A 57,671-nucleotide genomic window follows, 5' to 3' on the forward strand; every position below is an offset into this window, starting at 1 on the left:
CGGGTCAAGGATAGAAGGTACCATCATACAGGAAGAGTATACATCTTTTCTGGGCACTTCAGGAATGATTCACCGGCATGGAATGAGTACCGGCCAATTATGCCAAAGGTACATCAAAAGCAACAAGCTTTCTATCGACATACATAAGGTGGCATTTGATACAAAATATTTTCGGTTTATCATGCCTTCACCCAATCTACCTGCATCAGAATCACTGATGGTATATCCGGGGCAATGTTTCTGGGAAGCCACTACACTAAGCGAAGGAAGAGGCACTACCAGGCCATTTGAGATTTTCGGTCATCCGGATCTCACTATGGAAAAGGCTGATCAAATCAGTCAAATCTTCAATCAAAAATTTCTGAACCTGGCCTTTTTGCGACCAATAAAGTTTATACCTGTATATCACAAACACAAAGACAAGACCTGTACCGGCTGGCAATTGTCGATACAAGATCACCTGCAATATCATTGTATATTTGGCACATTGACATTGATGCGTTGGGTAAATGAAACGCTCGGCGAAGAAGCATTCTGGCGGCAAGGGCCTTATGAATTTGATTCTGATGCCACTGCTGCCCAACTATTGATTGGCGACGATGACCTTATTGATTATGTCAATGGGATACAGGATGAGGATGGAGTGATGCATAAACTTCAAAAAAGTGAGGAAGGGTGGAGGAATGGTTAGTGTTATACAAAAAGTGCATCCTACCCCAATCGGAGCACAGCCATGGTGACAAAGAGATCACCCCATCTGTGACGGACAGCGGTCCAACCTACGCCTAAAGAAGTTTCTATTTAAAACAATCCGTTTCTTTGTTGCTGAGCTTATTATCACCTTTTTTGTCTTTGGTAACTTGTGCAGGAAAGAAACATCCTTTTTTATCTCTGAAAATAGCAGACTCCTCATCGCATACTATACTACACACAGATCCTCTAAAATCAAACTGTCCTTTTCCATCTATGTTGATGCTAAATTGATACCAAAACTGACCATCCCATTTTTTCCTCACATTTTTATCAGAATCAAAGTATTGACCGTCAAATCCATAATTTTTAATGTCTAGGTAATTGATCCAATCCCTACTAAAAACAATTCTTTTGATTTTATCATCATTGGAATTATATATTGTAAAGTTATATACACTGCCATTAGGCACCAAGGAAGTATCTACCACTGGATAAAAAAGATCATTGATACCATCTCCATTGGGAGTAAAGACGTTGGGTATGAAAATATTTATACCGGGTATGATTTCTCTGGACACTTCGGAAGGCGTGCCACAGCAAGGCTTGTATTTTTCTGACTCAATGATGGTAATGGTACCATTATCATCTTGTGCAGTACAGCTCATCCCATACGAAATGATGATGGCTAAAGTAAAAATAGTAATAAGTGATTTGTTCATCTCTATAAAATTTAGGATATGATTGGATAAGGTTTTCATGCGTTTTTTTTATATTTTTTAAATAAATTTTAATGGTCATAAATCGTGCCGTTTCACCTTCGGCATGGAATTGGTCTTACCGAACTCACGCTTCTGATGTTTAAAACCTTGTTTGTGCCCGCCTGACAAGCTTCCTGCCTGCTGGCGAGGCGGGCACCACAATTTTGCTTTCATTTTCATTTCATTGTTTGATAATTTTCGTTTTGTAAATGATTTGACCTGCACTGTCATTGATGACAAATAAATAGGGTGATGCTGGCATACTACCGATGTCTAAGATTACTTGTGGCCCGGTAACTAAAGACTGTTGCAATAACTGACCCGATAGAGATGTCAGTTTATACACCCAAGTTGGCTCATATTTGTCAAGACGAATGGTAAATAACCCTTCTGTAGGATTTGGAAATAGAGTGATCTGCCCGTCCATATCCTGCCGTATGCGCTCTGTACGGGTTTCTGTCTCAGTCATCTGGATGGTATCAGGCTTCATTTCTGCCTGTGTACCCTTGACTACAGGTCTATCACAGCCACCTACATACTTCCGTTCGATCCTATTGCCTGATGCGTCGTAGGTGTATTGGATGAAGCATTGAGCGGAGATGAGTCCATGAATTAAGGTGAAAGCAAGGATAAAGAACATGTTTTTCATTTATATTGAGGCTGTAAAATATTTTGTGTAAACAAAACTTCAAAGAATTATGGCTGAATCAAATTATCCTCAAAGATAATTGTATATTCTCCCAGTATTGACCCCCTAATTGGCGCGAAGCTGACCCCCTAGTTGAAGTGGGATACAAAGCTAAATTTTTATTCTCAGACTTTTACCTTTCAGGTCAAAATTGAAGCATTTTGCAAGTATTCTGTCCAGTATGGCATCTGCAATAGTTGGTTCGTTTATAAAAGAGTGCCAATGTTCTATAGGGAGTTGCGAGACGATGATGGTAGATTTATAATCATACCTGTCTTCGAGCATTTGTAGTAAAGCAAGTTTTGCATTTTGGTCGAGCTGCTGTAGTCCGAAGTCATCCAAAATGATGAGATCAGCTTTTTTAATTGGTTAAGCCATTTAATGTAAGTGCCCTGGAGTTTGGCTAGCGATAGTTGTTCGGTAAATCGATTCATATTGAAGTATAGGGTGCGATAAGCATGTAAACAAGCTTGATTGCCGAGTGCACAAGCCAGGAAAGATTTGCCGCTGCCGGTAGCTCCCGTGATGATGACATTCTGGGCTCTTTCGATAAAAGAACAGTCGGACATCAAAGCGATACTTTCCTTTTTAATATTCCTTTCTGAGTTGTATATTATGTCTTGTAAGCTGGCTTTGTACCTGAGTTTACTTAGTCTTAGCAGCATTTGCGACTTGGTAAAGTTTCTGTGTTGCCACTCTGCATCGATGACTGTACCGATGCATTCATGCGTGTCTGGATGTGCATCTGCGGGAAGCTTCAATATGCTTTCGTAGGCTGACGCCATGCCTGTAAGATGAAGTTTCTGCATCTGCTGCAATGTTGCTTGTGTATTCATTTTTGATAAATATTTGGTGATAAAAAATATGATTTAATTTTCGTTAAGTGATAAATTGCAGGGTTGATTGGGAATAATAGACTGGCCCGCGAAGGTTGTCGTGTGCCGGTAATTTCTGATCTTCTTTTTCTTGTTCATTGATTGGGATTTCTATTTTATCCATATTGTTTTGGAGGATGGTTTGTAAGATCCCGTATGTCGCCCGATGACCTGCAGCCGCTCTTTTAGAAGCATTTTCGAGCCTTTCGTTGCCATATTTATCGCCTAACCTAAGGATACCCAAACATGCATTGTACGTCTGCTCTACGATATGTTTTGAGTCAAGGATCGTTTGTACCGCCCACAAAGTGTGAGGCCCGATCTCTGATGCCTTTTTCTTAAAATAGGCGGCATCCCATCCTTTTTGTTCTTGATATCTGATGTGTTTTTCCGGCATGTGAGCTGCCAGGGTAGAATAGGCATATTCTCTGTAGTCTCTTTTGTGTATAGCGATACGTTCTGTACCACAATAGATCTCTACGCTGTGACTGGTATATATGATCTGAGTTGATTTGCCTATGTATTGGTATGGCACACTGTAATAATGGTTATTCTCTCCCACGATGACATGATAGTTTCTTTGCACTTTTGCTATGGTACTTTTATTGACTTCAAACATTGAAGATGGTAAGGGACGTAAATTTTCTTTCTCATTTTGTTCAAACCGCTCACGTCTGCTGTATGCCTTGCCCTGCATTTTTTATTATTGAGTTCATCTAACTGTTTGCGGAAAGCGGCATTAAGTTCGTCTAATGAATGAAATACCTGATCTCTGAGCGGCGCATAAATATGATTGTAAACGATGGTTACATGGCGCTCTACGTTGGCTTTATCCTTGGGTTTGCCTACTCTGGTGGCATCTAGTTCCATCGTATAGTATGCCCCCATCTGGCTACAAAACTCTGTAAACTTTGGCTCATATCTGTCTGCCTTGGCTACATAGCTTTTTAGATTGTCGCTCGTTAAAACCGAAGGCGTCCCTCCTATATACTTCAAGGCTTCGTTGATGGCTATGACAAAATCTGATTGTTTCTGACTAGGTACAGCATACACATGTGTGAAGGATGAAAATGGAAGTGTGGTCACCAGTACTTCACAGTGATGTACTTCGCCAGTCCTTACGTCTACCCACTGTGCTTTACTACCGGCAAAGTCTACCATCATACGATATCCGGCTTTGTGCTCTATGCGGATAGTGGCTTCATTGATGGTACGATATTCCTTTAATTTACGGCAAAACCTGCTGTAACTATATCCGGTTGGATAATCAACTATATATTGTTTGTATATTGTTTCTCTGGTGACACCATGACGGCCTAATTCGTTTATAATCCAGGGAAGTAACTCTTTAAATTTTTCATTCCTATAATACTCCGGGCTATCAGACGATGGCTGTTCATAAAAGAGCCGATGAAATGCTTCATCCGACATTTGGTCCATCTGCGAAATATCTACGCCTGATAATTTGAAAATAGCAAGATACTTTTTAACAGTATTTTTAGATACTCCATATATCCGGGAGGTTTTCCTTATGGTCTCTCCGCTCAATACATCTTTTAAAATAGATTTTACCTGATTCATTCTTGTGGGTTTAAATGCCATATCCAATTTTATTAGTTTATAAATTGGACACAACGTAATTTAAATTATCCACTTCAAATTCGGCACTGACCTTTTTTACCTTTTATAAATCAGGGGGTCAGCTTGCCGCCATTTAGGGGGTCAGCTTGAGCGCCATTTGATGGGTCAGCTTGGTAGGAATAAACAATAATTAAAATTTCATTATGAGTAATATGCCAGTTATGAATTGGCATTGTCCATTTAACTTGAATTTGCTGAATAGCAAGATATACAGATTTCAAGGCTGCCTGATCATTTGGAAAAAGTGTTTTGGTTTTGGTAAATTTTCTGATGGCTCTGTTGAGGCCTTCAATGGTATTAGTGGTATACATAATTTTACGAATGTTAGTAGGATACTGAAACATGGGAGATAGATTTGACCAGTTTGCTTCCCAACTTTTAATGGCATAGGCATATTTAGACCCCCATTTTGCTTTAAAAGCTTCAAAAGCAATGAGAGCAGTTTCCATATTTAAAGCGGCATAAACAGTTTTTAAATCAGCCAGGAAGGCCCTTCTATCTTTCCATGGGACAAACTTCATAGAGTTTCTGATTTGATGAACGATACAAAGCTGGGATACGGTATCGGGGAAAGCAGTTTGAATGGCCTGAGTGAATCCTGTAAGATTGTCAGTGCATGCAATGAGCATCTTTTTAACGCCCCTGTCTTTGAGCTCATTTAAGACAGAAAGCCAAAACGCGGCAGACTCGTTGGCGCTCATCCAGATGCCCAAAACTTCTTTGATCCCATTGGTTTTCAGTCCTATAACGATATAAATACTCTTGTTGATGATTTTATTATCCTGCCGGATTTTAAAACAAATACAATCCATCCAAACGATGTAATAAGTATTATCCAAAGGTCTGTTTTGCCATTCCTGGATAGCCGGAATCATTTTGTTTGTAATATCTGAAACAAAGGTTTTAGAAACGTCTAAGCCATAAATTTCCTGAATTTGAGCTGTTATGTCATCAGTGCTCATACACTCTACTGTAAAGAGATGTAATGACAGATTCTACTTTCTCAGTGGTAGTTTGGCCCTTGGGAACAATGATAGGCTCAAATTCACCGTTACGATCCCGTGGAATATCCAACTCTACCTGTCCTTGTGTAGTGCGTATCTTTTTCTTATAAGACCCATTCCGGGAATTACCTGAATTAATCCCATCGGGCGAGTGTTTTGAATAGCCTAAATGATGACTTAGTTCAGCTTTTTAAAAGTTCTTGAATGCCATCTTTGTAAAGACCATTCATAACATTGTCAAAATCATTAAGAGACTTGACATCCTGAAGAAATTCAGAGAGATTAAGATTAAATTTGTTACTTTGCATAACTATTAAATTTGTTAGGTTAAAAAATGTGTCTGTACTTGGTCGCACAAACATATTAAAAATTTTCCATCTGTGGGGGGTACCCCCCACAGATGGAAGCCTAACTCCTTGATACTAGTTTACACAATCTTTCTTACACTCCCAATGAATGGGATATTTTAAACTTACTCTTAATTACCTATCCGATTCAACAATTCTTGTACCACTTTACGATAATATTTGACCAGTTCTGTATTCTTAAATAATGTCATGATATCAGCCATAAAGTTTTCACTATTTTCTAAAAGTAAATCATCATCATCATCAATGGAAGAAGCAAATATTTCATGAAAGGGTTTATCATCTAACTTTGCGATGGCGCAAGCCAGATAATAATTTGCTTGCACACTGAATATGATTTTTTTCTCCGTTTTGGACGATTTGCCATATTTCATGAATGTCCCATATACTGCTGCGAATGAAAAATATTCATCAACTTCATTGGGAAATGTATTTGAAAGAGATACGATAGCTTTTTTATCACCTAATTTATACAATATTCTCATCATTTCGAACCTACCACCCAAATTGTCATCAGGATTCATATCTATGATTTCTTTGTAACCATCCAAGGCATCATCCAAATAACCACCAATTTCATAAGTCTTTGCAAGTAAGTATTTTGCTCTCATGAAAGGTCTGGTATGCGATACCTTCCACCACACTTTATCCTTTTGTATCCGCTTATAATCATAGTCAAGATTGTTAACATCGGTTATATCCAGGAGCATATCTATTCTTTTTTCCAAATCTCCTTCCCACCCTGCTTTCAATATGTGGGCTTCGATGTTGTGCGGATTTGTTTTGAGCATTTGTTCTGCTTTTGCAATACCTTCTTCTTGTGGCAAATCAAAAAGTGCAATGGCGGCATATTCATCATCATCTCGTGCATTGGGATTTTGCAATCTGCGTTCTTCTGCTGAAAGTCCCGAGTATTTTTCCATATAATTTGAAAAATATTCATCATCTTCTTCTTCAAAACCATCTGTCACCATGTCTCTATAAAATTGCATAAAGCTCGCATAATGCATTTCAGGTTCATATGCATTTTCATCTATATTCCGGACTAACACAAATTCTGGGGTAAGCTGATACTGATTTTTCATAATTTCAATAAAAAGGAAAATAAACCCAAGTTGGCAATCTATGCTAAAAGTGATGAAGTTTTCATTGTCAGATATGGTGTATAATTTAGTGGTAACATTTGATTTATTATCTTCCAGCATGTCTGTGATTACTTGAGCACATTGGTCTTTGGTAATAGGTGTGTCACTTCCAAACTCAATGGTCACCTGAAGATTACATTGAGTTTGCATGATCTCCATTCCGGACTTAAGCATCTCAGGTGTAATCTCTTCATTGTCCAGATCGTCATCTTCGTATAATTCATCATCCTCTGCTTCGTCCCACTCCAATTCTGTTTGGTCAAATCCTACTTTCATCATACTGACTCTGAGTTTTACAGCCATCGCGGTGATCTCGCTAGGATTGATTTCGTAGTAGGTAGATAGTAATAGGAGATGATCATGGAATAGTACATGACCTTCTTCCAGAATACGATTTTTGTTGTACTCAATGATCAAAAGATTGACAGCTGCTGCAATTGTCTTTAACTCACTTTTCTGTATCTTATTGCCTGCATCTACATACACATACCAAAGCGCAAACCCGCCATTGGATAGTTGCCAATATAAGTCATGTTCGTCCCATAATGCCGTCATGTATTCTAAATAAATATTTTCAGCATTTTTAGAGAAATCAGATAGATTGATGACTTTACTCATTTTTATATTTTAAGATGCAAAAGTAAGATTCATCTATTATATATGTGAAAAATTGGGAGGATAATAGTTAAGATTGTTTAAATTTTTATTGCCTTAAAATCAATGTATTATGAACCTGGCATCAAATTAATCGCCTTATTTAGTTCACTTTACCTTTCTTTTTGAAAATTAAATAACCGAACATTAAACTTGATCTGTCCAATAAAAATTAGAAAGGCTATTGAATTTCCCAAAGCAAGTTCATTTGGTTTATGGTGGTAATTTAATTGGGTCCATATAAAATATTCTATAACAAATAAGAATAGGAAAATAATCAGGGTCTTGATTACTAAATTCACTTTTGTGCTGAATAGGCTATAAAGTCGATTAGAATTTTTTGATTTTGTCATAACCTGCGAGTCATTTATGGATTTTAAACAATTCTAATGCTTCAAAGTAACAAAAATATACAATATAAAACCGTTAAGTTAAGACGGTTGGGATATACGATTTTTTCATAGCCCACGGTTTAAACGGTGGGCTATGAAAAAATTTTATGGTTTTGCAATGGTTTTCCATTTTATTCCAATATCCTAATCTCCGCCCTTTGTAAAACCATTCAGCGCAATGTGCAATAAACTTTAAACTCTAAATGGTTTAATTTTAGTCTAAAGATGTATTACAAGCCTTATATAGATCATTATTGTATTTTTGTTTTATATGCTTGGTCAGGATGATTAGGCATATCTGGGAAGACATACTCTAATATACCCTTTTTTTCCATTGGTGAAGTAAATGTTCTCAAGATGTATTTGTCGGTTCTACCTAAAATTCCAGCAATTTCACTACTCTTATATGGTCTAAGATAACAAATTTTAATAATAACATCTTCAATAATCTGAGGATTCAGAACCCTTTGCGGTAATTTTTTTTAACTCGTTTTGAATATCGTTGGGTAGCTGGTGCACTAAGGATTCATTAACTGGTGCACTAAGCTCAATATCATTGTCAATGTCGAAATCAAGTGGTGCACTAAGGATGCCTTCATCAACAAAATCAGACTGAACTGTTGCACTAAGATCAAAATTGTTGGTAACAGATGCACTAAGGACACTTTCATCAATAATTTTAACAGAACTGTGTATTAGAGACTATACTTCAGCTATCTCTGCTTGGTTCTCCTTTCGTTACATCATATAACAAGAAGTTGGCTTCTTAAACTTATTGTAATACAAAAGGATTATTAATACTTCTTAATCCAAAAGTCTTTAGTAAAGAAATTAAATCGTTTTCTTTGATTCCTTTTCGACGAATAATCTCTTGAACTTTCGGCTGCTTCAAACTAGGAATACGAGCTTGGAAGAAAGGCCATAATACTTCTGATTTATATTCCTTACTTTTATTGGGAAAGGTGGGAATAGTATCAATACTGGATTGATTTTGAAACATCTTTGTATACGAAAAGTACCAAACGTTACCATCAAATCGCAATTCACCGATAGGTAAATTGTTATACATAAGAACGAAAATGTGTGATTCTGTACCATCTTCCTTCTTTTCATCTTCAGATTTTACATCATGAAGAGATAGTAATTGGAATATCTTTTTTATTCGATCAAGCATGGGTAATGTCTCTAAGTTTTTGGAATCGCAAAGCTAAGCATTCTTCGATCAGTTCCAACCTAAAATCTGTTAAAAGTGAACTAATATCTGACTTTTTAATCATATTTATTGCATTTTCTAACGATGAATTGTCAAAAAAAGTTCTTATTTCTAACTTGTTCAACATTATTTCACTTTGATAAAGCAGCTTCACAAGATCAAAATGATTAATATTAGCATGATTATCCCACCCTATCTTTGGCTGAGAATCCTCTATATATTTGTTAAGCTTTGAATTCTTAGTATTAGTGTTTTTAAGCCAATCGCTCAAAGCTATATCAGAAGTATTCCAAAATAATCCTCGGGCAGTATCATATATAGGCGAAAACCTTACTCAATTTGTTGAAATGGATTTTATACATCCCCAATTATAGAAGTGCCTGTCATTATTACCAATTAACGCATCAAATAATAATAACTTGCAATAAGCGTCTAATATTTCAGGATTATTCGGAAAAGAGTATAAAATGGCTTTTATCGCCTCCTGTACTGTTATTAAATCCTTTTCCATTTTCTGTGCTTCTATCTGACTTATTATGGTATCATCATTATAGTAAGCTGCATAAATATCTGCACCATGAACTAGTAATTCTCCCTGCTTAAGGAAATATTTGCTGAAAAATCTAATTTGCGTGTTATGCGGATAAGCAATCGCTGCTATTTCTGATTCTGCCATCTCCATTCCGAAATAATTACCAAGGTTATTGAGCAAATATTCAGTAATTGATTCAATGGGATAATGCTTGTGACCCACTTTAGCAATATATGTATGTGACTTTGATGCTCTTAATTCACCTTTTTTATAAAAGTAGGCTTTGATGATATCTTTTGGAGCATCACCCGTAACAGGTATATCAACCACTTGGAAATGAATTCTCTTAAGTAGCTTTAATTTCGGAATAAATCCACTTATATTTTTAACATCTACATATTTCATAATTAAAAATGAATTTAATATTAATTCTCCTTCCTCCACAATCCTAATCTCATCCTCCGTCAAGCCATTTAACTCATATACCAATTGGTTCAATGGAATAAAACTTTGTTCATTTTTTTCTAGAAAATTTGATTAACTCCTTGGCGTAATCAATTGGAATTATGATAGAATAACCTGAATTCGTAAGATTTATTGAGGTAATTGTCCTAAAATATTGATCATAGTTTTTAATCTCATGTATTACCGTTCCCGAAACAATACCAATTAACCCAACTCTTTCTCCAGCGACCGATGGCACTTGAATTACTGGACCCCCACTATTGCCTTGATAAACAGGGGCATCTATAACAATGGTACCTTTGTCAGGATCTATTCCCGCTATTATGCCCTTTCTTAGTAAAGGTCTATTAAAATCGAACTTCTCATTGGAACTTTGATTTCTTAATGAAGACGGAAATCCAATTACCATACATTCATCACCTAATTTTGTTTGATTAATATCAAATATATTGGCAAAAGTTATTGGTGATGGAGGATTTACATTATGCTTTACAACACCATCGTAATACATAAGATAAACTTTATCTTTATTTTTAGATATTATCGATGCAAGTTTGATAATGGCAATATCATGAGAATGATGAACTATTACTTTTCCTGATTTATTCAAACTTGATAAATTTATACTAAGAGAATCAGGCTTTGAAGTCAAACTAGTACCAGGGTAATATATTAAAGTCATACTGGTATCGATGACAATATTATTTTCATTTATAAGACAATGTTTGGCAGTGACTAATATCAATTCCATTGTGTCAATAATTATAACACCAGAAGCATTGCCTCCACTCTTATACTTCAATAATACTGTGTTTTGTAAAAATACGTCAGCAATTTGCCTTTGAGAATATAATAAATTTGCTAAACACAAAAGAAAAATAATTATTAAATGTTTCATTTTAATTTGAATTAATTTTGATTATATTTCGCTACTCACTTCCCCTCCACAATCCTTATCTCATCTTCCGTCAAGCCATATAACTCATATACCAATTGGTCGATTTGGGCTTCTATTGGTGTTGTATCTTCATCTGGATTTTCTTTTTTCAGGTCAAGTATTATACCTACTATTTTAATGAAAGATTGTTGTTCTTCAATAGGTATAGCCTTTATTGGTAATAAGTTTAAATTCACTCCCTTTACTTGAGCAAATGCCCTACCTCCTTCGCCTACCAATTTTTGATAGTAAAAATCAATTACTTTTGAATTTAGTAAAGCAAGTAAAAAATTTAAATGATAGATTCTCTCATCCGTAAGTAGTACAAATACACTTTTCCAGGCATACAATTTATTTTCATCAATAGTGGCAACTACAGAATCCCCCGTTTGACGAATAATAATTTTTCTTGGTGAAAGGAACAATCTCTCTTCCCTAGCACGATGTAATAATTCTCTTCGGTACTCAACATACTTAGAATCTTTCTCAAATTGTAAAGAATATCGATGGAAGTTTCTTCCGCGTACTAGCGGTCTACTATTTTCCGAAATTGGTTTGTCATTAATGTAATTTGGAGTGCATTCAATTCCTATTTTAATTTCACATATCTTGCCTAGTTCAATACTTGATTTCTTTAGCTTATTAATAAGACTTCTTTCTACTGGATTAACTTGTATATTAAAAGCCAAATTAGCATTATTTTTAAATATATTCTGGCTAATTTTTTGATAATCTTGTGATAAATCCGTTTGTCTAAATAAAAAATTTACAATTGAGTCTTCTGTTATTTCCTTTTTTAAAATTATTATAGCTGTTGGAACTACAGCTTCTTCAAAGATACCTAATCCTAAATCTATTATAAATTCAATTGAGTAGTCCTTTAAGATTAGTTCTCTTATTTTTTTTCCAAATTTCTGAATTAGTAAATTATTAGGGACGATAAAAGATAACCTTGAATTTGATTTTATAAGAGAAAATGTTTTTTCAATGAAGTAAATATAAGAGTCAAAATCACCTTCCATAGAATAATAATTTGACTTAATAAATATCTTTTCAGATGGTTTAAATTCGACCCCATACGGCGGATTCCCGATCACCACATCAAAACCTACAAAATCACCCTCATCATTGAGCACTTCCGGGAATTCAAATCGCCACTCGAAGGCATTGGCATCATCATAGAACTTACCACTTTGCTGCTCAGCGACCTCGGCTTCGAGTTTGTCGAGTTGTTTCTGTAGCTTATCGCGGTCTTTGATGATATTGACGTCATCGAGCTTACCGAACAGATCACCGATCTCTGCTGCATTGTCGATCAGCGATATCCTACCGCGTAGCTTGCTCATCTCGACTTTCTTAGGGTCACGTGCATAGAGCGTCGTCGTAAATTCTGCCTTTAGCTTATCGATGAAGGCCTTGGTCTCGGCCTTGGCATCTTTGTCATTGGTATCCTTGTAAGCTTGGACAGCGAGCAGGTATTTTTGTACTGTCGTCTCCTTCTTCTTGAATACTTCTGACATATCTACATCAAGCGCAAAACGGCTGATGAGCGAGTTGCCACATTTGATATTGATGTCAATATTAGGTAAAGTCTCCAGGACATCCGGCGCTTTGTAATAGGCATTTTTGAGCAACTCGATCCAGAGACGCAAGCGGCATATCTTGACCGAGTTGGGATTGATATCCACACCAAAGAGACATGACTCGATGATGGTCTCCTTCTCATGAAATAGCGTCTCTTGTATGCGCTGACTCTCGGCATTGCGCGGATTATAAGCATATAGATCGCCCTCTTCGTCACGAATGGACAACTCATCATTGATGACTTCGACACGATATCCACGAAGCAGCCGGCCATCTTTGTCTTGCAGGATGTGCAGATCGCTTTTGATAGCAATCATTTCATTGAGCGCGGAGACGAGAAAGTGGCCCGAGCCTACGGCAGGATCGCAGATTTTGATGCTATTGATGATGTTATTGGCTTCGGTGCGGTCTTCGATCTTGTTGTACAGATCGGTGATATCGTTACACGCCCAGCCTTTGGCTTCATTGAATTTTTGTACTACCGCCCGACGTATGGTCTCACGACACATATACATGGTGATGAAGCCCGGCGTAAAGAACGAACCATCTTTGTAACCATTGATCTTTTCAAATATCAAGCCCAGTACCGATGCATTGATGAGCGTCTTATTGTCTTCTTGTATTGAGCCTGTGCCTTCGCTGGCAAAATCATAGGCATCCAGAAACTCGAATAAATATTGGAGTGATCGGATCGTGCCTGTTCGCTTCTGACCATTGGTATCTTTGAGTACTGTCTGGCTGTGGATGGGCATGGTCTTTTCATCCCGTAGGTTGCTGATCAAGATGGTCTCCTGCTCCAGTTCTGTGGGCTCGAATAGCGAAGAATTGAGATAAGGGACCTTCGCAAAGATGGATTTTACATCTTTATTGCGTTCGTCATGGTTTTTGGCGAGCACCTGAAAGAAGATCGTATTGAGATCGTCGTATTCTTTGATCGTTTTGGTATTGAGAAAAAGATATGCCTTGTCTCCTTTATGATAGGAGACTAATTGGCCTTCAAGCAATTTGAGAAATAAGATACGATTGATCCACGTGATGGATAGTTCGAGTCCTACGTTGAACAATCGCTCATCTTTCGTACTTCCATACTGTGATACATTCTTAATGCGGCTGAGCTTATCTACTGCTTCGATCTGTATAATGGCATCTTCGAGAATCGTACCAGAATGACGTTCCCCATCTTTGTGTCGGCCTATGAGTTTCTTGCTCCTTCCTTGGTTTCCGTGAGTCCGATGATGTGCAATAGTTCAGTATAAAAGCGTTTGTCAAGACTATTGCTGTCATTGGCAAAAGGCACTCTTAATAGATGGTACTCAGACAATAGTTTGTTGAGTTCTATGAGCTTGCTGTCATCTTCTTTGTCTGCATTGCGCAGTTCGTGTTCGTAGTGACGAATGTCGAAGTAGGTACAAGGTATTTGTTCATCAATCTCATCGATAAAAGGCTTTGCGATTTCGGTGTAAAAGAGATTGGTATTAGAGTTGACGTTCTGACCATCGCGCCACTTTTCATATTTTTTTACAAAATTACTATTGCCATAAAAAACCTTCTCAAAATACGCTGCATCGATGATGTACCACTCGTAGATATTGGTGATAATGATGTGTTTGATATCGATGTTACGCTCTTCTATTCGCTCACGCATGTAATACAAGACGAGTTCTTGCAGTGCCTTGCTATTGGGTTTGTCAGCGGATATCCACTCTGTCTTATTAGAAGGTCTTTTAGTTTCTATGATGACACCTACATTGGATTTATTACTACTATCGATATGAATGACCTGATCAATAGTGTTTTTAGAGTTGACTTCGTTTTTGCCTTTATAATAGGTATTGACCAAAAGTCCCTGACATGTGTTTTTTGATTATTTTCCCTTTCGGCCTCGTCTATTTTATCTAGCAAGTTGATGAGATTGGCCCTAAAGTTATCTATATCTCTACGTAGTGGTCTCACCTTTAGAAAGGCCGCATTGAGCGATATTTTAGGAGTGGTTGGTATCAGTTTTAATGGCATGGGATGAAAGAGTTATATTGCTGGTATTTAGTGTTTGCTGAATATTTTATATGTTGCTGAATTTCAATATTTTATTCAATTATAATTTTACACAAGTGCAAGGTTTTTAATTTATTGTGAATAAAACCTTTGCACTTTGATTTAACATTGTCCTATGCGGACGGCAGTCACTTTTTTGCATCTTTTGCTCTCACATATTCCTTTGGAATGCTTACCCAGAAAAAAAGTAACCAAAAAACGCTAGTTCAAAAAAAGGCGATTGCGAAGCAACGTTCTCTCTCATGTCAAAATGCTTTTTCTATTGCCTTGATTATCTGTCCTTTACATCAAATATTTATCATTGGCAATAGACGCACTTTTTCTGCCCATCCGCTAGCGGTTCACTTCGTCAAAGGCTTACACGCCTTTGGTGCTTTGCACTACACTACGTTCATGTTCACTATCGCTTGTTTTTTGAACAATTAACCACACCACTAGCTTTATAAAAATTGAGTGATGCTACTTTTTCAGCAGACCCTATTTAGTTTTGTGTTATTGGTTTTCTGTTTTACTATTCCAAATTTTTTGTGGTGGTAAAGGTAGGGAAAAATTTTCAGGAAAAAATCAATTACATTTCATTCTAACTTCACCAAGATTGTTTAGCTCTTTAGACCTTCTTTTCCAAAATAATACTTAGAAATCAAACAATGCAGATGGAGGTTTTTAGAATTTTAATTTTGGATTGCTTGTGAAATTTCTTCATTTGCAATGATCAATCTTAATAATTTTCTACTACGATGCATTATATTTGTAGTTTATTTATTGATGATATTGTGAATATTAGGTTGATCTTCAGGATGCGGCTATTGAGTATATTACCTCTGTTTTTGATAACATCCGGTTGCAAAAAAGGACCACCCGATGGTAACTATTGTGCCAAGGTGCAGTTTGTCCAGCCAGTCACTAAAAAAAATGCATCTTTGACCATCATTGCCGAAGTAAAAGACAATCAGGTGACGCAATTCAGCTTTCCTGACGGACACTTTGATGTCAGTCCACTGAAACCGGTGAAAATCCCACAGGATGGAAAATTTACGGCTGTGAGTACCCAGGGCACACTGTATAAAGTAACGATGCAAGGCGGCGCTGAAAAGTGCCTGAAAGCTCAGAATATGGTGCAGTGCAAGGGACTCTCAAAAGATGGTAAACGATGCGGAAGGTTTACAGATAATAAAAATGGACTTTGCTGGCAGCATAAGGGGCAAAATAAGTAAACAAATACCAAATCAAATGAATGAAAAAAAATGAACCTTATGAAAACTTGTAACTATTACTTTTCAACAGTTTCATTGTGTATCTTACTTCTATCAACAATTGAAGGTCAATCTGTTTTTAAATCGGGCTATATTGTCACTTTGTCAAATGATACTATACGCGGACAAATAGAAGAGCTGCAGCTTTACGATTTTTCAAAAAAAATCACCTTCAGAAAATCAGCAGGAACTGTTAGTATCTACCATGTAGATGATATTGAAGGATTTGGGATTTCAGGTGGAAGACGATTTACACGTTTCCGGATTGGGGACAATACACTTTTCCTGAATATTCTTTTTGAAAGCAAAGTCAGTCTATACTCTTATAAAAATCAGGAAGGTGTTTTTAAGTTTTTTATCAATAAACAAGGCTTAGGTCTGAGAGAAATTAAATACTCAGAGCGTATCGAAAGATCCACGTCTACTGTTTATGTAAACTATAAACTGAGAAAGTCCACAGAGCATTTTGGAATTTTATCATCGTATATGGCGGATGGTCCAAACACGCTGAAAAAAATAAAAACTATTGAGAAGCCCGGCGAAAATAACCTGATTAAATTATTTGAATTTTATCATAATGAAGTCTGCCCTGATGAAAAATGCTATGTCTTTATAGATCCGACACCCAAATCCAGAACAATAATTGAGCCTGCAGTCATACTCATGAAACACGGTATAGATGCTCCCAGAAATCATGACAATCCGGTGATTCACTTTGGTGGAAATATATACTTACAATTTCCCAGAGTAAATGACCATATAGGAATGAGAATCGGAATGGCGGTTGGAGTACGGGATTTTGTAAATTCAAGAAATCAACCTGAATCCGTAATTTTTACACGAGTTAATGTTCATGCTATGTATATATATCCCAAAGGCTGGTTCAGACCAAAAGGATCACTAGGCCTTGATCTGCAAAGGCCGACACAATTAGGATTGGGCGGAATGCTGGGTGCAAACATTCAAATCAGTAAAAAATCTACTATATCACTCAACTATGATCATTTCCTGTTTGGTTTATTCAGCAAATCAGAAGTAACTGCTTCAGGCACTATAATTGAGACCCTTTTATTTAACCCAAAATCATTGTCAATAGGTTTTGCTTATGACGTATCCAAGGAATGATGCATGGATATTCAGGGGCATTATTTAATATGGTGCAAGGTGGCAACCCTGCTACTGGCTTCGTTTCTGGGTTTGCCAGCTCAGTGACGGCATCAAGTGTCCAGAGTCTGGGAGGTGGTAAGATTGCTACACTCATTGGCGGTACATTATCGGGTGGTGTGGGAACAGCGGTGGTAGGAGGTGATTTCTATCAAGGGGCTACTTTTGGGTTGATATCTACTAGCTTGAATCATTTGGCAGAACATGTTTCTAAAGGGGTTATTGCAATAAGAAAGAAAATTGTAGAAATAGCAAAATCCTATGTAGGTTCTGAAGATTGGGCTGTTAAGGCTGAAAAAGATCAATTTGGAAGCAACACTAACAAGTGTAATAAATTTGTTTATGATGTCCATATGGAAGCAGGAGTTGATGACGGTCAACCAAACTTGATGAATCCAACGGGTACTCTCATTCCATTTGTAGATGATGTATTTGGTCCAGTTTTAGCTGGACAATGGGCAGACCCTAGTTATGAAATTCCAGGTTGGAAGGTTGTTAGTTATCCTAAGCCAGGTGATGTAATCGCTATTCCAATGCCAGGTGGGGATGGTTATTCAGGTCATGTGGGGATTGTTACAGGGGCAAGGGCTTATCGTAATACAATTAGTGCAAATGCGAAAGTAGTTGTCCAAAATAATTGGGGATTTCGTACTGGTGATAAAGCTGTTTATAGACGATATGTTGGACCTTAACTAAATTTTATTTAAATGAGAAATGTATTTTATTTTGTTATTTTCATTTGTAGTTGTTCAAATTCGAAAGATGATTGTTATAGTATTAAAAATAACATTAACTACGATGAAATATTATATGCCACACGTAAAAGAGTAGTTGATTTAACTTGGTCAGAACAGCCATTTACTTATCCTGAATTTGCTAATATGACAAGTTACTCTGAATGCTTTAAAGAAGATGCAATTAAAATAATAAAATTAAATAAGCATGATGAAACTATTATAGGATTAGCACTTTGGAGTATGAAAGAGTTGGGTTCCGAAGAAACAATACTTTTTGCGAACGATATTATTGAACATATTGACGAGGATAATTTAATAATATGGTTATATGGTGGTTATGGGAATAAAAATTTTATAAAAAACTTTAAGAAAAGTAATTATAAAGATTTTTTTAATCTCTGTATAAATAAATTTCCAAATAAAAAAGTAGAATTAATTAAGTTAAGAGATGTTAGTACATGGGAGTGGATAAATATTCAAATACAATTACTAGATAACTATGATTAACGCTACTAATCTAATAACATAATAAAATATAATATAAAGGGAGTGTAAGAAAGATTGTGTAAACTAGTATCAAGGAGTTAGGCTTCCATCTGTGGGGGGTACCCCCCACAGATGGAAAATTTTTTAATATGTTTGTGCGACCAAGTACAGACACATTTTTTAACCTAACAAATTTAATAGTTATGCAAAGTAACAAATTTAATCTTAATCTCTCTGAATTTCTTCAGGATGTCAAGTCTCTTAATGATTTTGACAATGTTATGAATGGTCTTTACAAAGATGGCATTCAAGAACTTTTAAAAGCTGAACTAAGTCATCATTTAGGCTATTCAAAACACTCGCCCGATGGGATTAATTCAGGTAATTCCCGGAATGGGTCTTATAAGAAAAAGATACGCACTACACAAGGACAGGTAGAGTTGGATATTCCACGGGATCGTAACGGTGAATTTGAGCCTATCATTGTTCCCAAGGGCCAAACTACCACTGAGAAAGTAGAATCTGTCATTACATCTCTTTACAGCAGAGGTATGAGCACCGATGACATAACAGCTCAAATTCAGGAAATTTATGGCTTAGACGTTTCTAAAACCTTTGTTTCAGATATTACAAACAAAATGATTCCGGCTATCCAGGAATGGCAAAACAGACCTTTGGATAATACTTATTACATCGTTTGGATGGATTGTATTTGTTTTAAAATCCGGCAGGATAATAAAATCATCAACAAGAGTATTTATATCGTTATAGGACTGAAAACCAATGGGATCAAAGAAGTTTTGGGCATCTGGATGAGCGCCAACGAGTCTGCCGCGTTTTGGCTTTCTGTCTTAAATGAGCTCAAAGACAGGGGCGTTAAAAAGATGCTCATTGCATGCACTGACAATCTTACAGGATTCACTCAGGCCATTCAAACTGCTTTCCCCGATACCGTATCCCAGCTTTGTATCGTTCATCAAATCAGAAACTCTATGAAGTTTGTCCCATGGAAAGATAGAAGGGCCTTCCTGGCTGATTTAAAAACTGTTTATGCCGCTTTAAATATGGAAACTGCTCTCATTGCTTTTGAAGCTTTTAAAGCAAAATGGGGGTCTAAATATGCCTATGCCATTAAAAGTTGGGAAGCAAACTGGTCAAATCTATCTCCCATGTTTCAGTATCCTACTAACATTCGTAAAATTATGTATACCACTAATACCATTGAAGGCCTCCAACAGAGCCATCAGAAAATTTACCAAAACCAAAACACTTTTTCCAAATGATCAGGCAGCCTTGAAATCTGTATATCTTGCTATTCAGCAAATTCAAGTTAAATGGACAATGCCAATTCATAACTGGCATATTACTCATAATGAAATTTTAATTATCTTTGAGGATAATTTGATTCAGCCATAATTCTTTGAAGTTTTGTTTACACAAAATATTTTACAGCCTCCATTCATTCAATAAAACATCCTACAATGTCCCTCTCAACTCCTGCTCCCTTTCTATTGCTTCAAACAATGCCTTAAAATTGCCCTTTCCAAAAGATTTAGCCCCGTGTCTTTCTATGATTTCAAAAAATACAGTAGGTCTGTCCTGAATCGGTTTTGTGAATATCTGAAGCAAATATCCTTCTTCATCCCTGTCCACGAGTATATTCATACGCTTGAGATCTTCAATGTCTTCTTTGATATCTCCTACACGCTCGAGAACTGTATCATAATAATTATCAGGAACATACAAAAACTCAATACCGTTGTTTCTCAATGATTCTACAGTGTGGACAATGTCTTCGGTAGCTATGGCAATATGTTGAACGCCTGCTCCGCCATAAAAATCAAGATATTCTTCGATCTGAGACTTTTTTTGCCATCTGCAGGCTCATTGATGGGGAATTTTATGTATCCATTGCCATTGCTGACCACTTTTGACATCAATGCTGTATATTCTGTTGAAATATCCTTATCGTCAAATGTCACCAATAACTTAAATCCCAGGACATCTTCATAAAATTTAACCCACTTGTTCATATCGCCGAGTTCAACATTGCCTACGCAGTGATCCACATATTTAAAGCCAAGCGGATTGATTTTGACAGGACTCTTTTTGGGTGCATAACCAGGCAAAAATGCGCCGTGATATGCGGATCTTTCGACTAATGTGTGAATCGTTTCACCATAAGTTTTAATTCCTGCCAGTATCACATATCCGTTTTCATCTTCGGCTTTATAAGGTTCAAAGGCACTCTCTGCGCCTCTTTCTATGGCTTTATGGTATGCATCACTCACATTGTCCACCCATAAAGCAAGCACTTTGACACCATCACCATGCTGAGCTACATGACGAAGTATTTCATGGTCAGGATTCAGAGCAGAAGTGATGACAAATCTTATCTTACCTTGCTGCAGGACATAAGAAATTACGTCTCTTGAACCTGTCTCAGGACCTTTATAGGCTATCAGTTCAAAACCAAAACAATGCTGGTAAAATAAGCTTGTTTGTTTGGCATTCCCCACATAAAACTCAATAAAGTCTGTTCCATTGATCGGAAATGTATCTTTATCTGTATTGGATTGAAAAATTGCTGAAGTATTCATTTTTATTTTTTGATTAGGTTATTCAATAATTATTGGGTCGGTCTTTACATCCAGCTCAATGCATAATCTTCATCTTCGATGTTTACAGCATGATTGGTCATGAGGAGTGGCCTGAAAGTATCTACCATGACGGCAAGCTCTTTGGTTTCCTTTTGGCCAATGCTTTTTTCCACTGTACCGGGATGAGGTCCGTGTGGTATGCCTCCGGGATGCAGGGTGATTTGCCCTCTTTCCACATGTTTGCGACTCATGAAGTCACCATCCACGTAATACAACACCTCGTCACTATCAATATTGCTGTGATTGTAAGGTGCGGGAATCGCCAATGGGTGATAATCATACATCCTGGGGACAAATGAACAGATCACAAAACTCCTGGTCTCAAATGTCTGATGCACCGGAGGCGGTTGATGTACCCTACCGGTTATAGGCTCAAAATTGTGAATCGAAAATGCATAAGGATATAAATACCCATCCCAACCGACGACGTCAAAGGGATGGGCTTTATAATGGTAAGGGTAGAGGTTGTCTTGTTTTTTGATATAAAGAAGGTAATCTCCTTTCTCATCGTAAGTGACGAGTACACCGGGCTTTCGGATATCTCTTTCACAATAGGGAGCATGCTCGGCAAGTTGACCAAACGCATTCCTGTATCTTTTTGGTGTGATGATAGGTGATGTTGACTCTACGATAAATAACCTGTTGGCCGATGTATCAAATTCCAGCTGGTAAATGGTTCCCCTCGGAATCACCAGATAATCACCATATTCAAACCTGATATCTCCATACATGGTTTTGAGTACACCGGTACCTTCATGTACAAATATACATTCATCGGCATCTGCATTTTTATAAAAATAATCCATCGTTCCGGACATAGGAGCAGATAAAATTATCCGGCAATCACTATTGACTAATACAGGTTTTCTGCTGTCTAAATAATCTTCTTCGGGTGAGATATCAAATCCTTTCAAACTGCGGTGCTTGAGCTGTTTGTCATGGATGGTCACGGGCTTCACGTCGATGGGTTCACCCACCTGAGTGATCATCGTTGGCGGATGATTATGATACAAAATCGAGTACATATCACTAAACCCTTCCGTAGAAAACAATTGCTCATGGTAAAGTGAGCCATCAGGCTTTCTGTATTGAATATGCCTCTTGTGAGGTATCTGTCCCATGGAGTGGTAATGCATATCAATTTTGTTTTGAGAGATTATCAAATATTTTTTTTAAGATGCTGTCCAATATCTCCAGTTCTTCATCAGAAATATCATCATAGGCCGAAGCCCTGAATTCTCTGGCAACGGTTTCCGTAAGTTTAAATAATTTTTCTCCGGATTCAGTTAAAGATATGACAAACTTCCTTCGGTCTTTTATATCAGACAATCTTGTCACCATACCTTTCAGCACCATAAGGTCTATCATTCGGGTGACAGTAGGTGCATCTTTGAAAGTAAGTTCTCCGAGTTCCTGCTGACTCAGATTGCCGTATTTATTCAGAATATTGATCAGAATCCATTGATCTACAGTCACATCTGCTTCAGGATGTAGGAGCAATAATCGGTTGAAGGTAAGACGCATCATTTTGACTGTCTTTTCCACAGCAAAGCCAAGGGCTTCCTGTCGTTTGGATACTTTTTTTGATTTTATTTTCATCGTACTGTCTTTGATAACTTACTACAATATTTAGTTGTCGTACTAATAATTGCAAAACAACTAAAATGTTCCGAAATATACAAATTTTAACGGATGATTTTCATCATTCTCAGTAAATAAGGTGTAGCTACGTAAACGTCTAGATCATTGTAGTATCAACTGAATAAGCAAAGCATATATGGAACAGAGAATATCTCAGTTACTCACGTTCAAAAAACAGCGAAAGAGAACGAAAAATCGCAAATGCGTCTATCGCATAAAAAACACAAATATTAGGAAAAATGTACAAATTGCGATAGAAAAAGCATAAGACTGAACGATCCTGTAAGCTGAACGAAGTAAAGTACAAAGTACCAAAGGCATGTGCCTTTGACGTAGAGAACCGTGAAACGGATGGGTGGGCCATGACAATGCGAGAAGTGAAGGAACCCGAAAGGGACGGGCCGCTTTGAGAGCAAACGGTCATCAATACTAGCTGATCTAAGTTTAGATCAGTGCCTTTATTTTTGAGTGATTTCGTATCACTCAAATGCAGCAAAGCTGCACCATTCAGTTACCTTTTTTTGAACTAGCGTTTTTGGGTTACTTTTTTTCTGGGTAAGCATTCCAAAGGAATATGTGAGAGCAAAAGATGCAAAAAAGTGACTGCCGTCCGCATAGGACAATGTTAAATCAAAGTGCAAAGGTTTTACTCATTATACATCAAAAAACCTTGCACTTGTATAAAAATATAATTGAATAAAATATTGAAATTCAGCAACATATAATATATTCAGCAAACACTAATTAAAAACCCCTACACCCATTTATCTAAATAAATATTCTTATAAAAAATTTATTCCCATATATATAAATTCGTATCAGCAAGCCCTAATGACATCAAATACTGTTAGTATGGCACAGCTAAATAACGCATGTTACTTTCTTACAAAAAGAAAAGTGTCAGTATCCAATAATCACTATCTGCCTACTATTTCTCCAACTCCGCTTCAAAATACTTAATAAATGTATCAATATCCATAGCGCCTACATCACCATGACCCTGACGCCTTACTGATACTTGTTGGTTTTCTGCTTCTTTGTCGCCTATGATCAACATGATCGGCACTCTTTTCAGTTCAGTATCTCTGATCTTACGACCGATGGACTCTGCCCTGTCATCTATAAAACCTCTGATATCATGTTTGGCAAGGGTGGCTTTGATCTCTTCGCAATATGGCAACAATCTGTCAGAAATAGGCAGAATAGCAAACTGATCGGGAGTCAACCATAGAGGAAACTTACCGGCAGTATGCTCTATGAGTATCGAAATAAATCGCTCCATTGATCCGAATGGAGCCCTGTGTATCATGACAGGTCTGTGGGTTTGATTATCAGATCCGATGTATTCCAACTCAAATCTTTCTGGTAGGTTATAATCCACCTGTATCGTGCCCAACTGCCATGATCTGCCCAATGCATCTTTGATCATAAAATCGAGTTTTGGTCCGTAAAAAGCCGCTTCACCGAGCACGGTGGTAGTCTCCATGTCCACCTCGGCGGTAGCTTCTATGATGGCTTTTTCAGCCGCATTCCAGTTTTCGTCTGACCCGATATATTTTTCTGGTTTTTCAGGATCGCGAAGAGATATCTGTGCTGTAAAATTGTCAAAACCCATCTTGCGGATGACCATCTGTGTCAATTCAAGTACTTTGAGAAATTCCCCTTTGACCTGATCTACCGTACAGAAGATATGTGCATCATCCTGAGTAAATCCACGTACTCTCGACAATCCATGCAACTCACCACTCTGTTCGTACCGATATACAGTACCAAACTCACCGATACGCATGGGCAACTCGCGGTATGATCTCGGCCTGTTTCCGAAGATCTCGCAGTGATGAGGGCAATTCATCGGCTTAAGGAGGAATTCTTCACCATCCTTGGGCGTGTGGATGGGTTGGAAACTGTCAGCCCCATATTTGGCATAGTGTCCTGAAGTAACATACAAACTCTTGCTACCGATATGTGGTGTCACTACCATCTGATATCCTTGTTTCTCCTGTTCTACTCTCAGAAAATTTTGCAATTTTTCGCGCAGTTGGGTTCCTTTAGGCAACCAGATGGGAAGCCCCTGCCCTACTTTCTCGGAAAACATAAACAACTCCAGTTCAGCTCCAAGCTTTCTGTGATCTCTCTTTTTGGCTTCTTCAAGCAGTTCGAGATAATCAGTAAGTTCTTTTGCTTTTGGGAAAGTGATGCCATAAATCCGGGTCATCTGTTTGCGCTTCTCATCTCCACGCCAGTATGCGCCGGCAAGGTTCATGATTTTCACAGCCTTAATAGAAGAAGTATCGGGGATGTGAGGTCCTTTGCACAGATCTGTAAAATTGCCCTGAGTGTAGAAAGTAATGTTACCATCTTCAAGACCCTCTAAGAGTTCAAGTTTGTATTCATCCGCTTTTTCTGTAAAATAAGCTATAGCGTCGTTTTTACTTACATCTTTGCGGATATACTGACTTTTGATTCTTGCAAGCTCGAGCATTTTTTCTTCTATCTTAGGCAGGTCAGCCGGAGTCAGCACCGTATCTCCTGTATCTACATCATAATAATACCCATTGTCTATAGCGGGTCCGATCCCAAATTTTATACCAGGATACAGCAGCTCCAGTGCTTCCGCCATCAGGTGCGCTGAGGAGTGCCAATAAGTAGCCTTTCCTTCTTTATCGTTCCAGGTGAATAATTTTACATTTGAATCTGCTTCAATAGCTCTGGATGCATCCCAGGTCTCTCCGTTTACTGATGCTGCCAGTACATTTCGGGCCAAACCTTCGCTTATAGAAAGGGCGATGCCCATTGAAGTAACTCCCTTTTGATATTGTCTCACACTTCCATCAGGCAGCGTAATATTGATCATTTGCATACAAATTCTTATTAAGACCGCAAATTTACGGAATCATTCTTGTTTAAAGCTACCATTTTACAGTCATTTTGAATTTTATCATTTAAAAACATACTCACCATCTGTTTTTCCTGAATAATCCAAATATGGATACCGATATATAATAACCAAAGAGAAGAAAATCCAAAAATGGCGTCCAAACAAGCAAATCACCGACGGCAAGACGTTTCATGGCTATGCGACTCAGCAAAATTTGTCCTGCCAGTTTAATTAAGAAAATCGCAAATGCAATGATGACCCATTGATGGTAAATCATCAAAACCAAAATCAATGCTGGATAAAATAATATATGAGTAGCAGAAAATACACCCAACAGCAGCTTTATTATTGGCTTGTAGTATATTGATGTAGAGATATGGCGACCTTTTTGCATCAAAAAATCTTTTATACTATTCTTACCTTCAGAATACATAAAAGTATCAGGATCTGTACATACTGCAACATTGCTTCCGGTGACGACAGACTGAACAAAAAGATCATCATCACCTGAGGCTACATGATGATGTGCTGAAAATCCTCCTGCGCTTTCAAACACTGACTTCTTATACATCAGGTTTCTTCCCACACCCATATATGGCAATCTAACACCTGCAAAACCCATATATTGAAATGCTGTCAAAAATGTTTCATATCTTGCAAATCTGGATAAAATATTGTCGTAAGGAAATATAGGACCATAACCCAAAACCACTGCTTTGTCCTCAGTCCTAAGAAGGGTGTCAACCATCTTTTTGATCCACTTATCAGATTGAGGCACACAGTCGGCATCAGTAAAGAGCAGAATCGGATATTTTGATGAAGCAATGGCTTGACTCAAAGCAGCTTTTTTCCCCGGCGCATCATGCTTTGCTTTCAAAAGTACAAGATTTTCATCCTGTATAGCAATGAGTTTTTCTATACTATTGTCCGTACTGAAATCGTCTATGACAATGACTTCAAAGGAGGGATAATCCTGCTTTAAAATTTTTTGGACAAGATGGTAGATTTGATCTCCGGAATTTTTACTGGCGATAATGACAGAGACCGATGGATATTGTTCAGGGTTGAAAGATGAAATTGAATTTTTCCTTTCTTTCAAAAAGCCTCTCAACAGTAATCCATAATAACTTAAAGTCAGGCATGCCGTACATACCATCACGATGATCAGAGTTAATCCCATCCAATGTCAAAATTAATCACTAATCTACATTGATTCCTGACCAAAGTTTACGAAGCAAAAGGGCTGAAGCAACTGCAACCAATGTTGCCATCAATGCATTAGCAGTTTGACCATAAATCAAATAACCCATACCAAACAGTAAAGCATAGACCCCAAGACACCCTAATACCATCATCAGGATTTCAGAACTTAACCTACCTGTTTTTGTATGTTCATTGGTGATAATACCCGTTGCCATACCGTTATCGATCACGGGTTTCCATCCCATAGCATGTGGACGTATTGTTTTATAGAAATTAATAAGAGTACTTGATTTGGTAGGTTTTGTGAAAAGCGCTGTCAGAATCCATGCTACTGTTGTTATGGCAATACCCAGTATTAGTTTTTCGTGAGATAGCAGCTGATCTTTCACCACTAGTTCCATGATGAGTGCAACAATAAATGAAACCACCATGGCCACGATTTCACTCATAGCATTGACCCGCCACCAGAACCATCTGAGTATAAATAATAATCCCGTGCCTGCTCCTATCTGAAGAAGTATGTTGAATGCCTGCAATGCATTGGTTAAAAACAAAGCAAAAATGGCAGCAAGTATCATTAAAATCACTGTAGAAACACGACCTACTAAAACCAATTCTTTTTGGTCTGCTTTAGGTTTGATAAATCTCTGATAAAAATCATTGACGACATATGAGCTACCCCAATTGAGATGCGTACTGATCGTGGACATCAATGCAGCAATCAAGGCTGCTATGACTATGCCTAACAAACCGGTAGGAAGATAAGACAACATCGCGGAAAATGCAAGGTCGTCTTTCACAAAATTGGCATCCATATTGGGAAATGCTGTCTGGATGGATTCTAATGTCGGAAAAACAACGATAGAAGCAAGCGCTATCAAAATCCAAGGCCATGGCCGGAGTGCATAGTGTGCTACATTAAAAAACAGGGTTGCAGTGATCGCATTTTTTTCATCTTTAGCTGATAACATACGTTGAGCAATGTATCCGCCTCCACCAGGCTCGGCACCGGGATACCACACACTCCATCATTGCACAGCGATAGGGACAATAAAAAGAGGAACCAAGACTTCCATATTATTGAAGTCGGGTAAAAAACCAAGCTTTGGTTGTACAGCAGGATTAGCTAATAAATTGTTTAATCCTCCTATTTCTGGCATATTGACAATGTAAATAGCAGCCCATATCATACCTATCATGGCCAGTACAAACTGAAAAAAATCAGTGTAGATGACACCTTTAAAACCTCCTACTGAGGAATAAATGACAGTAATGATTGACACAGTGAGTACGGTGGTCATTGGTGATAATCCCAATAATATGCCACCAATTTTTATGCCTGCCAACATCACAGTTGCCATGATCATCACATTAAAAAATACACCTAGATATATGGCTCTGAATCCTCTCAGAAACCGGGCTTCTGCCCCACTATACCTCAACTCATAAAACTCAAGATCAGTTGTGATCCCTGACCGTCTCCACAACTTGGCATATACAAATACCGTCAGCATTCCGGTCAGCAAAAAAGCCCACCAGGCCCAGTTTCCGGCTACACCGTTATTACGTACTATATCTGTCACCAGATTGGGCGTATCAGCAGAAAAAGTAGTAGCGACCATGGATACACCAAGCAGCCACCATGGCATACTCCTGCCTCCGAGAAAAAACTCCGCACTGTTTTTGCCTGCAGTCTTTGATACGGCAAGACCAATGACCATAGTCAGTATAAAAAATAACGCTATAACGACCCAATCTAAAGTGGCTAAATGCATGATGTTGGTTTTAATGTTTCAAAATGAGACAATGCTTTTTAAGTACCCGCGGTAAAGTTAAATAACTTATTGAATAATTATGGTGTAACTACTGCAAATTAAAATTTTATGGGGAAGTCGATGACCAAAGTTGTTAAACACAAATTAATGTCTGAAATGAATTATGTCCCGTGCCGCCAACTGAAATAAACCTACTCTCTATCTTTTTTTATTCTTTTAAAAATTTTAAACTTGATGACCTTCCTCGCTCGTCATTGATGTAGGCGATATAGGCTCCGTTTTTTAAGATATGGATGTCAAGGGGCTGATGAGGCAGGATGCGCTTTTGCAATAAAGAGCTTCCCTTGATGTCATAAACGGAGACATCTATGGCATCATCATTGCCAAAATACAAAAACTGGCCCGCAGGATTGGGAAACAAGGTGATATCAGATGAGGGTATCTCTTGATGGCTGCTGAGCACTGAGGTATTGAGCCAGGCCTTCTGCTCCTTATCAAAGCCGGATGTCAGGATGATATCTTTTTTACCATCGGCATTGATGTCTCTGGTGTACAGGATCCTGGAGACTGCCAGGCCGCGTGGAGCAAAGCCACCTGTGGAACCTCCCAGCGCTTTTGCTACCTCCTTTAAGGCTTCAAACTGAAAAGGTCCGGTACCCTTACCCACATGGATCGTAAGTGATGCTGCTGTCAGGGTAGCTACGATCATATCCGGCCAGCCATCACCATTGATGTCATCACAGTGGACCAGGAGACCATTGGTGACATTGTCCAGGCTGACAGCGGATCTTATTGCTGTAGTGGCAAACTGATCACGGTTTTCTATCATACGCAGCCCCTTCTGAAAATCCATGACTACCAGATCGAGATCTCCGTCTTTGTCCATATCCCGTGCGCTCAGCGTATGCGAACGATAGTAATTGTCACCGCCCAAGATCTCACGGGTAGTAAAAGTACCATCAGCTTTGGATATAAATACAACAAAAGGGATGCCGTCACTGCCTGTACTTGCGATGATATCATCTCTTTTATCTCCGTTTAAGTCGGCAGTAAAGACAGTAGCATATCGGCGCTTTTTTTGCTCTACTGTGATCTTCTCGAAGGTAAAATTTCCTTTGTTGCGATAGATAAACATATTTTCTGCGTTTGAAAATCCATCATCCATAGTGACAAGGACATCGCGCCGGCCGTCACCATCGTAGTCCAGTACTCCTTCTATATCCTCACTGAAAGATGCAAATGTCACGCGCTCATATACATTGCTGGCTTTGCTTCTGAAGATATCGCTCTCTGTGACGATGTCCACCATGCCATCCCCATCATAGTCATGGGCATCGATGATGATATCAAAGTCAGTAAAAAGGGAGAAGTTTGTACCGGGATAGTTGCCTGATCCGTACAGATATTTTCTATACTTCTTGCCTGAGAGTCCGTAGAAATCCAAATGCTTGCCATCAGCGTTGAGTACCGGTATCATCGGTTGTGAAATACCTGTATGTGATGTTTCCAGATCGAAAAGTGTCGTTGCCGAGCCATAGGTGAGGGATTGCGCCCGGAGGGAGAGGGTGATGATCAAGAGTGATAGGGTTTGGTGGATTTTCATATTTTCAAAATTTTATTTAGTTATAAAGTAATCAATGTTTTCGGGACAATCGTGACTCTATATACCAGTGCGGCTGAACAAAATACCGGACGGGCATTTTTTGTTTCATGATGCCTGTGAGGATGTCTTCCGGTGTCATGCCCAGCTTTTTAGCTGTTTTGATGATGGTTTTTTGGTTGACATCCATGGTTTTCTTTTGTGTGCCAAAGACATCATATCCTTCACCTTCTGAAGTAAAGCGACCATAGACAAATTTGCCTTTTGATGACCAGGCGAGTGAAGCTATCAGCTCATCATCATTGTTGTACTCAAAGTATGCGGCCGTGCCAAATGCTTTGCTGAGTTTGTTGAGTATGTCCTGCAGATGTGGCGTCTGTTGTGTTTCTTCAGCCAGATAAGTCTGGAGATCAGAGTAGGAGATATAAGGCGCATTAAATCCAAAGATGATCGTATGGCCAGTAAAGGTAGCGATGGCGACTTTATTTTCTCTTTGTACATCGTCGATGATGGTGGTGATGTCTCCTTCTTTTATGTTTGGTTGAATGCCGAGGATGTTCAGTATTTTGGGTATGTCATTTGTGGGAAGATACCACCATCGGCATTGATCTTCGATAGATTCCAACACATGACTCTGCTCCTTGGTGAGTTTGATACCTCGATTTTCTTCTTTGATTCGTAGGGCTTCGAGGTAGGATGCAGTAATGATTACTTTATCGGAATTGTTTAAATAAAAATATAATTCTGCATTTAACTTAACAGCTAAAGAATGACATATTGCAATAGGATTGAATGAAAAAGAATTATCTAAAATAATAAATATACTTTTTTCAGAATCAATGTATGATATAAAAAAACTAAAATCTATAATATGATCAGTAAAATAATACCTGTTACTAAGTTTATTTTTCTCATTTTGAATATATTTAGAACCTTCACTTTCCAATTTCCCTTCAGTTACTAGTTGTTCATATTTTGAAAAATTTACAACTCTATCAAAACCATTTACATTTTCGATTCTTCTTACTTTCTGTCCTAGTACTATATTTTTAAATTCATTAAATAAATTTTCTGAACTGTGTATTTCACAATCAATAGCGTTAATAAAACTTTTATTAGACTCTATTATTTTCACAAAATTATCTTTGGAAATTCCTTCTTTTGTTTTGATGTATAATTCCATTTTCCGATAATTAATTAATATTGAGTGCCTTTTCCATTGTTGTAAACCTTACTGATGATATCCCTTTAAATTGAGTTGTTATTTCAAGAGCCCAAATGTCTCTTAGCGACTCATTCCAATCTGTTGCTTTCACATATACATCTAATTGCTTAATATTTGCAACAGGGCTACCTGGCAAATCCCTAATGGTGCCTTGTGCCAATTCTTCAAGGTGCTTCCTATTACTATTAATCCAAGTTGTTACGTTAGTTGTGTTTGTAGTTTTCATACTAATTACACTCAACTTTCCTCCAGAACGTTTTATAAAATCTACTAATTTAAAACTATGATGAGTTAATTCCCAACCATCATAAAAAGGTGCTTTTGCCATCAATCTTTCGAAAAATGTACCTCTTTTAAAAAAACCAGGAAAACCCTTTGCCCACCAAGTTGCAATTTGATCTTTTTTGAGTGTTTTACTAAAATTGCTTAAAAACTTATTGGCAAGCTTATCCAGATCCCCACAGCTATTATGAACCAAATACCCTGCATTACCTACTAGATAATTGTGGGTAGCATCGACTGTAAAGTTATAGACGGTATGTGTGCCTTCCAGCTTTTCTTTGGATGTAAGTGCAGCAATTCCGGACTTGGTTTTGACTACATCTCCGGCATTGAGCCAGGCCACCGGCCTCCACATATCTGTGTCAGCATCCATAAATGGATGCATCGATGTTACTTCTACATCTTCTCCATTGTCAAATGTAAGCTTCCAGACATCATCGGAAGTGTGAGTAAAGATAGCGGTGACGGGAGAAAAAACAAAATCATCATCGGAATCTTCATCAGTTGGTATCTTGGGCGGGTTGATCTTTCGGATATCTGTTACGGTGTATATCCCTTGGGTACCTTGCTCCGGGATGGATAAACTGACATTGTCCCCTATTTTTCTGATATCATAAGCCTCTAAAGAAGTATCGTTCAGTGACAGTTGACAAGAGTGGGACATGAATCCACTGACTCCCGCGTCGGCTATCAGCGTCCTGAGACTACACGCCGCCGTAGTGCTGCGCGCACGCTCTGCCGCATCCCACTCGAGTCCCGAGTAGTCAGAGTGGAAGGTGATGCAGGCTTGGCCTTGTCCACATAGCCTGCCTAATGATACTATCATAAGCATCACGGAGAAAAGCGTTATTTGGACTATTGATTTCATGTGTTTATTTTTATTTGTTTTTTAATGGTCAGATGGAATTGATAACTTATCTCCATCTTTGGTGTTATCGAACTTACGTTTCGCATGAAAATAATCATCAAGGTTTGTGTACCACAAAGATGGTTCATGCTCATTTCATGTGTATGGGTTTATTTATTTTATACCAGCGATCATTGTATCAATTGTAATTTACTCCCAGTCAGACCATAAAAATCCACATGTTTACCATCACTGCTAGCTGTAGGTATCATCGGTTGTGATAACTCCCAAGATGCTGCATCCTGATGGAATAAAGAGGAGGTAGACCCAAAGGTGAGGGATTGGGTTCGGAGGGAGAGAGAGGTAAAATAAAAAAAGACAAATTTATACATGAATTAAAATTAAAAATTTTTATCTTCAATTATTTTTATATTGCAAATAAAATCCCAAATTGAATTGGCAAAAAGATACTCATTATTTGTATAGAATTCGTATTCATAGTCATAGTAAAGTCTACCAAATGACTCAGCCGATTTAAAAGAATAAAATATATCGTGTGCTGGAATTCCCGGGCATATAGGCAAAATCAAATTTGATCTATAAATTTCTGATATTTCAGAATCAAAATTTTTTAGTCTATTAAGAATTTCAGGAACATTATAACATGTATTAAATTCATGTAATAAAGGATTAATTGAGTTTTCAAAAATAATATTACAATCTTCTAAAGATACACCTTCATCATAATTGCTAATATCCATAATATTTATTGCATTAAAATGTAATAAATATTGCTTAATTGAACCTGGTAAAGACGCATTAAAAAAGGATTCTATTTCTTGAATTAATATTAAATTCTGGTTTAAATTATAATCAAATAATTCCAATCCAGACAACCATTGAGTGTTTCTTAAAATTTTCATAAATTTTTATAATGATTTATTGTTTTAAAATATAGGGCCAGAAAACGCCCCCTTTAATCCGTACTTAATCATAGCTCCTCCCCCTGTATGTTTTACAGAATTGTGTATTGATGAAGGTACAAGAAACATTGTAATACCATCTTGATGATGATGCCAAGTATGCGGTACTCCACCAATATTTATTTGATTGCCAGAAAAAGTAATATTATTACCGTATTGACTTTTTACCTGTTTAAACCAATTTGTTGCTAAAGTCAGGTCTGCACCTGAAGGTGTGTCCGTGGTGTACCCTACCAAATGATTATCTTCAAACTTAATAATTTTATTATTTAATGACCCCCTAGGTGCAAATTCTTCAAATAATGGAAAACCATCGCTATCAAAATAAACTTTTTGCCCATTAATAGTTTTATAAGCTGCACATTTTGGACATCCTGCTTTAGTACCAAGTATTAAACCAGAAGGTTTTGGCATTTTCCAATCAGGCTTTCCAGTAATTCTTCTAACATAATTTTCAATAGCATTCTCACACCCATTATGCACCACAACACCATCATTCCCCACCAAAAAATTATGCAAGTCCTTGACTTCCAGATTATAGACCTGATGGGTACCTTGTAATTTAGTAATTTTAGAAACTTTTGCCTGTCCGAAGTAAGAGAGTACGATCTCATCTTTTTCGAGCTCAAATGCATGTTTCCATCCTCCAGCTGATGCAGAATACACAGGATGATTTTCTGTGATGCCCAGGCTATCTCCAGACTCAAAATTGACAATCAATACCTTATCCGAAAGATGGGTAAATATACCAGTAACAGGGCGATAAGCATATCCATCTGCTATATCTTCTTCCGGTACTTTCTGAGGTAGGATGTGTCTGATATCCGTGATATGAAATGGACCTGAGATACCTTGCTCCAGCAAATTCATATGTACGGTATCATTTAGTTGATATCCTTTTTCTTTTATCCAGTCCTGGTGCAAGGCGAGTTGGCACTTACTTTGTCCTCCGACTTGCTCAAAAGTCACACTACACCAGTCGGTATCATTGAGCTGATGAGTATCTCTTTCTCTTTGTTCATCTGATGTGTATGGGTCTTTGTGGTTTGAATTGGTATCAGACAATATGTCTGTAGATGCGGTGAGGCCATAAGTTGCATTTACTGTTGTATGGGCTACTACATGGTCCATCAACTTGATTTGCTCGATGGGTATTGGAATCAAGCCAACATCTGCCGATGCAAAAACTGGTGTACCTGAAACGAAACATCCACCCAAAAGAAAGCATTTTGCAGCTATTGCCTTTGCAAATACTTTTTGGCCCCCTGATGTACCAGCTATCATACGGAAAGCACCATCAAGATAAAGGGCTGCAGCATCTTTTATTGGTCCAATAAAACTAGTAACCAAGCTTGCAGAAGCCGCTATGACAAAGTCCTTTATAGCCTGACTTACAGTGTATCCCGAACTGGTTGCTTTGCCAGCCACTGCTACAAATCCATCAAGTATAGCTTTTCCAAATTTACTTTTATTTGACTTCCAAGGCAAAAGGCTCGATAATCCACTCCAGGCTGCACCCAGGTAGTCCACTTTTTTGAATGCCAATTCCCAACTGTTCACTTCAGAATCAGTCAATCTTATAATTACTGCCTGAACCACTGCATCGATAGCTGAATTACCAAGGATTTTTAAAGCTGCTCCCCAAGGTGAGAGTGTTACACCTCTTTTACCAGTAGGATTTTCTCCACGGGCAGCAACAATTCCTCCGGGATCTTCAAAGGGTACGAAAGAAAAACGAGAATAAAGCCAATAATTGCCATAATCATCCTTAAGCACAACCCAGCACTCTACATAATCTACATTAGCGGCTGCGCTTTGCATAGTATTCCATTCCCCATTCGAAAAGCTTTCTACATCAAGAATATATACTAAACCGGTGATACCACTTGCTGAGATTGTTGTGTCACTATTAGTTATAGTGATACCAGATGCTAATTCAGTTTTTGATTCATTGACTTGTTCCGGGATATAGTATGCAGCCCCATCGATTATCACTTCCTTACCAAAATGATCATAAATGCCATTTTGGCCTAAACCCCAGGATCGATTATTTCCAATCTCGATTTGTGTTTTCCGAAAGCCCAGCTCTTTGGTCAGTTTTCTATCTATATCTTTGAGACATACGGATGGATCCTGGCTATTGCAAAGGCATAATAATATTGTTATTTCTGCGTGACAATCATTGATTATTGATAGTGGAGATGGATTGGTCGAAGCTGAAGGACTATACTTTTTTATCCTGTTTAGAACTTTAACAGCATCATCCTGGGTAAAACAGCTTGATGCCGGTATGGAAAAGCTGATCCAAAACTTCTTAAAGCTGCCATCGAGATTGATCTCCTTGCCTATGGCCAGATGTGGCGTAGATGTATCTACATGGGATGCCAGAAACTCCTGCCACACGGCCTCCGTACCGCCCTGCATATTGGGATTGTACCCATAAAACCCGAAGGTGTGGACCTTGAAGCCACTGACTCCCGCGTCGGATATCAGCGTCCTGAGACCACACGCCGCCGTAGTGATGCGGGCACGCTCTGCCGCATCCCACTCGAGGCCCGAGTAGTCAGAGTGGAAGGTGATGCAGGCCTGGCCTTGTCCAAATACCTTGACCGTTGATACTACTATCAGAGTTATCAAAAAGATAGATATTTGGATGAGTTGTTTCATTTTTTATTACAGCACCTTATATTTTAACCACGTAAAATCACATGGTCATCACACTTCCTCCCATATCAGTCCATCTACCTTACGTTTTTCGCTATCAAAGTTGATACCTATGATGTGAAAGTGGCTGGCTTTATTTCGATAAGCATCGAGATATCCCATTTCTTTGACTTGTTGTATGGCTGATTCCGCTGTTTTGTTAAGTTTAAACTCCAAACAATAGACATGGCCTTCATAGAGGATGATGGCGTCTGCCCGACCATCTTTGGTGAGTACTTCGCTATGGATATATACGCCCATCAGACTGAACAAAAGGTGGATGATGGCGTGGTAGAAATTTTCATGTTCTCGCTCCCAAAGTGGATACGGAATGTGGCTAAATGCTTCATTGATGGCATTACTGAGACGAGTATGATCCTTTGATTTTAGACTTGCATTTAGTTCTACTAATATCCATTTTGCAGGAGATTTTTGATTTTCAATATAAGTATCTGCCAATCTTTGCAAATATGCTTCTTCGACCTCCATGTTTGGAAATGACAGCGTGTAATTGCCGAATAACTCATCATAACCGGTGATAGTCAGATAGCCCGTTTGAAACAAGACTGGTACAAGTAAAATATTGTCAATGTTAAAGGAACCCAAATCTATGCCACTTGAAACGGTATTTTCGAAATTGTAAAAATGTTGTTTTTTACTCAATTCCATCAAAAATGTAGGCGTACCGGTAGCATACCAATAGTTTTGAAAGTCTCCGCTAGCAAAAAAGTTTAGTAATGAAAATGGGTTGTACACTCTATTACCTTTGACATGCCATGTATAACCATTGTACCAAAGCCTTATTTTATCATTATCGTATACTTTCAGTTCTTGTGTAAAGTAATGTTCCAACTCATTTTGACTTATACCACACAATTCATTATATTCTCTTAACATGGTGATGTCGCGCAGATTGTTCAGATCTGAAAAAATACTCACCTGACTAAATTTGCTCACTCCTGTGATGAATACGAGCTTAAGATATGGATCGGCATCTTTGAGAATGGAGTAGAATGTCTTCATCACTCCACGATTTTCATGGGCCAAGTGGATGCTTTCTTTGTCCAGATAGTCGATGATGGGCTTGTCATACTCGTCGATGAGGATGACTACTTGTTTATTGTATTTAGTATAAAGTGAATGGATCAGTTCTTTAAACATATTGGCAATATCAGATGGGTCTGATTCAAGGATGATGCCATTGTGTTTTGAAATTTCTTTAAGGGTAGTTCCTATGGCTTTTTGCAATCCCATAGTCCTATACCCTATATTTGAAAACGATATCCTGATGATAGGATACTCATCAAATGCCCATTTATCATATATGTACAAACCTTCGAATAGTTCTTTTTGTCCCTTGAATACACACTCCATGGTGCTGATCAAGAGTGACTTTCCAAATCTTCTTGGCCGAGACAGAAAGTAGTATTTATAGCTCGACATCAGTTGATGTAAATATCTCGTTTTGTCAATATATACATAACCATTGTTTCGTATACCACCGAAATCTTGCAGACCTATGGGATATTTTTGCATTTCCATGTTGCAAAGATAGGTTTTTTGTTTTTTTTAAAACACTGTTTTATAATGTAGTGTGTATAACAAATTGCACTTTTTCAGTGTTCTTTTTAATAAACGGTAAAAACGTGGTTGAATTGGGTGGGTCTTCTCAAGCGTAGCTTGACAAGCTCTTCAGAGCCTGCCAAGCTACGCTTGGGAATGAGGGTAGCGATGAAGAAATTTGAATTTGTGCAGTTTGTTATACACACTATAATGTATCCTTAGTTTAAATCACCGAAAAGCATAAACGATGTAGCAGGATAACAACCCGTAGTATCGGTATGCTTTTTGTACGTGCTCCCCTTCATATCATAAAAATCTACATGCTTACCATCACTGCTAGCTGTAGGTATCATCGGTTGTGACAATGCCCGGTTTGTGCCCAGCTAGGCGTAGGCTGCGCCTACGTCTGTGTGTTACCATCCGACGCGTCGGATAATTTGAATTCGAAGCCTTAAATCCATCATATATCTGCTACATCTATCAACAATAAACTGTCTAACGATCTATGCCACTATGCTCTTTGCCATCCATGCCATCTGCGTGTCGCCATCCGACGCGTCGGATAATTTGAATTATAGACCCTAAATCCATCTATCTGCTAAATCTATTTCCAATAACCTTTCGAAACCACTAAAAAATTATAGCACCACTTTGATCAAACAGCGCTTGACAGGCAGCGGTGCAAACTATTCCGAAAGTGTGTCGTGTTTTACCTTACTTTCCAAAGCGGTGATGATCTTCAGAACTATTCCTTTTTCAAAACAAGACACCAGATATCCTTCATTAAATCTGTCCGCTCGGATGATGACTGTCAGAAGTTTGCATAATGATATCAGATCCAATGTATTATATTCAAAATCAGGATTCAGCAGTATGTTTTTTCCATCTTCCCATGCAGCCCAGTCAAAAACCGGTGTCAGTTTCAGACCCGAAATTACATTAGCTGTTTTTTCCACAACATCTGATCTGTCCCAATACGGAAAAGTTAAAACTCCGTTTTCCAAGGTTTTACAGTCGTAAAACGTGCCAAATTGTTTTGTAGCTAAAATTTCTGTTTTCAGACAAAACAACCGCTCCCAATCTTTTTCAGAAAGTTGATTGATATGAGATTCAAAATGCTCAATTTCAATCATATCTTCCAGCCCATTCGGGGCTCTCTTTTCACAAGAGTATTGGCCATCTCAACATTGGTGACTTTCATGTTTTGGGCATCCCAAAGAAGTTTTCTGCGAGCAGGATATTTGTCGTTTTCCTTGAGATAATAACTCCTCATAGCTAGCACACCCAGCAACATAGCTTCTGTAAATGGTCCGGCATAATCAAATGGTGAACTAACCGTTGCATTGCCATAACCTTTTAGACAGGCATTGACCCACTGAAGATAATGTCCCTCGGGAACACGTGCCTCCTTCTCAGGAACTACCAGATCTTTCATGAGCGCAGTCGGAAGCAATCGGGGATTCTGACCATAACAGTCTGCCATCAGTTTTCCTTTAGTTCCTTCAAAAATGATTCCGCCATCCCAGCCTCCCAGGGCTTCGTCAGCACCAAGTTCTTCCGGCCTTTCGGGTTTTAATCCTCCATCTATCCATGTGAGTTTGATGTCCGGTTTGCCATTTTTGCCGGGAAAAGTAAAGTACATCATAGATGCTGAAGGAAAGGCTTCCGGAATCATCATCTCCTGAAAAAATCCCGACCATGGAGTAGCAAAACTACACTCCACATCGGATGGATAGTCAATTGGTAAAATTCTGAATGCGGGATCCATAATATGACATGCCATATCTCCTACAGCTCCGGTACCAAAAGCTGTCCATCCTCTCCACCCGAATGGGACATACATCTTATTGTACATCACAGGCTGTGCAGGACCTAACCATAAATCCCAGTCCAGTTCTTTTGGTATGCGCTCTTTTGCTTTGGGGGCAGCTATGCCTTGCACCCATACAGGTCGGTTTGTCCATGCAGTCACTCTGTGTACATCTCCGATCAATCCTGCATCATATATTTCCTTCATTTTTCGTACGTCGTTTCCTGACCCACCCTGATTTCCCATCTGGGTCACCACTTTATGCTTCCGGGCAGCTTCAGTCAGCACTCTGGCTTCATGTATGCTCCATGTCAGTGGCTTCTGCACGTACACATGTTTTCCTTTTTCGATAGCGGCGAGTGCGGCCACTGCATGCGTATGGTCAGGGGTTGACACTGTAACTGCGTCAATATTTTTGTGTTCAGCATCGAGCATTTTCCTGAAGTCTTTGTAATATTTTGCTGTAGGAAAATTTTGTTTGGATTTAACCGTCTGCCTGTCATCTACATCACATAGAAATGACACTTTTACATTGGGGCTTTTGGCGCATTCGGTGAGGTCACTTGCACCCTTGCCACCTGCGCCGATACCTGCAAGATACAGTGTATCACTTGGTGGTATATGTCGACTACCTCCCAAAACAAAACTGGGTACAATTGTAAATGCAGAAGCGGTTATCGCAGATTGTTTTATAAACTTCCTGCGACCCAAATTATTTTCTTTTTGATTGTGGCTTTTAGATGACATGACTTTATATTTCTATATGAAATGCCAAATTATAAAAAAAACTGAAATTATAATATTACAAGAGATGTTTTTTAAAAAAGCACCATAAAACAGAAAATTATTGAAGTAAAATTTTGCTATTTTCACATCTAATTGCCAAGTCATTCCAACAGGTCCGACTCCTAAAGGGGATGATATGCGCTTTAAAACAATAAAATGGGTGGGTCGTCTCAAGCGTAGCTTGACAGGCTCTTCAGAGCCTGCCAAACTACGCTTGGGAATAAGGTAAAGTGAGACTTTAATTATTTTGTGCAATAAGTTAGTTAGATATATACGCTATTTAATTCTGATTTCTCATGGAGTCTGTTGTGAACTTAGTTTTATATTTGGTATCACAATTTTATAGTAATTCTTTAGTGATTTATTGGATAAAATATTTTCAATTTTTTGCACTTCCAAAACAGGTTGTATCATGACACTATTTGAATTGTCTTCAGTAACTTGTTCCGCAGATGCAGTGTTTGCATTATCAGACCATTGAGCAAGCGAATCTTTTGTTTCAAAATTATCAGTTCCTGAGTTAGCGACTATTTTCTTTGGTTGTATAAGTTTTACTTTAGTATCTGCAACAGTAACTTCCTTATCTGCATGAATAAACCCGGAAGCTGATGTGACAATTTCATTACTTTTAATGGATGAACTTTCAAGACTCTCTTTGATTTCATCATTATTAAAATAGCCGTATGTCAAAATTCCTGAAATGAATAATGCAAAGAAAGCAAACAGAACCCAAATTAATCTAAATTCATTTTTTTTCTCCGGCATACGGGATTCTATTTTGTCCCAAATGTCATCAGGAACATCAGCCACATGATGATAAAGTTTGGTTTTAACAATTTTATTTAATGTATTCATACGGCTTGTTTGTATAATTGGGTGACTTTTTCCTGCAACAAGCGACGTGCTTTTGCAAGCTGTGAACGGGATGTAGCTTCTTCAATATGGAGCATTTCCGCGATCTCTTTATGTGTAGATCCTTCTATGACATACAGATTGAAAACTGTTCTGTAGCGATCAGGTATAGATGTAATCAATCTTATAAGCTCTTCTTCAGATAATGAAGAAAAAACTTCCGGGGGAACCATATCTTCTTTCACAAGTTCAGGATCCAATTCCTGAAAGATAGTGTGATTTTTTAAATTATTTTTTATGGCAGTATTGATGACAATGCGTCTGACCCATCCTTCAAAGGACCCTGCATTGGCAAATTCATGCATATGTGTAAATACTTTCACAAAAGCATCCTGAAGTACATCTTCTGCTTCCTGCCTGTTTTTTGCAAACCTTTGACATACAGCCATCATCTTGCCTGAATACAGATAGAAAATATCCCTCTGAGCAGACCTGTTACCAGACAAGCATGCTTTAAGGAGTTCCTTTTCTGTTTTACCGTTTACAAGAAGTGGCGACATGTATTATCATATTTGCAATGGAAAATGACTGAAACAGATCTGTGCCATTCAGTCATTTTCCGATTTATCCTTTTAACTGTTAATCCTTAACAATTATTGCATCATCTATCTGCTCATTTCCGTCACCATCAAGATCATCTTGTCCGGCTGATCTGGCAGGAGTTTTTGACGCAGTTCCTTCCGGATTTACCACCGTGATTTTACCTTCACTGAAGGCATCATAGTTGCCTTGTGCGTATTGATTCGCTTTTGAAAAAAAATCATCTTTTCCTTCCAGAAGGCCACCACCTGTGGTTAAAGTTTCGTCTGCAAATTCCTTTTTGGGCTTTGCATCTTCTTCAGCCAGAAATTTCTCAGCTTTTTCAACTGTTTCATCAAATTTTTTACCAACCTGTTCTGCCACATCTTTTGCTTTTTCAGCCATTGCTTCCTTAGCTTCGCCTATTTTATCCCAGGCTTTATCTGACGATTCCAAAACCTTAGCTCCTACATTTTCGCTGATGTCAGCTGCCTTACCGGCGACAACACTTCCTGCTTCAAAGACCTTCTCCCCTACTTTTTCTGCCACATCCCCGGCTTTCTGTACCATTTCATTTTCAGAAATTTTATCTACGACGTCGCCAGCAAAAGCTTTTGTTTTGTCAAATAGATTTCCTATCCCTTCACCAGCTTTGTCCAAAACGGATCCGGTGCTTTCAGCTGTTTTTACATAAGATGATTGTACAAATTCACCAGCATCTGTTGCTACATCCTTTGCTTTGGTGGCTGCACTTTCTGCTGCATCGCTTACTTTGTCAACAGCCGTTCCTGCTGCTCCTGCAACATCCGATGCCACTGATTTGGTTTTGTCCCAGGCTACATCAGCGACATTGTCAATCTTTTCAGCTGCAGCATTGGCCATTTCTTTAGCTTTCAAAGTAGCATCTTCAGCCAAATCAGATACAGTGTCCACAGCTGTTTCTGCCGCTGTAGCAACATCTGCAGCAACAGTTTTTGTTTTGTCCCAAGCTGCTTCTGCCACATTTTCAGCTTTGTCGAGCACTATGGTAGCTTTTTCCATTACTGATTCGCGGAGACCGGATGTCTTTTCAGAAATGTCGCTCACCGTTTCTTTGGCTGACTCTGCGATGTCACCGGCTTTTTCTTTGGTAAAATCAACCGCTTTATCCACGGCTGACTTGGCTACTGATTCTGTAGTGAAAAATAATCTCTTAAGAGAACTTAAAAATCCCATAATTATAAAAATTTAGTTAATGAATATTTTGACATAAATTTAAGCCATTTATTCAAGAATTAGTTCAATAATTTTGCCATATTTTGAATAATAATTTCAAAAACCCTGAAATGTCATGTATTGATCAAAATATTCTTTCTTGAAAAACAAGATATTTTATGTGTGTATAACATATTGCACTTTTGTGAAAAAAATTAACTTGCTACATTTGCCTATACTTACCCCCAACCCCTGAAGGCCCCTGAAGGGGAGACCAGCGCTAATATTGAAAGCATTGGCGCGGGTCGTCTCAAGCGTAGCTTGACAGGCTCTTTAGGGAATGATGGTAGCGGGCCATTTAAATATTTGTGCAATATGTTATACACACATATTTTATGTTTGAACTTACAAATGAAGAGTTCGAAAACTTAAAAAGCCCAAATGGCACATCAAGTTAGAGTGATACAAGATATGACCCAATGGCCTTTACCGAATTAGATGATCGAAGTCTATGACTTCAATCCCATATATCAAGAATTTTCACTGTGTGTATAACAAACTGCATGTTTTCAGTATTATTATTATAAGGCGGTAAAAATGTGGTTGGATTGGGTGGCTCGTCCCTATAGGGAATGAGGGTAGCGGGGAAGAAAATATGAATTTGTGCAATTTTTTAAACACACAATTTTCACTTCGTTACGGTAGTAAAACCGTTTTTTTATTACATTTGTGATCTAAGGAACGGGTGCATTTCATTTTTTCGCCCTTTGATTGATTTCTTATCAAGTTTCGTTTGTTCGTTGTAGCTTCCAGCTACGATGTAATATAGACAGACATCTTGCCTGAATCGCGAAATAATAAAATGATGATTTTTAATGTGAAGCGAAAAAATGAAATACACCCTTAGGAACTTTCAAAATCTGAATTTAAAATATCATCATAGTGTTAAAATCTTTTTTTAAAGATACAATCATATACGGTGTTGCGGCCGTTCTTCCCAGAGTAATCAACCTGGCGCTTATAGCTATTTTTACTTTTGTCCTTGGAAAAGCAGATTTTTCAGACCAAACCCAATGGTATGTTTATGCAGCGTTTATCAATGTAATATTGACAATGGGTACTGAAACTTCCTTCTTCAGGTATTATACTCAAGAGCCGGATAAAAACAAAGTACTGGCTTCAGCTGCGACCATCCTTTTGATCACTTCCGGTATTTTCCTTCTATTGGGTCTCATATTGATCCAGCAGTTTGCAGGCTTCCTTGGGTTCAGCGATCAGAAATTGGTGTATATCCTGATATTGACAACCGTAGTGGACACCATATGTGTGATCCCCTTCGCTTATCTCAGAGTGACCGGACGACCGTTGGTTTATACGGGGATAAAGCTGACAAACGTGATAGTACTGTTTTTATTTACTGTGCTTTTTTTGATGATCATCCCTAAAATGGTCATTTCTGAAAATAGTTTTTTACAGTTTTTTGGATTCACAAATTCATACAAGCCAGGTGTCATTCACATCATCGCCGCCAATCTTATAGCCAGCGTTTTTACACTGCTGTTATTATCCCCATACCTGATCAAAATCAAATGGCAACCGGATAAATCCATGATTGTCAAAATTTTACAATATGGTTGGCCCATTATGATAGGTGGAATTGCTTACACGATCAATGAAAATATGGATAAACTGCTTATCGAAAATTTGATAGGCAAAGAAGAGAATGGTGTTTACGCCGCATGCTATAAATTAAGTGTTTTTATGACGCTGTACATTATGGCATTTCGGTTGGGAGCAGAGCCATTTTTCTTCAGACATGCAGGAAATGCCAACGCAAAAAACAACTATTCAACCATTATGACCTGGTTTGTGATTTTTGGATGCATTTTTTCAGTGATTATCACCGGATATCTGGATCTCTTTGCAGGCATCATCATTAAAAATAAAATGTATCTGGAAGGGCTGTTTATTGTTCCGGTACTGTTGATTGCCAATCTATTTTCCGGTATTTACAACAATCTGTCTATATGGTACAAACTGACCGACATGACCCGATATGGGATGTTGATCAGCATTGTTGGAGCAGTTATCACCATCATTACATTATTCATTTTTGTTCCTGTTTTTGGCATCATGGGAGGTGCTGTTTCCACGCTAATCACCTATGTACTGATGGCATTGGTTTCCTGGTATCTGGGACACAAATATTATCCAGTATCGTATGACATCACCAAAATAGCAGTATATATACTTTCAGCTTCCGCTGTCAGTGCATTAAGCTTTTTGGTTTTCAGGGGTGATCTCCTGATCAATACAGCCATGATTCTTACTTTTACAGCGTTGGTTTATTATCTGGAAAGAAAGGCATTACACTCAATCTTTTTAAATAAAAAAAATGTCGCATAGAAACTCAAGATTGTCTATAGTATTTTTGCTGATGATCCAATGGTTTTCAGGCGCATCTCAAATCCACGTTTGTCCTTTGAAAGGCAATTGGAAATTTGTAAAAGAATACAGTGATGAGTTTAATTCCAAAAAACTGGATGATTCCAAATGGTGGGATTTTAATCCGGCATGGCCCGGCCGAAAGCCCGCCCATTTCTCCCGCAAAAACGTAGGGGTAAAAAAAGGAAGTCTGCAACTTACGGCCAAAGCCCTCGACTCAACAAAAGTGGACATCGAACTCAGAACCAAGGGCATGGACAAATACTCCACTGCTATTGTCAAAAGTAAAAACAGAATACAATATGGATATTTTGAAGCAAGATGTAAATCTATGAAAGCCAATGTATGCAATGCTTTCTGGCTTTACGACCCACTAAATGCAGATAAAAAATACCGCGAAGGCAGCTTTTCTGAAGAAATCGATATTTTTGAAATATTTGGCAAACCAGGCAAACCCGAATTTGACAGAGTTTACTGGGCCACCTTGCACAGGTATGAAACTCCCTATGTCGAGTCCATAGTCAATAAGAAAAAAACGAAGCTTGAAGACTACTCAAAAAAAATAAAAATGCCCTTTGAATTTTATGATGATTACCACACATTCGGGTTCTTGTGGACAGCTGAAAAGCTTCAATGGTATGTAGATGGCGAGATGGTTTGGGAACGAAAAAACGATTACTTTACCAATCCATTGCATATTATTTTCGATGCAGAAATCATGGAAGACTGGATGGGATTGCCGGACAATAAAGACCTACCTTCGACGTTTTATGTAGACTATATCAGGGTTTGGCAAATGGATGAAGGATGATCTTACATAATCCCTAAAAAATATTTTATGATTTATCTTAAGACATGTATTAGACTCGGGATTTTGATTTCTCTAAAACTATATTTGGCCCTTTTGCCAGCACAGGTTATTAGTCAAAAAGACTTTAAAAGTGATGGGGTTATCATAAGTTGCCAAAGCAAAAAGATCGATGAGTTGGTCAAAAAAGCAAAAAACCTTAGAAATCAAAGCATAAGTGTAGAAAAATTAGGAGAATCAACTAGTTCATATCTCCTGAAAAACGGTGATGACGCCTGGCTATATGAATGGTGTAAGTCACAGCCTGAAGTTGCCATGTGTGAATATAATTTGTGGCTCAATCCAAGGACAATTCCAAATGACCCTCTTATAGATTCTCAATATTACCTTAATCATATAAGGGCTTTTGATGCCTGGAAGATTTCTAATGGGGGCAAACAAAACAGCACTGAGCCAATCATCATAATTGTCATAGACAATGGATTTGATATGACTCACGAGGACTTAAAAGATGTCATATATCTGAATCCCGAAGAAATACCCAACGATGGTATTGACAATGATGGAAATGGATTGATTGACGATGTTTCCGGCTGGAATATATCCACAAATAATTCAAAACACTTTTTGAGAGCGCATGGCACCAATGTGCTTGGTGTTTTGGCAGCTACTCATAATAATAGAAAGGGCATAGCCGGAGTACATCCAAATGTCAAAGTTTATCCGATTTCCACCATTGAAGTAACAAGCGAAACCATCAAAGCCTATGAATTCATAGTGCATCAAAAGAAACTTTATATCGAGTCAGGAGGAAAAAAAGGGCACAACTTTGTTATTTTGAATCATTCTTCAGGAAAAGACTTTGCATTTGCAAAAGATCATCCCATATGGTGCGGACTTTATGACAAAATGGGAGCATTGGGAATTCTGAGTATTGTGGCCACATCCAATGATGAAACAGATGTTGAAAGATTGGGTGATATGCCTTCAACATGCACCAGCCCATATATGATAGTCGTTGGTAGTACCAATAGAAAGGATGAGTATTATACTTCAGGATTTGGATCAATAAGTGTAGACCTATCAGCTCCCGCAGAAAAAATTTATACAACCCATCCTGAGTTTATTCAACCTTACTTCTATACATCAGGTACTTCGATGGCAACACCTATGGTGGCTGGGGCAGTTTCATTTTTATATTCTGTACCCTGTGATTCCTTTCATCGATTTATGAAGACCGATCCGACCAATGCAGTGCTTGCGCTCAAGGATATCATCATGTTGTCAACGGACAGAAGATCATCCCTCGAATCAAGATCTGTCAGCAAAGGAAGACTCAACATATATAATGCCATACAATTGCTCCAAAAAATGTATCAATGCGATTGTCACCTTTCTATCAATAAGATCAGACATGTGGGTCATAATTTTATAATAGAGTACTTTTCCGGCTATAATCAGAAGCTTGAGTTAAACATATATGATACTGCCGGAAAGTCCATTTTCAACCAATCTCTAAATCCAACATCCGGACAATCAAATACCTTTACTATTGAAAATTTTATCAATCAAACTCAAGGCATCAGATTTTTGAAAATATCTGATGATAAATGCTCCATATCGAAAGGATTTTCCATCCTTGATTAGAATCATCTGACATCCATCACATCAAAGCATGACAATCCAAAAAGAAATTACTTCTCTGAAAATAACTGAGCTAACTTTAAATGGTTACTATTGCTCTTTAACACGTTTATTCTTCCATCTCTTGTGAGACCAAATCCAGTCTTCGGGTCTTTCCTGAAGGATTGATTCCAGTTTTTTCATAAACCTTTGAGTGACTATACCTTCAGCAAGTTCTTCTGTTCCATCAGTAAGCTCATGCAAAGTAACATCATAGTGACCACGGGACATACGTTGTATATGCACATAGAAAACCGGACAACTAAGCTTTCTGGAATATTTGTCCGCTCCGGGTGGGCAAGCAGTGTCCTGCCCTAAAAAGTTCACCCAGTGAGCGTTATCCGACCAGGTACTTTGGTCACTGACAAGGACAAAGGTTGCACCATTGTTTTTATATTGATCAAAAGCTTTGGATGTATTTTGTATAGGAACCATGATAAAACCAAACCTGCCTCGCTTTTTTGCAGCATACTTCTCGCTGTATTTATTTGACAAGGGCTTGTAAAAACCTAAAGATGGAATTGGAAAAGATAAGGCATAAGTTATGACTCCCCATTCCCAGTTTCCGTAGTGTGCAGCTGAGTGGATGACGCATCTTCCTTGTTGGGTATATTTCAGGGACAATTCAGGATTGACAAAGTGGTACCTTTTGAGAAATTCAGATTTGGGCATCGTAAAACCCTTGAGGCTTTCTACTATTATATCTCCGAGATTAGCATAGGATTTTTTTGCTATTTTTGTTAGATCATCATCCGTTTTTTCCGGAAAACTTGCTTTGAGTTGCTTTTCTACTACATCTCTTCTGTATCGTACGGCATTGTACAAAAACCAGGATAAAAAATCCGATATTTTATACAAGATTGCAAATGGTATTGCACTGAACAATGCTGTAGACAATCTGAAAAAGATATAACCGATCATTCAAGAAGTATTTAGGCTTTATTATATTATTGGCTTCGACTTTTTAGTTCGAGTTTTTCTCTGATGATCTCCTGAATCCTTCTATTCTGAATTTTACTATCCAGCCAGGAGATGATATCCAGGTAAAGGAAAGGCCTTCTCTCATATGGATCCTGTTGATATTTAACCAATCTTGCTCTTAATTTCATAAATTCACTTTTTAAGTCCTTTCTTGTCATCAAGGGTGTTTTTCTCAAAAATCCCAACATTTCTCGCTGCACTGCCTGGAGATCATCCATTTTATTTAAAAATCTGAAAACCGTTTTTATCTGATAACTTAAAAAGAAATCATTGCCGAGCTCATAGTGGCTGATCAGGGTAAGAATTCTGGCGAAACACTGAATATCTTCCCTCAAACCCCCAATAGGGCTGTTGATAATTTTATTGAGGTGATCTATAGCATTACTAAAATCATCGGCCCCAAAATATACGCAAGCAAGTTTATATTGAAACACCATCTCTCTATTGACGTCCCAATGGTGATTTCCTGACAGGAGGATTGAGCTGATTTCTTCAATTTCTTTTACACCCTGATCATAATTTCCTGTCAAAAATATTTTATTCAGTAAATGAATGTATTTGAATAGCTTAAAGTTTAAATGCTGAGCTTCAGTGAGTTGGTCATTTTCCAGTTCAACAAATTTTTCATAACTCAATAAAAATTTATCTCTCTTATTGGCCATATACAGCGCATTCAGAGCATTGTGCAAACCTTTAAAGTACAAGACCGGATCTTCATGTTTCATGTGTGGAGTAAGCTCGAAACTATCTACCCACTTTTGAGAAAATTTATAATAATTCAAAAAATCCTGTATCATGTGATAATACCATACCAATGATTGGTAGTAGTAAATTTTTTCATAAAAACCCAGTTTATGCACTTTGACTTCAGGTAAGTGGGCATAAAAATAATCTTTTAACTGTTCAAAATCTTTTTTATCCCTTACATACCCGTATTTCAGGTACATGCCATATAGCATGATTGAAAGATTACTCAATTTATCTCTGAGTCCAACTCTTTTAAGTAACCTGACGCTCTCGTCATTCAGCTGGATGGCTTTTGTTGTAGAACTCCCGGTGATATATTGGGTTTCTATCTTTCGCTCTTCATCCAGAATATGATATAAGAGTAGCGTTTCCTGACTATTTTCGGCTATCTTTTTAGCTTTTTCCAGCATATCGAGACTCGATTGTGTCATACCTTTTGTCTGCAAAATTCGGGCATAATCCAGCAACTCCCTTATAGAAATATCACTATAATCCTGCTTATGTAAATGCCGGATATTTGAAAGTATTTGTTTTAGCAGATTGGCCTTGATATTTGAAAGTTGCGCCTTTTTTATTTGCGGTATCTTTTTCAACATGTCAGATTCATTGTACTTTTTTCCTGAATCTATATAATCGAACAACTGCATGAACAACTTATCATGAGCATTATTATCCCGATTGACATACAATCTGAAACTACGTTTCTCAGCTTTTGTCATTGATCTGACAAGTTGAATCAATTGATCTGTTTGTTGGCTAGGCATTTTGTACTGTAAGTCAATAATTGCGCAAAAATACTAAAATTTACAGGAAACACTTTGTATAACTTAGATAAGTGCCCATATCAAAATAACAATGAATTTCTTTATTAGAGTTAATAACTTCCCCCTTTTTTTTTCACTATGCTAAGATAATGTTTAAAAATTTCACAAATAACGATGTAGTCTAATCTTTGTAAAAACGAAGAAGTAAAGCAGGCAGTAGAAACAAATCACAAATTAAAGCCCCTAATAGAGTCACAGATATCAATAAACCTATTGTAAATGTCGGAGGGTTGACTGAAAAAATCATTGCAAAAAATCCGAAAAAAAGCACAATAGTGGTAATGATGACCGCTTTGCCTGTCTCCATCAGAGAAACCCTCACCGCAGCATTTGTATTCATGCCGTTAGATTTACAAATTCTGTATCTGGCAAGAATATGAATAGAATCATCAACGGCAATACCAAAAATAATGGTAAACATCACTGAGATACCCGCCTCCAGATCAATATGAAAAAATCCAAGGATGGCAGCAGCGAGCAAAAGAGGTAAAAGATTGGGAATCAGAGCTATAATGACCATCTTGAATGATCGGAATATCCATCCCATAAAAAGTGATATGATGAATATAGAAAAGCCCAATCCCTTTAATAAACTTGATGTCACATAAACAGAATTTTTATCAAGTATTAATCCGGTTCCGGTTCGTTTGACTTCAATCAGGCTTGTGTCAAGATGTTGCAAAGACCAGGTATCGAGTTCTTCTCCAAGTTTTTTAATGTTATCTGCACCGATATCTGTCACTCTTGATGATATCCGTGTTTTTGTTTTATCAGTACTCAAAAGAATATTAGCATCATCATTTTTCATGCGCTGAACGAGCCTTTTGGAATTTTCATATTCTTCCTTCGTTTTCGGGAAAGAGTACGTTGAATCCTGATTTCCGGAATTCATCTTATTGATACTCTTATACAATGTGGCTAATGAAATACTCGACCTTATGATACCGGTTGATCTTATTTTTTCCTCAAGCTTATTTACTTCTTTCAATACTTCATAATCATCAGCGAGATGTTGCCCCTTAGCTGTGATGGCAAATTCCAAAGGCCTGAATCCGGCATAGTTCTTTTCAAAAAATTGAAATGACTGTGTGACCTTCGCTCCTCGAGGCAAATTATCTTCAAGTCTGTAATTTGTGCTGATCATGCTCGTGCCCAGGATAAAAATTATAATCAGTACAAATGATGTTTTAAAAATGATAGTTGCTTTAGTCATATTTATAGAAACTATCCATTCCATCAATGATGACCATCTTCGGTCATGATTTTGGCTTCTAATAATTTTATCTTTATTAAAATACGATAAAGCCGAAGTAGTAAATAAAATCACCGTTACAAAAGCAATAATGACACCTACGGCAGCATGAAGACCGAATTGTTGTATGGTCAGCAGTTTTGATGTTGCTAAAGAAGCGAAACCTATAGCTGTAGTAAATGATGTCATAAAAGTAGCTGCACCAATCTCCCTTATGGTTATTCTCATAGCATGCTTCTGATCATTCCCCTTATTGAGTTCATCTACATATTTGGAAAAAATATGGATAACATCAGATGACCCTACTATCAGCATGATGACAGGAAATAGTGCTGAGATCACACTTAATTCCGCACCTACAAAACCTAAATAACCCGTAAACAATAACAAACCTAAAGCAATGCTGCCCAAAGAGATGATGATACCTATAGGTTTTCTGTATAAAACTACCATAATAAATGTAACCAGGATCAGTGAAGCCATAAATGCCATCATCATTTCTCTCTTCTGAAAATCAACGAGTTCTCTCTGAAAATAGGCACGACCTAAAATATGAGCCTTATCAGAAAACCCAGAAACAAGAAGCAACGAGTCCAATCTTTCTGTCAATATCCGTGAAGACAGGATATCAAGGTTTTCATCGGTTTTTACAAAGATGACCAAAGATGTGGCTGCACTATCAATCAGGCTATTCACTATTCGTTCGTCATTAGTGACATTTTGTTTGTCTGAAGGATAGTATTCAGGGTCGTCTATGTGTATAAACGGAAGCAGTGAGTAGCCAAAGGGCGTTTTCACCGGATACTCAAGTTGGGTGATGGACTGTGTTTTTTTCACAAATGGCAAATCCCTCACTTTCAGGCTGACATCATGAAATCTTGCAAGGAATACAGAGTCAAAAACAGAAGGTTTATTCTCTATGGCTATGAGCAGGAAGTTATCATCTGTTTCAAAGTCTTTTGTAAATTTTTTATAGTATTCCAGATCCGGATCTCCGATAGGAAAAAATTGGTCAAATGAAAAACTGAATTGCAGTTTGGTAGTATAGTAACCACTAATGATGGTTAAAAATGCGAAAAAAATAATGATTGCATTTCGATGATTTAAAAACATCTTTTTTACAGAATTAATTGCCAATGAAATAAAATCAGAAGACTATTGTTCAGACATCAATGCAAAAAAACTTTTGCCCACATCACCAATATTATAATCAATGAAATAAAATTCGAAGACAAAGCCCATTTTCACCAATCTTATTGATGAAGAACAAAAAAAAAGAGGCAAATCATAAGAAATGCCTCTTTTTAACCTTTTATTGTAAAACTAAGAAAAAAATTATTCTTCTTCGTTTGATGCAATTTCGTCAATTACTTCAGGTGCAACGACTGCCGCTGCTGCTGATGCTGTTGCCACTCCTGCCACAGCGCCTGCGCCAGTTATATCTCCACTTCCTCCTTTTCTTCTACTTCTTCTAGTACCAGCTTTTGTAGTTGCTGTTTTCGCCTTCATCACATCATTGAAGTCGACAAGCTCGATCATAGCTGTTTCTGCACCGTCACCTTTTCTAAATCCAGTTTTGATGATTCTGCAATACCCACCTGGTCTGTCTGCGACTTTTGGGGCTACGTTGTCAAATAACTCAATGATTACATTCTTATTTTGAAGGTCAGCAAAGACCATTCTTCTTGAATGTGTTGTATTATCTTTACATCTCGTAATGATAGGTTCGACAAAAACTCTTAAAGCTTTTGCCTTTGCAAGTGTTGTGGTGATTCTTTTGTGCAGAATCAGTGAATTGGCCATGTTAAGTAGTAAGGCGTCTCTATGGCCTTTTTTTCTACCCAGATGGTTAAATTTTTTACCGTGTCTCATTGACTTAAAGTTTGCGTACCACTATCGCTTGAGTCATCTTTCGGCCTGCGACTCTGAAAAGCAACGTTTCATACTATTTAAAAATACAATCCAGTTAAGGGCCGAAACGATTATTCTTCGTCAAGTTTATATTTAGAAAGGTCCATTCCAAATGTGAGACCTTTTTGTTGTAAAAGTTCTTCTATTTCTACCAAGGACTTCTTACCAAAGTTCCGGAATTTCAGAAGTTCATGCATATCAAATTTGACCATTTCACCTAATGAATTGATCTTGGCTGCCTTCAGACAATTGTATGCTCTGACGGATAGATCCAGGTCTTCGAGAGATGTCTTAAGCAATTTACGCATGTGAAGGATATGCTCATCTACTACATCATCCTGACGAGATGAAGAATCATTGAATGTGATATTTTCATCAGTAATCAGCATAAGGTGCTGAATCATTATTCTTGAAGCTTCTTTAAGAGCGTCTTCCGGATGAATAGTACCGTCTGTTTTCAGCTCGATAGTCATCTTTTCATAATCCGTCCTCTGACCGACACGCGTATTCTCCACTTTAAAAGCTACTTTTTTGACCGGAGTATATATCGCATCCATTGGTATCACACCGATAGAAGCATCTTTTGGTAAATTCTCATCTGCAGGCACATATCCACGACCCTTTGTTATGGTAAATTCGATTTCAAGGGTTACATTTGGTTCCATAGTACAAATGTACAAGTCCGGATTCATTACCTTAAAAATATTGGTTGCAGCCTCAATATCTCCGGCTAAAAACTTATCTTTACCTGAAATGGTCACATATAGTTTCTCTTCATCTGAATCTTCAGAAACCACTACAGGCTTTAGTCTTACCTGCTTGAGGTTAAGGATAATATCAACAACATCTTCTACAACTCCTTTGATGGTAGAAAACTCATGATCCACACCTGCTATTCTCACAGCAGAAATGGCATAACCTTCCAATGATGAAAGAAGTATTCTTCTGAGTGAGTTTCCTATAGTCTGTCCAAATCCAGGCTCCAACGGTTTAAATTCAAAAACGCCATCAAAATCATCAGCTTTTTGTAATAAGATCTTGTCTGGTTTTGAAAATTTAGAATACTCATTTATATTTTTTTTTCTAATTTATAAAAAAGAAGCAGGCCGCTATAAAAGCAGCCAATAAATTATTTAGAATATAATTCTACAATAAGTTGCTCGTTTATGTTTTCAGGGATTTTTTCCCTTTCAGGATGCGCAAGATACCTTCCTTCCATTTTATCACCATTCCATTCTATCCATCCGTAGGTCTTTGAACCATCCTTCTTTGCCTTCACATTACTTAGTATGATGTCAATATTTCTTGACTTTCCTCTTACCGACACAACAGCTCCTGGCTTCAAAAGCATGGAAGGAATATTACAAAGTATGCCATCCACCATGATATGTCTGTGCGTAACTAACTGCCTTGCTGCTCTTCTGGTCTTAGCAATACCCATACGATAAACTACATTATCCAGTCTTGACTCCAGCAATTGAAGTAATATTTCACCCGTTACTCCTGATTTTGCAGCAGCTTTTTCAAACAGATTTCTAAACTGTCTTTCCAATACACCATAAGTATACTTTGCTTTTTGCTTTTCATTGAGCTCTATGGCGTAATCTGTTCTTTGCTTACGCTTTTTCATTTGGCCATGCTGGCCAGGAGGATATTTTCTTTTTTCATAAGCTTTATCATAACCAAAAATCGGTTCTCCAAATGCTCTTGCCTTCTTAGTAGTAGGACCTGTATATCTTGCCATTATAAATGGATTTTAGTATAATAATTATGATTAAACTCTTCTTTTCTTTGGTGGTCTGCAACCATTGTGAGGCACAGGTGTCATATCTTTGATCCTTGTGACTTTGATTCCTGAAGAATCAATAGCTCTGATAGCAGATTCTCTACCGGCTCCAGGACCTTTTACAAAAACTTCCACATTTCTTAAACCAGCTTCATACGCTGTTTGGGATGCTCCGTTTGCTGCCATCTGAGCAGCATATGGTGTATTCTTCTTACTACCTCTGAAACCAGACTTACCTGCAGAACCCCAAGATATAACCTGACCGGCTCTGTTACACATAGATATGATGATATTATTGAAAGAAGCATGGATAAATGCCAAACCTTCTGATTCGACTTTCACTACCCTTTTTTTACTGACTTTTTTACCTTTAGCCATAATGAATATATATTAACTATTATTTAGTTGCTTTCTTTTTATTTGCTACTGTCTTCTTTTTACCTTTTCTGGTACGGGCATTAGTTTTAGTGCTTTGCCCTCTCACAGGTAGGCCTTTTCTATGCCGAATCCCACGATAACAAGCGATATCCATAAGCCTTTTTATACTTAATTGCACCTCACTTCTTAATTCACCTTCCACTTTGAATTCGTCCTGAATAAATCTGGAAATGAATTTTATATTTTCATCCGACCAGTCACTTACTTTGGTATCCTCAGATACACTTGCAGATGACAGGATTTTTTTGGCCAAAGTAGGACCTATACCATAGATATATGTCAAGCCTATGACTCCTCTTTTGTTTCTTGGTAAATCTACACCAGCGATACGTGCCATAATTTCGTTTTATTATCCTTGTCTTTGTTTAAATTTAGGGTTCTTTTTATTTATAATATAAAGCTTCCCCTTTCTTCTAACTATTTTGCAATCTACTGATCGCTTTTTAATTGATGCCTGTACTTTCATTGTATTAAGCCTTTTGTCTGTTATTTATATCTGTAATTTATTCTACCTCTTGACAAGTCGTAAGGAGACATTTCTACAGCAACTTTATCACCCGGCAATATCCTGATATAATGCATTCTCATTTTTCCAGAGATTGTGGCGGTTATCAGGTGTCCACTCTCCAGTCTCACCCTAAACATTGCGTTTGATAGGGCTTCTTCTATTATTCCGTCGAGTTTTATCAGGTCTTGTTTTGCCATTTTTCAAATTGGAGCGCAAATATCTAAAAATTTATCGAGATATCCACGATTTCTTCATTTTTTTTAATTGAATCATCAATATAAGAGTGATCAGAGAGTATATCGGGTCCATCCTTTCGTATCGCTACACTATGTTCATAATGGGCAGAAGGCTTTCCGTCTTTAGTCAGGATGGTCCACCCATCATTAAGCTGTTTTACCCCTCTGATTCCCAAATTTACCATCGGTTCGATTGCAAGAACTAAACCATCTTTTAGTATCGGGCCTTTGCCTCGCTGTCCAAAATTAGGAACTTCAGGATCCTCATGCAGATTGCGCCCTACACCATGACCTACCAATTCGCGCACAATACTGTATCCATGTATTTTTTCACAATAATGTTGTATGTGAAAACTTATATCCCCTACTCTATTTCCGATCACTGCAGCAGATATACCTTTGTATAAAGATTCTCTTGTTACTTTAAGTAATCTCCTGACTTCGGGAGTGATATTTTTGAACGCGAAAGTAAATGCAGCGTCACCATAAAAACCATTAAGCAATACACCGCAATCAATAGAAACTATGTCTGTTTCAGCAAAAACCCTGTCAGATGGAATGCCATGCACTACTGCATCATTGATTGACATACACAAGGTTGCCGGAAATCCCCGATAGCCTTTAAAACCGGGTTTCCCTCCATGATCCCTTATAAACTCTTCAGCCGTTTTATCAATTTGTTTGCTGTTTTTTCCTACTTTTAGGATTTCAGCTATATGTGCCAGCGTTTTACTTACCAGTAAATTGCTTTGCCTCATTAATTCTATTTCTTCATTTGTCTTGTAATAAATCATTCTGATATTACATTCCTGCTCCTATCGTGATACCCT

43 protein-coding genes and 6 pseudogenes (2 of these 49 running past the window's edge) are annotated in these 57,671 nt (G+C 37.8%); 9 read left to right on the top strand and 40 right to left on the bottom strand.

The window, feature by feature from the left end:
- Positions 1 to 691, top strand: the 3' portion of a protein-coding gene (locus IPK35_19605) for a DUF1343 domain-containing protein (protein ID MBK8055415.1). Its footprint begins 425 nt before the window's first position; only the last 691 of its 1,116 coding nucleotides appear in the window; its start codon lies off the left edge, out of view; the stop codon is at positions 689 to 691.
- 106 nt (positions 692 to 797) lie between these two features.
- Here the strand turns inward: IPK35_19605 and IPK35_19610 are convergent, their stop codons facing one another.
- From IPK35_19610 to IPK35_19660, 11 genes and pseudogenes are all read right to left on the bottom strand, one after another.
- Positions 798 to 1,412 carry a hypothetical protein gene (locus IPK35_19610; protein ID MBK8055416.1) on the bottom strand — a complete coding sequence of 205 codons (615 nt, stop codon included), beginning with the start codon at positions 1,410 to 1,412 and terminating at the stop codon, positions 798 to 800.
- A gap of 220 nt (positions 1,413 to 1,632) precedes the next feature.
- Complete coding sequence (locus IPK35_19615) at positions 1,633 to 2,091, bottom strand: T9SS type A sorting domain-containing protein (GenBank protein MBK8055417.1); 459 nt, start codon at positions 2,089 to 2,091, stop codon at positions 1,633 to 1,635.
- 159 nt (positions 2,092 to 2,250) lie between these two features.
- Positions 2,251 to 2,975, bottom strand: a pseudogene (locus tag IPK35_19620) (ATP-binding protein).
- Positions 2,976 to 3,018: 43 nt separating this feature from the next.
- Complete coding sequence (locus tag IPK35_19625) at positions 3,019 to 3,633, bottom strand: hypothetical protein (GenBank protein MBK8055418.1); 615 nt, start codon at positions 3,631 to 3,633, stop codon at positions 3,019 to 3,021.
- Positions 3,606 to 4,616, bottom strand: a complete 1,011-nt coding sequence (locus IPK35_19630) for an IS21 family transposase (GenBank protein ID MBK8055419.1) — start codon at positions 4,614 to 4,616, stop codon at positions 3,606 to 3,608. Before IPK35_19630 ends, IPK35_19625 begins: the two co-directional genes overlap by 28 nt.
- A 164-nt stretch (positions 4,617 to 4,780) precedes the next feature.
- Positions 4,781 to 5,967, bottom strand: a pseudogene (locus IPK35_19635) (IS256 family transposase).
- A gap of 170 nt (positions 5,968 to 6,137) precedes the next feature.
- Complete coding sequence (locus IPK35_19640; GenBank protein ID MBK8055420.1) at positions 6,138 to 7,790, bottom strand: hypothetical protein; 1,653 nt, start codon at positions 7,788 to 7,790, stop codon at positions 6,138 to 6,140.
- Positions 7,791 to 8,990: 1,200 nt separating this feature from the next.
- The gene (locus tag IPK35_19645; GenBank protein ID MBK8055421.1) at positions 8,991 to 9,392 is read right to left on the bottom strand and encodes a HipA N-terminal domain-containing protein; all 402 of its coding nucleotides are present in this window, start codon (positions 9,390 to 9,392) and stop codon (positions 8,991 to 8,993) included.
- Positions 9,393 to 9,765: 373 nt separating this feature from the next.
- Positions 9,766 to 10,461 carry a HipA domain-containing protein gene (locus IPK35_19650; protein MBK8055422.1) on the bottom strand — a complete coding sequence of 232 codons (696 nt, stop codon included), beginning with the start codon at positions 10,459 to 10,461 and terminating at the stop codon, positions 9,766 to 9,768.
- Positions 10,462 to 10,477: 16 nt separating this feature from the next.
- On the bottom strand, positions 10,478 to 11,326 hold the full coding sequence (locus IPK35_19655) for a trypsin-like peptidase domain-containing protein (protein MBK8055423.1): 849 nt from the start codon (positions 11,324 to 11,326) through the stop codon (positions 10,478 to 10,480).
- 35 nt (positions 11,327 to 11,361) lie between these two features.
- Positions 11,362 to 14,962: pseudogene (locus IPK35_19660) on the bottom strand (N-6 DNA methylase).
- Positions 14,963 to 15,738: 776 nt separating this feature from the next.
- On the opposite strand from IPK35_19660, the gene IPK35_19665 reads away from it, so the two are divergent.
- From IPK35_19665 to IPK35_19685, 5 genes and pseudogenes are all read left to right on the top strand, one after another.
- Positions 15,739 to 16,215 carry a hypothetical protein gene (locus tag IPK35_19665; protein MBK8055424.1) on the top strand — a complete coding sequence of 159 codons (477 nt, stop codon included), beginning with the start codon at positions 15,739 to 15,741 and terminating at the stop codon, positions 16,213 to 16,215.
- Between the two features lie 39 nt (positions 16,216 to 16,254).
- A complete protein-coding gene (locus IPK35_19670; GenBank protein ID MBK8055425.1) occupies positions 16,255 to 17,379 on the top strand; it encodes a hypothetical protein in 1,125 nt (374 codons plus the stop codon).
- Positions 17,376 to 18,110: a CHAP domain-containing protein gene (locus IPK35_19675; protein MBK8055426.1), complete on the top strand. Its 735-nt coding sequence runs from the start codon at positions 17,376 to 17,378 to the stop codon at positions 18,108 to 18,110. Before IPK35_19670 ends, IPK35_19675 begins: the two co-directional genes overlap by 4 nt.
- Before the next feature lie 15 nt (positions 18,111 to 18,125).
- Positions 18,126 to 18,662, top strand: a complete 537-nt coding sequence (locus tag IPK35_19680; GenBank protein MBK8055427.1) for a hypothetical protein — start codon at positions 18,126 to 18,128, stop codon at positions 18,660 to 18,662.
- 182 nt (positions 18,663 to 18,844) lie between these two features.
- Positions 18,845 to 20,057: pseudogene (locus tag IPK35_19685) on the top strand (IS256 family transposase).
- A gap of 60 nt (positions 20,058 to 20,117) precedes the next feature.
- Here IPK35_19685 and hppD read toward each other — a convergent pair.
- From hppD to IPK35_19770, 17 genes and pseudogenes are all read right to left on the bottom strand, one after another.
- Positions 20,118 to 21,241: pseudogene (gene hppD, locus IPK35_19690) on the bottom strand (4-hydroxyphenylpyruvate dioxygenase).
- Between the two features lie 44 nt (positions 21,242 to 21,285).
- Positions 21,286 to 22,437: a homogentisate 1,2-dioxygenase gene (locus IPK35_19695; GenBank protein MBK8055428.1), complete on the bottom strand. Its 1,152-nt coding sequence runs from the start codon at positions 22,435 to 22,437 to the stop codon at positions 21,286 to 21,288.
- Position 22,438: 1 nt separating this feature from the next.
- A complete protein-coding gene (locus IPK35_19700) occupies positions 22,439 to 22,900 on the bottom strand; it encodes a MarR family transcriptional regulator (protein MBK8055429.1) in 462 nt (153 codons plus the stop codon).
- Positions 22,901 to 23,870: 970 nt separating this feature from the next.
- Positions 23,871 to 25,796, bottom strand: coding sequence for a threonine--tRNA ligase (gene thrS / locus IPK35_19705; GenBank protein MBK8055430.1), 1,926 nt, complete (start codon positions 25,794 to 25,796; stop codon positions 23,871 to 23,873).
- A gap of 100 nt (positions 25,797 to 25,896) precedes the next feature.
- Positions 25,897 to 27,000 carry a glycosyltransferase gene (locus IPK35_19710; protein ID MBK8055431.1) on the bottom strand — a complete coding sequence of 368 codons (1,104 nt, stop codon included), beginning with the start codon at positions 26,998 to 27,000 and terminating at the stop codon, positions 25,897 to 25,899.
- Between the two features lie 19 nt (positions 27,001 to 27,019).
- A pseudogene (locus IPK35_19715) lies at positions 27,020 to 28,798 on the bottom strand (Na+:solute symporter).
- Between the two features lie 208 nt (positions 28,799 to 29,006).
- Positions 29,007 to 30,401, bottom strand: coding sequence for a T9SS type A sorting domain-containing protein (locus IPK35_19720; GenBank protein MBK8055432.1), 1,395 nt, complete (start codon positions 30,399 to 30,401; stop codon positions 29,007 to 29,009).
- Positions 30,402 to 30,432: 31 nt separating this feature from the next.
- Positions 30,433 to 31,581 (bottom strand): hypothetical protein, encoded by a 1,149-nt coding sequence (locus IPK35_19725; GenBank protein ID MBK8055433.1) that lies wholly within the window; start codon positions 31,579 to 31,581, stop codon positions 30,433 to 30,435.
- A 10-nt stretch (positions 31,582 to 31,591) separates the two neighbouring features.
- The gene (locus tag IPK35_19730) at positions 31,592 to 32,773 is read right to left on the bottom strand and encodes a hypothetical protein (protein ID MBK8055434.1); all 1,182 of its coding nucleotides are present in this window, start codon (positions 32,771 to 32,773) and stop codon (positions 31,592 to 31,594) included.
- A gap of 380 nt (positions 32,774 to 33,153) precedes the next feature.
- Positions 33,154 to 33,675 carry a hypothetical protein gene (locus IPK35_19735; GenBank protein MBK8055435.1) on the bottom strand — a complete coding sequence of 174 codons (522 nt, stop codon included), beginning with the start codon at positions 33,673 to 33,675 and terminating at the stop codon, positions 33,154 to 33,156.
- Positions 33,676 to 33,699: 24 nt separating this feature from the next.
- The gene (locus IPK35_19740; GenBank protein MBK8055436.1) at positions 33,700 to 36,402 is read right to left on the bottom strand and encodes an HNH endonuclease; all 2,703 of its coding nucleotides are present in this window, start codon (positions 36,400 to 36,402) and stop codon (positions 33,700 to 33,702) included.
- Between the two features lie 48 nt (positions 36,403 to 36,450).
- The gene (locus IPK35_19745; GenBank protein ID MBK8055437.1) at positions 36,451 to 37,980 is read right to left on the bottom strand and encodes an AAA family ATPase; all 1,530 of its coding nucleotides are present in this window, start codon (positions 37,978 to 37,980) and stop codon (positions 36,451 to 36,453) included.
- A gap of 707 nt (positions 37,981 to 38,687) precedes the next feature.
- On the bottom strand, positions 38,688 to 38,921 hold the full coding sequence (locus IPK35_19750) for a hypothetical protein (protein ID MBK8055438.1): 234 nt from the start codon (positions 38,919 to 38,921) through the stop codon (positions 38,688 to 38,690).
- A 209-nt stretch (positions 38,922 to 39,130) separates the two neighbouring features.
- Positions 39,131 to 40,558, bottom strand: coding sequence for a Gfo/Idh/MocA family oxidoreductase (locus IPK35_19755; GenBank protein ID MBK8055439.1), 1,428 nt, complete (start codon positions 40,556 to 40,558; stop codon positions 39,131 to 39,133).
- Positions 40,559 to 40,891: 333 nt separating this feature from the next.
- Positions 40,892 to 41,452, bottom strand: coding sequence for a hypothetical protein (locus IPK35_19760; protein ID MBK8055440.1), 561 nt, complete (start codon positions 41,450 to 41,452; stop codon positions 40,892 to 40,894).
- Positions 41,449 to 42,009: an RNA polymerase sigma factor gene (locus IPK35_19765; GenBank protein ID MBK8055441.1), complete on the bottom strand. Its 561-nt coding sequence runs from the start codon at positions 42,007 to 42,009 to the stop codon at positions 41,449 to 41,451. Before IPK35_19765 ends, IPK35_19760 begins: the two co-directional genes overlap by 4 nt.
- 79 nt (positions 42,010 to 42,088) lie before the next feature.
- Entirely contained in the window at positions 42,089 to 43,243 is a 1,155-nt protein-coding gene (locus tag IPK35_19770; GenBank protein MBK8055442.1) for a hypothetical protein, read from the bottom strand.
- A 915-nt stretch (positions 43,244 to 44,158) separates the two neighbouring features.
- On the opposite strand from IPK35_19770, the gene IPK35_19775 reads away from it, so the two are divergent.
- Genes IPK35_19775 through IPK35_19785 form a run of 3 tightly spaced genes read left to right on the top strand, consistent with a single transcriptional unit; the run spans position 44,159 to position 48,122 of the window.
- Entirely contained in the window at positions 44,159 to 45,628 is a 1,470-nt protein-coding gene (locus IPK35_19775; GenBank protein MBK8055443.1) for an oligosaccharide flippase family protein, read from the top strand.
- On the top strand, positions 45,618 to 46,478 hold the full coding sequence (locus IPK35_19780; GenBank protein MBK8055444.1) for a family 16 glycosylhydrolase: 861 nt from the start codon (positions 45,618 to 45,620) through the stop codon (positions 46,476 to 46,478). Before IPK35_19775 ends, IPK35_19780 begins: the two co-directional genes overlap by 11 nt.
- A 27-nt stretch (positions 46,479 to 46,505) precedes the next feature.
- Positions 46,506 to 48,122, top strand: a complete 1,617-nt coding sequence (locus tag IPK35_19785) for a S8 family serine peptidase (protein MBK8055445.1) — start codon at positions 46,506 to 46,508, stop codon at positions 48,120 to 48,122.
- Positions 48,123 to 48,209: 87 nt separating this feature from the next.
- Here IPK35_19785 and IPK35_19790 read toward each other — a convergent pair whose 3' ends face one another.
- The 12 genes from IPK35_19790 to secY all read right to left on the bottom strand — a co-directional run.
- Positions 48,210 to 49,079: a lauroyl acyltransferase gene (locus IPK35_19790; GenBank protein MBK8055446.1), complete on the bottom strand. Its 870-nt coding sequence runs from the start codon at positions 49,077 to 49,079 to the stop codon at positions 48,210 to 48,212.
- Between the two features lie 26 nt (positions 49,080 to 49,105).
- Entirely contained in the window at positions 49,106 to 50,650 is a 1,545-nt protein-coding gene (locus IPK35_19795; GenBank protein ID MBK8055447.1) for a hypothetical protein, read from the bottom strand.
- A 181-nt stretch (positions 50,651 to 50,831) separates the two neighbouring features.
- Positions 50,832 to 53,075 (bottom strand): MMPL family transporter, encoded by a 2,244-nt coding sequence (locus IPK35_19800; protein MBK8055448.1) that lies wholly within the window; start codon positions 53,073 to 53,075, stop codon positions 50,832 to 50,834.
- Positions 53,076 to 53,297: 222 nt separating this feature from the next.
- Positions 53,298 to 53,834 (bottom strand): 50S ribosomal protein L17, encoded by a 537-nt coding sequence (rplQ, locus tag IPK35_19805; protein ID MBK8055449.1) that lies wholly within the window; start codon positions 53,832 to 53,834, stop codon positions 53,298 to 53,300.
- 110 nt (positions 53,835 to 53,944) lie between these two features.
- Positions 53,945 to 54,946: a DNA-directed RNA polymerase subunit alpha gene (locus IPK35_19810; GenBank protein ID MBK8055450.1), complete on the bottom strand. Its 1,002-nt coding sequence runs from the start codon at positions 54,944 to 54,946 to the stop codon at positions 53,945 to 53,947.
- 56 nt (positions 54,947 to 55,002) lie between these two features.
- Entirely contained in the window at positions 55,003 to 55,617 is a 615-nt protein-coding gene (gene rpsD / locus IPK35_19815) for a 30S ribosomal protein S4 (GenBank protein ID MBK8055451.1), read from the bottom strand.
- A 30-nt stretch (positions 55,618 to 55,647) separates the two neighbouring features.
- Entirely contained in the window at positions 55,648 to 56,037 is a 390-nt protein-coding gene (gene rpsK, locus IPK35_19820) for a 30S ribosomal protein S11 (protein ID MBK8055452.1), read from the bottom strand.
- Positions 56,038 to 56,056: 19 nt separating this feature from the next.
- Positions 56,057 to 56,434 (bottom strand): 30S ribosomal protein S13, encoded by a 378-nt coding sequence (gene rpsM, locus IPK35_19825; GenBank protein MBK8055453.1) that lies wholly within the window; start codon positions 56,432 to 56,434, stop codon positions 56,057 to 56,059.
- A gap of 12 nt (positions 56,435 to 56,446) precedes the next feature.
- The gene (gene rpmJ / locus IPK35_19830) at positions 56,447 to 56,563 is read right to left on the bottom strand and encodes a 50S ribosomal protein L36 (GenBank protein MBK8055454.1); all 117 of its coding nucleotides are present in this window, start codon (positions 56,561 to 56,563) and stop codon (positions 56,447 to 56,449) included.
- A gap of 20 nt (positions 56,564 to 56,583) precedes the next feature.
- Positions 56,584 to 56,802, bottom strand: coding sequence for a translation initiation factor IF-1 (gene infA, locus IPK35_19835; GenBank protein ID MBK8055455.1), 219 nt, complete (start codon positions 56,800 to 56,802; stop codon positions 56,584 to 56,586).
- A gap of 23 nt (positions 56,803 to 56,825) precedes the next feature.
- On the bottom strand, positions 56,826 to 57,635 hold the full coding sequence (map, locus tag IPK35_19840; protein MBK8055456.1) for a type I methionyl aminopeptidase: 810 nt from the start codon (positions 57,633 to 57,635) through the stop codon (positions 56,826 to 56,828).
- 7 nt (positions 57,636 to 57,642) lie between these two features.
- A protein-coding gene (gene secY / locus IPK35_19845) for a preprotein translocase subunit SecY (protein MBK8055457.1) crosses the window boundary here: on the bottom strand, positions 57,643 to 57,671 show its 3' end. Its footprint extends 1,339 nt past the window's final position; only the last 29 of its 1,368 coding nucleotides appear in the window; its start codon lies beyond the right edge, outside the window; its stop codon occupies positions 57,643 to 57,645.

This window comes from Saprospiraceae bacterium (genome assembly GCA_016713025.1).
Classification (GTDB): Bacteria; Bacteroidota; Bacteroidia; order Chitinophagales; family Saprospiraceae; genus OLB9.

What these genes read in the sequence shown, in the direction of transcription:
- IPK35_19610 (MBK8055416.1), bottom strand. Translation starts at nt 1,412, where the DNA reads ATGAACAAATCACTTATTACTATTTTTACTTTAGCCATCATCATTTCG.
- IPK35_19615 (MBK8055417.1), bottom strand. Translation starts at nt 2,091, where the DNA reads ATGTTCTTTATCCTTGCTTTCACCTTAATTCATGGACTCATCTCCGCT.
- IPK35_19625 (MBK8055418.1), bottom strand. Translation starts at nt 3,633, where the DNA reads ATGTTTGAAGTCAATAAAAGTACCATAGCAAAAGTGCAAAGAAACTAT.
- IPK35_19630 (MBK8055419.1), bottom strand. Translation starts at nt 4,616, where the DNA reads ATGGCATTTAAACCCACAAGAATGAATCAGGTAAAATCTATTTTAAAA.
- IPK35_19640 (MBK8055420.1), bottom strand. Translation starts at nt 7,790, where the DNA reads ATGAGTAAAGTCATCAATCTATCTGATTTCTCTAAAAATGCTGAAAAT.
- IPK35_19645 (MBK8055421.1), bottom strand. Translation starts at nt 9,392, where the DNA reads ATGCTTGATCGAATAAAAAAGATATTCCAATTACTATCTCTTCATGAT.
- IPK35_19655 (MBK8055423.1), bottom strand. Translation starts at nt 11,326, where the DNA reads ATGAAACATTTAATAATTATTTTTCTTTTGTGTTTAGCAAATTTATTA.
- IPK35_19665 (MBK8055424.1), top strand. Translation starts at nt 15,739, where the DNA reads ATGCATTATATTTGTAGTTTATTTATTGATGATATTGTGAATATTAGG.
- IPK35_19670 (MBK8055425.1), top strand. Translation starts at nt 16,255, where the DNA reads ATGAAAACTTGTAACTATTACTTTTCAACAGTTTCATTGTGTATCTTA.
- IPK35_19675 (MBK8055426.1), top strand. Translation starts at nt 17,376, where the DNA reads ATGATGCATGGATATTCAGGGGCATTATTTAATATGGTGCAAGGTGGC.
- IPK35_19680 (MBK8055427.1), top strand. Translation starts at nt 18,126, where the DNA reads ATGAGAAATGTATTTTATTTTGTTATTTTCATTTGTAGTTGTTCAAAT.
- IPK35_19695 (MBK8055428.1), bottom strand. Translation starts at nt 22,437, where the DNA reads ATGCATTACCACTCCATGGGACAGATACCTCACAAGAGGCATATTCAA.
- IPK35_19700 (MBK8055429.1), bottom strand. Translation starts at nt 22,900, where the DNA reads ATGAAAATAAAATCAAAAAAAGTATCCAAACGACAGGAAGCCCTTGGC.
- thrS (MBK8055430.1), bottom strand. Translation starts at nt 25,796, where the DNA reads ATGATCAATATTACGCTGCCTGATGGAAGTGTGAGACAATATCAAAAG.
- IPK35_19710 (MBK8055431.1), bottom strand. Translation starts at nt 27,000, where the DNA reads ATGGGATTAACTCTGATCATCGTGATGGTATGTACGGCATGCCTGACT.
- IPK35_19720 (MBK8055432.1), bottom strand. Translation starts at nt 30,401, where the DNA reads ATGAAAATCCACCAAACCCTATCACTCTTGATCATCACCCTCTCCCTC.
- IPK35_19725 (MBK8055433.1), bottom strand. Translation starts at nt 31,581, where the DNA reads ATGGAATTATACATCAAAACAAAAGAAGGAATTTCCAAAGATAATTTT.
- IPK35_19730 (MBK8055434.1), bottom strand. Translation starts at nt 32,773, where the DNA reads ATGAAATCAATAGTCCAAATAACGCTTTTCTCCGTGATGCTTATGATA.
- IPK35_19735 (MBK8055435.1), bottom strand. Translation starts at nt 33,675, where the DNA reads ATGAAAATTTTAAGAAACACTCAATGGTTGTCTGGATTGGAATTATTT.
- IPK35_19740 (MBK8055436.1), bottom strand. Translation starts at nt 36,402, where the DNA reads ATGAAACAACTCATCCAAATATCTATCTTTTTGATAACTCTGATAGTA.
- IPK35_19745 (MBK8055437.1), bottom strand. Translation starts at nt 37,980, where the DNA reads ATGGAAATGCAAAAATATCCCATAGGTCTGCAAGATTTCGGTGGTATA.
- IPK35_19755 (MBK8055439.1), bottom strand. Translation starts at nt 40,558, where the DNA reads ATGTCATCTAAAAGCCACAATCAAAAAGAAAATAATTTGGGTCGCAGG.
- IPK35_19760 (MBK8055440.1), bottom strand. Translation starts at nt 41,452, where the DNA reads ATGAATACATTAAATAAAATTGTTAAAACCAAACTTTATCATCATGTG.
- IPK35_19765 (MBK8055441.1), bottom strand. Translation starts at nt 42,009, where the DNA reads ATGTCGCCACTTCTTGTAAACGGTAAAACAGAAAAGGAACTCCTTAAA.
- IPK35_19770 (MBK8055442.1), bottom strand. Translation starts at nt 43,243, where the DNA reads ATGGGATTTTTAAGTTCTCTTAAGAGATTATTTTTCACTACAGAATCA.
- IPK35_19780 (MBK8055444.1), top strand. Translation starts at nt 45,618, where the DNA reads ATGTCGCATAGAAACTCAAGATTGTCTATAGTATTTTTGCTGATGATC.
- IPK35_19785 (MBK8055445.1), top strand. Translation starts at nt 46,506, where the DNA reads ATGATTTATCTTAAGACATGTATTAGACTCGGGATTTTGATTTCTCTA.
- IPK35_19790 (MBK8055446.1), bottom strand. Translation starts at nt 49,079, where the DNA reads ATGATCGGTTATATCTTTTTCAGATTGTCTACAGCATTGTTCAGTGCA.
- IPK35_19795 (MBK8055447.1), bottom strand. Translation starts at nt 50,650, where the DNA reads ATGCCTAGCCAACAAACAGATCAATTGATTCAACTTGTCAGATCAATG.
- IPK35_19800 (MBK8055448.1), bottom strand. Translation starts at nt 53,075, where the DNA reads ATGTTTTTAAATCATCGAAATGCAATCATTATTTTTTTCGCATTTTTA.
- rplQ (MBK8055449.1), bottom strand. Translation starts at nt 53,834, where the DNA reads ATGAGACACGGTAAAAAATTTAACCATCTGGGTAGAAAAAAAGGCCAT.
- rpsD (MBK8055451.1), bottom strand. Translation starts at nt 55,617, where the DNA reads ATGGCAAGATATACAGGTCCTACTACTAAGAAGGCAAGAGCATTTGGA.
- rpsK (MBK8055452.1), bottom strand. Translation starts at nt 56,037, where the DNA reads ATGGCTAAAGGTAAAAAAGTCAGTAAAAAAAGGGTAGTGAAAGTCGAA.
- rpsM (MBK8055453.1), bottom strand. Translation starts at nt 56,434, where the DNA reads ATGGCACGTATCGCTGGTGTAGATTTACCAAGAAACAAAAGAGGAGTC.
- rpmJ (MBK8055454.1), bottom strand. Translation starts at nt 56,563, where the DNA reads ATGAAAGTACAGGCATCAATTAAAAAGCGATCAGTAGATTGCAAAATA.
- infA (MBK8055455.1), bottom strand. Translation starts at nt 56,802, where the DNA reads ATGGCAAAACAAGACCTGATAAAACTCGACGGAATAATAGAAGAAGCC.
- map (MBK8055456.1), bottom strand. Translation starts at nt 57,635, where the DNA reads ATGATTTATTACAAGACAAATGAAGAAATAGAATTAATGAGGCAAAGC.